The sequence below is a fragment of the Geomonas sp. Red32 genome (assembly GCF_023652955.1).
GTDB lineage: Bacteria > Desulfobacterota > Desulfuromonadia > Geobacterales > Geobacteraceae > Geomonas.
The window spans coordinates 457,209-507,624 of the sequence record NZ_JAKLOY010000004.1; the positions used below are offsets into that span (position 1 = coordinate 457,209).

A 50,416-nucleotide genomic window follows, 5' to 3' on the forward strand; every position below is an offset into this window, starting at 1 on the left:
AGAATTTTGCCCCATTTTATGTCAGAATGTCGGCAACGTCAGACAACAGAGCCGTAAATATGCGTTCTCAAACAGCAGATCTGGACACTGACAGGTCGCTTCGTCGACAGTCGCAGGCCTGCTTTGGTAATGCCGGAGAGAACATCAAGCCGCTGACGTGGGGGCACATTGAATACATTCATCAGTCTTTTTAACAATGCCGCATTGATGGTCATCCTTTGCGTTTTTTATGACACGTTCGGCGTCTACGCGATCCCTAACAAAAGAGTACGGGATCTTCTGACCGGCGTCTTGGCCGGGCTCATCTGCGTCGCTGTCATGCTCACCCCCTGGCCCATGGAAAAGGGCTTGTATTTCGACACCAGATCGGTTCTCCTCAGCCTTTCCGGGCTTTTTTTCGGGATCGTCCCTACGTTGTTAGCGGCCGCAATCGCCGGAGCGCTCCGGCTGTACCAAGGCGGTCCCGGGGGGATAATCGGAACCATCGTCATCGCGGTCACTGCGTCGGTAGGATTGGCCGGAGGATATTGGAAGGACAAGCGCGGCGAGTCTCCCAACTGGTTACAGTTGTACGTCTTTGGCGTCGTCGTTCATATTGCCATGCTTGCCTGCATGTTCCTTTTCCCTGCGGCTACGCGCAACACCATCCTCAATAACACCGCCCTTCCCATCCTCCTCATCTATCCGGTCCTCACCACCATTATCGGCCTCGTCCTGAAAAAACAGGAAGACCGCCGCACAGCGGACAACAAACTCCTCTACTCGACCGCGCTAGCCACGGCCGCACTGGAATCGACCCCCGACGGCATCCTCATCGTCAACAAGGAGGGGAAGGCGACCCGCTGGAACCGGAGATTTACCGAAATCTGGAAGGTACCGCAGCATCTTCTCGATATGAGCGACAACCAGCCGTTGCTCGCCCATGCCGCCGCCCAGATGGCCGCCCCCGAGGAGTTCCTCGCCCTGGTCGCCGAGTTGTACGGCCATCCGGAAAAATCGCGTACCGACACCATCTACCTCGCCGATGGCCGCATCCTGGAACGCTACACCCAGCCCCAGAAGGTCGGCGACGAGATCGTGGGACGCTTCTGGTCCTTCCACGACATCACCGAGCAGAGAAAGGCGGCCGAGTCACTGCAGATGATGCGTTTTTGCGTCGATCATGCAGGAGACAGCATGTTCTGGATCAACAACGCGGGTGGCATTCTCTATGTCAACGATGCTACCTGCGCGGGGCTCGGGTATTCCCGCGAGGAACTGCTTGGCATGAACATTTTCGACCTCGACCCGGATTTCCCCCCTTCCGTGTGGGGCGAACATTTCGAAGAGCTCAGACGGCGGGGCAATGTTATCTTGGAAACCCGCCACCGTGCCAAGGATGGGCGGATATTCCCCATCGAAGTTAATGCCAACTATGTTCATTTCGGGGACCATGAATTCAATTTTGCCTTCACCCGCGACATAACGGAGCGCAAGCGCGCCATGAAGGAACGGCTGCAACTGGAGCAGCAGCTTCTGCATGCCCAGAAGCTCGAGAGCCTCGGGGTACTGGCCGGCGGCATCGCTCACGACTTCAACAACATTCTCACCTCGATAATCGGCAACGCCGACCTCGCCCTCATGCGCCTCAACCCTGAATCGCCCGCCATCGACAACCTGCACAACATCGAGAAAGCTTCGGCACGTGCCGCCGATCTGGCCAGGCAGATGCTGGCGTATTCGGGCAAGGGGAAGTTCGTAATAGGCAACCACGACATCAACGACCTGCTGGAAGAAATGCTCCACATTCTCCAGGTTTCCATATCGAAGAAGGCCGAGTTGCGCCTCAACCTCACCCGCCCCCTGCCCCCGGTCGAGGCGGATGCCACCCAAATTCGCCAGGTCATCATGAACCTGGTGATCAACGCCTCCGAGGCCATCGACGACCAGAGCGGCGCGATCTCCATCACGAGCGGCTGCATGAACTGTGACAGCAGCTACTTGAAAGACGTATGGCTCGACGAGAACATGGAGGAGGGGCTTTACGTCTTTATTGAAGTTGCCGACACCGGTTGCGGCATGAGCAAGGAAACGCTCGCCAAACTGTTCGACCCCTTCTTTACTACGAAATTCACCGGGAGGGGACTCGGCATGGCCGCGGTTCTTGGCATCGTCCGCGGACATAAGGGCGCGATCAAGGTATACAGCGAGCCCGGCAAGGGGAGCACGTTCAAGATTCTTCTCCCTGCGAGCGGCAAACCCGCGGAGATCTTTAATCACTACACGAAGAGCGATCATTGGAAGGGGAGCGGCACCGTGCTCCTGGTTGACGACGAAGAGACCGTCCGGCGGGTCGGGTCGGAAATGCTCGAAGAGATGGGCTTCGCCGTCGTAACGGCAAACGATGGCCGGGAGGCGATCGACGTCTACCGGTCGCGCTCCGACATCAGCTTTGTCATCCTCGATCTCACCATGCCGCACATGGATGGAGAGCAGTGCTACCGGGAGTTACGGGCGCTGAATCCGGATGTCAAAGTGATCATGAGCAGTGGGTTCGGCGAATTGGAAGTAACGCAAAAATTTGTCGGGAAGGGATTGGCCGGATTTGTCCAGAAGCCGTACAAGTTCGCCGCCTTGCTCGACAGCATTCTTGGTTTGGGTTCCGATTCGACAGGCGAGTAGAGGCGGTTGCAGGCGCGGAGGGGTGCCGTTTGCCCATCAACACCCCTCCCCCCTCTCAACCAGTTGTCAACTGCCGTGGATCCCCGAGCCACGATGGTGCTAAACCCACCCCCCAGCCCCCTCTATTCTCACCTCGCAGCTATCTATCCTGGCCCTGCCGGCCGACCTGCCATCTCCGGAAACATCTTTTCGTGTAACGGACAGACATCGGAGCAGAATTTATCACTTGGCAATATTATTATAAAAGCTACAACTTATTCTAAGTAACTTAAATTTAAGAACTTACCAAGTTTAAAGACAAATATAGCTTGATCTAAATCGATTGCGATGTTAGACAAAGCAATTTGGGCGTAGTACTTTTGTCTATTATATTGAATTGGAGGTTGCTGATGGGGTTGAAGATGAGTAAGGCTGGCGCACTAGTAGTTTTATCATCGCTTTTACTAGCGGGATGTGGTGTTAGTCAAATTCCGAAGGAGAAATATTCTTCAGACAGCATGGGGCACTTTCAGCTTCACGCAAGCCTCGTGAAAGGCGGCAACGGCTACGCGTTCGACAGGGTATCGACCAAGCAAGACCAGCTACCGTCTTCCGTGCATGTCTACTTGAACGACCTCTCGCCGGAAAACATAGACACCACCTCATATTCCTGCTTGGACAGGATTTTCGGGTTCTGGAATGATGAGAAGTGCCCAGCCTCCAGTGACGAGAGTTTCAGGTCCAAGAGTTTGATGTTGCCGGAAACCTTTGGCTTCCAACTCGTAACGGTGGGAATCGGCACGGTGATCGGCGTGGTACCGATCGTGCACGAGAGCCACTTTGATTACAAGGACTACAACCAGGCGGTACAGGAAGGTCTGGCAAACAGCCAAGTCGACCGCAAAAAGCTGGTCGAGAAACTCGATGAAGGTGTCAAGTACTGCAACGATCTCGCAAACAATGCGACCGAATCTGAAAAGGCAAAATCCAACCAGTATTCCGAAGCAGTCAAGAGCTACGGCGAATTCAAGACCGGCATCAAGTTCGTGACAAACGTTCGCGACGACTCCGGATTTTATGACAGTAGCGTCGACTTGCTGAGCCATGTAAAGGTGGAAAGCAACATCCTCTCCACCCCCCCCCTCAAGGTGCATGCTTTCCCGATGGATGTCGATTCCGCCCCTGCCGACTTCCCCCGCGAGGTCGAGGCGAAGATGAAGGTCTGCAAGTCGCAGTACGACCGGGAAAAGATCGAGGTCGAGAAAGCGGCCGCCGACTACGCCTCTACCTTGAACAGTGAAACCTCCTACGTGGACGTGAAATTCCCGGAGAAATTCGACGAAAACAATTTCCACATAGCGGTGGCCGGAAGCAACAAAATCACCACCGGCAGCCTGGACAGAGCAAGAACGCCGCTGGACTTCACCATTGTCAGCAAGGACTTCTTCTCCGTCTACCCCAAGTTCCGTGGCGACGACCCCACCGTGAAAGTCAGCTTCGACGGACATGCCCTGTCATTCGAGAACAAGACCAAGAAGTTCGTGCAGATAAAGTCGGTCTCGATCTATTACAACGACAACATTTACAGCATCTCTCGCAACGACAACGAATCGATCGTGGAGTTGTCCCCGGAGGCGGTCAGCAGCGGATATGACCTTGTCGACAGGGTGAACAACGTCATCCGGGCGGAAAGCAACTACCCGAACATGACCGCGGACCTTGCCAAGAAGACCAACTTCAAGTTCGGTTTCGCCATCAAGTACCGGGTCGAGGAGCAGACGGTCGACAAGACCCTGTACAGGACCGACCGGTACAACCTCTACAACGTCCTCAAAAACAGCTAGCACATTTCGTCTTGCAAAAAAAAAGGGACCGGCCCATTTGGCCGGTCCCTTTTTTTGCGTTACGTTGGAGCCCCACCTGTCAACTGCGGGGATTGCGAAGGAAGATCCCACCGACCGTTATTTTCCCAACGGATAAACCTTATACGAGCGAATACTCTTCTGGCAATCCCATTGGGGGAGCAATTTGGTGGGGCCTTCTATCTTAACGAGAGGTGGGTTGCGTTCGGCCAAGTTGTTGATCTTTTTCCAGAGGGTGATGTCACCCCAGTACTGAGGGGAAGTATCCCGTGCCGAGACAAAGGCGAAGATTTCTCCTGGCGTCTGACATCCGGACTGAACCGCTTCGAGGGCAAAATGTTCGAGGAGCCCAAGACCGGCCGCTTCGTCCGGTTGTTCCTGGAGCCAGCGGGTTACAGCAGCCGGTACCCACGGCAGCGGGGCCTCGGCGACATTCGCTAACTCAAAAAATGCGGTCTGGTCTTGCAAGGCAAAGGCCCTATCCACTTCTTCGGCAAAATGGAACTGTTCCCCTGTGACAGACTGGCGGGTGGGATAGAGTGAAGCGAGCTGGCCGGAATCAAGTTGTCCAAGGCCGTTGAAGGGCTCGATTCCGGGGAAATGGTCCACACAGATCAGCGAACATTTGTGTTCCAAACCTTTTGAGCTTAAGCAGGTAAGAATATGGCAAAGCATCGATTGGTCATAGAGACATGCGTCGAACCATAAAACGATCTCGTCTGACTCCGTGGCCGTCTCCAGCTTACCATACTGGTTTTTCAGGCTCTCCAGGATATCAAGATACCCGACGCCCCCGGCCGTGGTTTCTTCAAGAAACAGAGCCCGTGCCCTCAGAATTTCGGTATCCGGCCATCCTGGCACCCTCGGCCCATCATAAAGGATGTCTCTCCAGACCAGAACCTCTCCAGCAGTGCCGCTTTTCTTGAGGCATTCCCCTGCTGCATCACCGTTAATGATATGAAGTCGTTTCATCAAGCAAGCTCTCTGTACCGGCAAGGAGGATAGAACGCGGCCCAAGTCTATCCCGAATCGGGTGCAATTGCATCATCGTTATGCCTATGGCGCTACCCATTGAAGCGATCGGGAAAACGACCCGAGATCCACGCCCGTATCTCTCAAGGGAGCCAGAGATGCCATGCAAGCAGACCATTACGCACAATTGACATGTTCGTCATCTGCGATACATATCCTGAGGTACCCGGGCCAACTACCCGGGGAATGTCCGCATTCCGGCCGCGATCGAATCCTCACAAAAGGAGAGAGCTATGGATCATGTGACGCCCGCGAACACACCAACACCCCCCACCAACCTGCAAGCAAAAAGCGACCTTCAACCCCTCCACATTACCGGCGGAACCATCCCCGGCGACATCACCGTCAGGGGGACCACCAACCTGGGCAAGGTCAACGTCTCCGGCCCCCTCACCCTCACCGGAACCACAAACGAACTCTTCTTCCAGGACGGCGGGCAGATCCGCTCGCTGGACAACAACCATCGCATCCTCTTCCGGCGGCCGGAAAACAAGCTCGAAATCAGGGAATATGGCGACATCATCCTTTCACCGGGAGCAACCGGAGGCTCGGAAACCGCCAAGGCGGTCTTGCTCGCCAACGGCAACCTCGGCATCGGAACCACCAATCCGAGCCAGAAGCTGGAGGTGAACGGGACCGTGGCGGCCCACACTTTCGTCGGGAACGGTTTCAGTCTGGAGGGGAGTTCCGGGGCCGCCTGGTCAACAATTGAGAGGGAGGATGTCGACGTCAGGAGTGCGGCGGTCGACCTCTGCCATATTCGAATCGCGGTACCCGTGGAGAAGAGATTCTTCATCATGGCCCGCTTCGACGGCACCTGCATCGGAAGCAACGGCGACCGGATCATGCTGGCGGCCAGCGACACCTCCAAGCAATGGCAACCCAAAGCTGGCCGGGTAAGTGTTCTATTCAACACCGCTCAAGGTCTTGAGCAGCATTTCAGTCACACCAGGGTGTTCTTCGTTCCCATATCCAACACCCATGGCTTTCTCGACTACTACGCCGTGGTCCAAAACAGCGGAGAGATGGGCGGAACCGGGAAAGCCACCATCTACGGAACCTTCACGCTGCAAATCTACACCCGCGACTTTGCCGACTGGTGACCATGGCGAGTGAAGCCCCGATCGGCACCGAGGAAACCCAAGGGGTCAGGTCCGAAACAGGAATGGACACGTCAATTTCCAGACCTGACCCCTCTATTCACCCTCTTCATGTCATGCTTGACGACATGCTCGTGCTCAGTTGCGTATCCAGCCCATCGCAATGGGGCGGGCCAGCAGGTATCGATACAGGCGTTCGGTCAGACTGGTTATGGATGCACCCGAGACACGCCAATTCCAGGGGATCGGCCTGGATGAACTCGCGGATCCACGCTTTTGCGGTTTCCCCCTCTGAACTACATTTGCCAGAAGTGGAACGCTTGTCTCAGAAGCCCACCAACTTGGATCTCTTCCATGTCACCGGGGCTCTCTAACCTTGTGCGGGGTTCCCGCAGGGTGTACTCTGGCTGAATGAAAAATTTCGATCTTGAGGACCGCCTGGTTTATTACACTGAGGCGGAAGAACTGGTCAACCGTCTCACCCATGGATTCGGAGCTCTGCTCGGCCTCGTCGGGGCGATCTCCCTCATAAGGCTTGCCTTCAGCCAACACGACAGCTACCGGGTCGTCAGCGCGTTCATCTACGGCTGCTCGATGGTCACCTTTTTTTGCCTATCCACCATCTACCACAGCGTACGCCGTCCCCGAATCCGATACGTGTGCCGCATCCTGGACCACGCCAGCATCTACCTCATGATCGCGGGGAGCTACACCCCCTTCACCCTAATCACCCTGCGCGGCCCGTGGGGATGGTCGCTGTTCGGTACGGTCTGGGGACTGGGGGCCATGGGCGCCTGCGCGAAGATCTTCACCACCCACCGTCTGCGGTTCATAGGGCCGCTGCTCTACATCGCCCTCGGGTGGATAGTGGTGGTGGCCATAAAACCGCTCTCCGCGGCCCTGCCCGCCAACGGCATGGTGCTGCTTTTTGCGGGAGGATTGGCGTACACCCTCGGCGTCATCTTTTACCTTTGGGACCGGCTCCACTTCAACCATGCGATCTGGCACCTGTTCGTGCTCACCGGGAGCGCATGCCACTTCTTCGCCATTTTCTACTACGTGACGCCACTTCGTGTTTAGCCTTCCCTGATTTCCCGCTTCGGCCCGAAATAAAAGGGGGCTTCTCGACAGTTTAGCGAGAAGCCCCCTACATTTTGGGAAAAGGCTCGGGTCAGGCTTGCAAAGTTGCAATCTTTTAAATACCGCGGCAAGACAGCGAACAAAAACAAGGAGCGGTGGGGGTGAGTCGGAACAAGCAAGGAGATGGGGGGGAGACAAAAAGCAAGAAATGAAAAAGGCACCCGGTGAAACCGGATGCCTTTTCTATATTGGTTGGGGGAATATGGGGGACGTTGTTAAGGACGTTAAGTAAAACGAGGCAGGACGGCGGGAATAATATGGGCACGCATGAAAAACTCAACCGGCTTAGCAACGTCCCCCACCATCCTCCCACCATCCTCACGATCTGGGCGATCTGACAAGATCGAAGCGGTCAAGGTTCATGACCTTGTCCCATGCCGCGACGAAGTCGTCCACGAACTTCTTCTGGTAATCTTCGCAAGCATAGACTTCCGTCACGGCCCTGAGCTGCGAGTGGGAACCGAAGATCAGGTCGACACGGGTGCCGGTCCATTTGAGTTCGCCCGTCCCACGGTCACGTCCCTCGAACACGTTGGCGTCCCCCGAGGACGCCTGCCACTTGGTTCTCATGTCGAGCAGGTTCACGAAGAAATCGTTACTGAGCGTCTCCGGCCGGTCCGTGAAGACGCCGTGCTTGGACTGTCCAAAGTTGGCATTCAGTACACGCATGCCTCCCACCAATACCGTCATCTCGGGAGCTGTCAGCGTCAGCAGTTGCGCCCGATCCACCAGCAGCTCCTCTGCCGATACGGCGTATTCGGCCTTTTGGTAGTTGCGGAACGCGTCAGCTTTCGGTTCAAGCACGGCGAATGATGCCACGTCGGTTTGCTCCTGCAACGCATCGGTGCGTCCCGGCGTAAAGGGGACACTCACATTGTGACCGCCGTTCTTGGCGGCATTTTCAATGGCCGCGCATCCCCCCAGGACGATCAGGTCGGCGAGCGAAACACGCTTGCCTCCGGATTGAGCGCCGTTGAACTCCTTTTGGATACCCTCGAGGATTTCCAGCACCGCCTTAAGTTTGGCTGGCTGGTTTACTTCCCAACCCTTTTGCGGCGCAAGACGGATGCGCGCGCCGTTGGCGCCGCCGCGCTTGTCGGAGCCGCGGAAGGTGCAGGCCGACGCCCAAGCGGTCGAGACCAGTGCAGAGATGGATAGGCCCGAGGCAAGGATCTTCTCCTTGAGACCAGCGATATCCCGATCGTCGATCAGCTTGTGGTCGACTGCGGGCACCGGGTCCTGCCAGGCCAGTTCCTCCACAGGAACCTCCGGGCCGAGGTAGCGCGAGCGGGGCCCCATGTCGCGGTGGGTCAGCTTGAACCAGGCACGGGCGAAGGCATCCGCGAATACCTCGGGGTTCTGCAGGTAACCCCGTGCGATAGGCTCGTATACCGGGTCGAAGCGAAGGGAGAGGTCCGCGGTGGTCATCATCGGTCTGCGCTTCTTCGACGGGTCGTGCGCATCGGCCACCATATCCTCTTCGGCTACGTCTTTGGCCAGCCACTGATGTGCACCGGCCGGGCTCTTGACCAGCTCCCACTCGTATTTGAACAGAACTTTCAGATAGCCCATGTCCCACTTGGTCGGGTTTGGTTTCCAGGCACCCTCGATGCCGCTACCTATGGTATCGCCCCCCTTGCCGCTGCGGAAGCTGCTCTTCCAGCCCAGACCCTGCTCCTCGATGGGTGCGGCTTCCGGTTCAGGTCCGACGTACGACGCGGGGCCGGCACCGTGACACTTGCCGAAGGTGTGCCCGCCTGCGATGAGTGCGACGGTCTCCTCGTCGTTCATCGCCATGCGCGCGAAGGTCTCTCGAACGTCGCGGCCGGAGGCGACCGGATCCGGGTTGCCGTTGGGCCCCTCCGGGTTCACGTAGATCAGCCCCATCTGTACGGCGGCGAGCGGATTTTCGAGCTCCCGTTCGCCGGAGTAGCGCTTGTCGCCGAGCCACTCGCTCTCGCCCCCCCAGTAAATCTCCTCCGGCTCCCAGACGTCCACCCGCCCGCCGCCGAAGCCGAAGGTCTTGAAGCCCATCGACTCCAGGGCGCAGTTGCCGGCCAGGATCAGCAGATCTGCCCAAGAGATCTTCCTGCCGTATTTCTGCTTGATCGGCCAGAGAAGCCGGCGCGCCTTGTCGAGGTTCACGTTGTCGGGCCAGCTGTTCAAGGGGGCAAAGCGTTGGCAGCCGGTCCCTGCGCCCCCGCGGCCGTCGCCCATGCGGTAGGTACCAGCGCTGTGCCATGCCATCCGTATGAAGAGCGGCCCGTAGTGGCCCCAGTCGGCCGGCCACCACTCCTGCGAGTCCGTCATCAGCGTATAGAGATCATTCTTCAGGGCCTTCAGGTCGAGCTTCTTGAACTCTTCAGCATAGTCGAAGAACTCGCCCAGCGGATTGGACAATCCTGAGTGCAGATGCAGGATGCCGAGGTTCAGTTGAGTCGGCCACCAGTCATGGTTTGACCTGCCGACCATCGGTGTGCTGGCTCTACCAGTTACCGGACACATGTTGTCGGTGCTCATGAAATTGGCTCCTTTCGAAAGCGATCCATTATCAGATGCGCGGGGAAGCAACTAGTCAATTCTAGCACGGAACTGTGGGTGTCGTTTCTTACAGAGGAAAAGGCTCGGGTCAGGCTCGCAGAGTTGCACGGTCTTAAGGGGCAGGCAAAGAAGGGAAGAGAGATAACTCTGAACTGGATGGGTAAGGGGATCGGGAGGCAAACAGCGAGAAATGAAAAAGGCACCCGGTGGAACCGGATGCCTTTTCTATATTGGTTGCGGGGACAGGATTTGAACCTGTGACCTTCGGGTTATGAGCCCGACGAGCTACCAGACTGCTCCACCCCGCGTCATGAACAACTTCACTTATATACTATAGTGGCCTGCCTGCGTCAAGGAAAAGTTGCACGGTGGGGTGCTTCTTCTCAGGCGGGGGCTAAAATCCCCCCTGTCCCCCCTTCGCAAAGGGGGGGACCTTTACTCGGCTTCACGGGATGAAACTCTACGACGACGGTTCGCGTGGCGGATTAAGGGAATTACTTCTTGGCCAGGCGCTGGCGGACTACTTCGAAGAGGAGGATGCCCCCGGCGACGGAGGCGTTGAGGGAGTTCACGCCGCCTTGCATTGGGATGCCGACGAGCTGGTCGCAGGATTTGCGGACCAGGGGGCGAATACCCTCCCCTTCGCCGCCGATCACCAACGCAACGGGGCCGGTGAAGTCCTGCTGGTAGAGGGTGGACTTGGCACTCCCGTCGGCACCGAAAACCCAGAAGCCGGCTTTCTTCAGCTCTTCGAGGGCCTGGGAAATGTTGACGACCTGGGCGACAGGGACGGTGGCGACGGCTCCGGCGGAGGCTTTTTCGGCGACAGCGGTGACGCCGGCGGCGCGGTCTTTCGGGATCACCACGCCGTGCGCGCCCGCGCAGGCGGCGCTACGGATGAGGGCGCCCAGGTTGTGGGGATCCTGGACACTGTCGAGCACCAGGAGGAGGCCGTTGCCGGTTTCCTTGGCTGTTGCCAGGACATTGTCGAAATCGGCGTAGGGGAACGGTTCGGCCTTGAGTGCCACGCCCTGGTGGTGATCGGTCCCGCAGAGACGGGAGAGGTCGCCCTTGTCGCGCTGGCGCACGGGAACCTTGCGCTCGGCGGCGAGCTTCAGGAGCTTTTCGATTCTCTTGTCGGAGGAGGAGCCGGAGATGAAGAGCTCGAAGATGCGCCGGGTGCCGCGGAGGGCTTCGGTGACGGGGTTGAGACCGTAGATGATTTCTTCTTTTTGGGACATGGAGAACCTTTGTAAAACAATGGAACACGGATGACACGGATTGAACGGATAAAGGCGGATCAGGCAACGACCTTTGAACGCGGATGACGCGGATTGGGCGGATTTACGCGGATTAAACCTAAAAAGCTTTTTGGGTTACCCCAAAGTCTTAAAGCCTTTAGACCTAATCCTGTTTTTGCAGTATCCGCGTTAATCCGTTAAATCCGCGTCATCCGCGTTCTATAGCCTTTGGGTGTTAACCCGCGACGATTTCGTCGACAATTAGCTTAGCGGCGGCAACGGGGTCCGGGTGGGCGGCGATGGGACGGCCGATCACCATGTAGTCGCAACCCGACTTGACGGCTTCGGCGGGGGTCATGATCCGCTTCTGGTCGTCGGTGGCTGCGAAGGCGGGACGGATGCCCGGGGTCACGATCAGGAAGTCGTCACCGCAGGCCTCGCGGATGAGCCCGATCTCCTGCGGGGAGGCGACCACGCCGTCGATGCCGGCACTCTTGGCGAGCTTGGCGAGCTTCACGACCATCTCCTTCACCGGGATGTCGATGCCGACGCCGCGCAGGGTCTCTTCGTTGGAGGAGGTGAGGATGGTGACGGCGAGGACCTTGGGGCGCTCGGAACTGGAGAACTTCTTGTCCAGGGTCTCCATGGTGGTGGTCATCATCTCGTAGCCGCCGAGAGCGTGCAGGTTGGAAAGCTTGACGCCGAGGTGGGCGGCTTCCAAGGTCGCCATGGCGACCGTGTTGGGAATGTCGTGGTATTTGAGATCAAGGAAGACCTCGCCGCCGGCCTTCTGAACGGTGCGGACCGCTTCGGGGCCGCAGGAGGTGAAGAGCTGCTTACCGACCTTGAACATCCCGACGTGTCCGGAGAGGCGCTCGGCCCACATCTCGATCTCGTCGAACCCTTTGACGTCCATGGCGAAAATGATCTTCTTGATTGCTTCTTCTCTGGTCATATATGACTCCAAATCATTAGAACGCGGATGACGCGGATTGGGCGGATTTACGCGGATTAAACCTAAAAAGCTTTGGGGTTACCCCAAAGTCTTAAAAGACTTTAGAACTTGAATCCTGATTTTGCAGTATCCGCGTCAATCCGTTAAATCCGCGTCATCCGCGTTCTATTACGCTTTTGATCTTAAGCTTGAAGTGCCTCTTTGACGGCGGCTTTGACTTTGGCGACGGCGCCGGCGATCGGGAGGATCTCGACTTCGCCGCTCCTTCTCTCTTTCAGCTCGACGTTGCCGTCGACCAGGTTCTTCGCCCCGACCACGATCCTGAGCGGGATGCCGATCAGGTCGGCGTCTTTGAACTTGAAGCCGGGACGCTCGTCGCGGTCGTCCAAGAGCACCTCGACGCCCGCTTCCATCAGCTGCTCATAGATCTCTTCGGCGGCCTTCTTGACGGCCTCGTCCTTGGCACCGCCCAGCTCGGAGATGATGCAGTGGAAGGGGGCGATCGGGATCGGGAAGATGATCCCGTTGTCATCATGGTTCTGTTCGATGCAGGCGGCCACGGTACGGCCGATGCCGATGCCGTAGCATCCCATGAAGATGATCTGCTCTTTGCCGTCGGCGTCGAGGTAGCTGGCGTTCAACGCCTTGGAGTACTTGGTCCCCAGCTTGAAGACGTGCCCGACTTCGATGCCGCGCCAGATCTCCAGGTGGCCGTCCACGCAGCGGGGGCACTCGTCGCCCACCACCACGTTCCTGATGTCGACGAATTCGGGCGCCGGGAAGTCGCGGCCAGCATTGACGTTTTTGAAGTGGGTGTCGGCGGCGTTGGCGCCGGTCACGAAGTTCTTGAGCCCCTCGACGGAGAGGTCGGCGACAACCTTGACCTTGCCGGTAAGGCCGACCGGACCGGCGTAACCGGTGGGTGCGCCGGTCACTTTCGCAACGACCTCGTCCTCGGCCATCTCCAGCTCGGTGCAGCCAAGGTGATTCTTCAGCTTGATCTCGTTGAGGTCGTAGTCGCCCCGCAGAAGGGCCACTACGGGCTCGCCGTCGGCCACCAGCACCAGGGTCTTGACGATCTGGGAGCTGTTGACGCCGAGGAACTTGGCGACATCCTCGATGCTCTTCTGTCCCGGGGTCGCCACCTTTTCCATCGGGCGGGGATCGGCGTGCTCGGTCACAGCCTTGCTCTTGGACTCGGCCTTCTCCATGTTGGCCGCGTACTCGCAGTGCGAGCAGGAGACGATGGCGTCCTCGCCGGAATCGGCCAGCACCATGAACTCGTGGGAGTAGTTGCCGCCGATGGTGCCGGTGTCGGCCTCGACGGCGCGGAACCTCAGGCCGCAGCGCTCGAAGATCCGGCGGTAGGCCTTGTACATCTTCTCGTAGGAGACGTTGCCGCCCGCCTCGTTCACGTCGAAGGAGTAGGCGTCCTTCATGATGAACTCGCGGCCGCGCATAAGGCCGAAGCGCGGGCGGATCTCGTCGCGGAACTTACCCTGCACCTGGTACAGGTTGATCGGCATCTGGCGGTAGCTGCGGATCTCCTTACGGATGAGGTCGGTGATGACCTCCTCGTGGGTGGGGCCCATGCAGAACTCGGCGTCCTTACGGTCCTTGAAGCGCAGCAGCTCCTTGCCGTAGAAATCCCAGCGGCCGGACTCCTTCCAGAGCTCGGCCGGTTGCACGGCCGGCATCAGGAGTTCGATGGCCCCGGCGCGGTTCATCTCCTCGCGGACGATCTGTTCCACCTTGCGGATGGAGCGAAGCCCGAGCGGGAGGTAATTGTAGATGCCGGCGGCCAGTTTGCGGATCATGCCGGCGCGCAGCATAAGCTGATGGGAGATGACCTCGGCGTCGGAGGGAGTCTCCTTGACGGTCGGGATGAAGTACTGGGAGTAACGCATAGGGGTTGCCTCTTCTCTATTGGATTTAAATCAGGGTCGAAGTCAAAGACGATGGAACGCGGATGACGCGGATCGAGCGGATTACCGCGGATACAGCAAAAGTCTTTGGGTTACCCCTAAAAAAGATTCTGGTTTATCCGCGTAAATCCGTTAAATCCGCGTCATCCGCGTTCAATTGTTGTTAAGGTGTTATCCGTTGTTAACAGCCTTCAGCACTTCCTCTACGAGTGCGTCGGCCATCTGGCCTTCGGGGACTTTCCTGACGATCTCCCCGTTCTTGAAGAGAAGCCCTTCCCCTTTTCCGCCAGCGATGCCGAAGTCGGCTTCGCGCGCCTCGCCGGGGCCGTTAACGGCACACCCCATGACGGCGACGGTGATGTTCTTGTCGAGGAATCCGAGCCTGCGTTCAACCTCTTCGGCTACCGGGATGAGATCGATCTGGCAGCGCCCGCAGGTCGGGCAGGAGACGAAGTTGATCCCCCGCTGCCTGAGGCCGAGGCATTTCAGGATGTCGTAGGCCACCCGCACCTCATCCACCGGATCTCCGGTCAGGGAAACCCGCATGGTGTCCCCGATTCCCTGGTTGAGGAGGATGCCGAGCCCCACGGAGGACTTGATGGTGCCGGAGAACTTGGTCCCGGCTTCGGTGACCCCGATGTGGATGGGATAGTCGACGGCTTCGGAAAGAAGCTGGTAGGCCTTGAGGGTGCGCACGACGTCGGAGACCTTGATGGAGATCTTGATCTGGTCGTAGTTGAGCTCTTCCAGGATCCGCACATGACCAAGTGCCGACTCGACCATCGCCTCGGGGGTCGGATGGCCGTACTTGATCAGCAGCTCTTTCTCGAGCGAGCCGCCGTTGACGCCGATCCGGATTGGGACCTGCCGCTCGGCGGCTGCCTTGACGACCTCGGCGACTTTCCAGCGCTCGCCGATGTTGCCTGGGTTGAGACGGAGACCGTCGACGCCCGATTCGAGCGCTTGGAGGGCGAGTTTATAATCGAAGTGGATATCGGCGATGAGCGGCATGGGGCTGCCGGCCTTGATCTTCGCCAGGGCCAGGGCCGCGTCCATGTCGGGGACGGCGCAGCGGATGATCTCGCACCCGACTTCGGCCAGCTGCCCTATCTGGGCGAGGGTGGCCTCTACGTTTCTCGTGTCGGTGGAGCACATAGACTGGACGACGCAGGGAGCGCCGCCGCCGATGAGGATATTACCTACCTTGATCTGTTTGGTTGTTTTTTTCATAGCGGGACATAGTAGCTAAATCAGCCCCGGAAATCAAGGAAGATCCCCCCTTTATGACACGGGAACGAGCTGATTGACTCAGCAATGCAGTCCACATCGTTGCTGCTGCCCGACAGTTACAAAATCCCCCCTGTCCCCCCTTCGCAAAGGGGGGAACGTGCCTTCAAGGGGATCATGCGGCTGCCACAGTTTTGGGTCACTCTATTTCTTGCTGTAGGTCCCCATCAGCTCGCACTGTGCCAGTATCTTTCCTTGCATGGCGTGCTCGAGGTCTTTCTTCTGAGCGGATGACGGGAGGTTGAGAGCTTCGTTCAATGCATAGAGCTTGAAGAAGTAGCGGTGGGTTCCGGAGGGTGGACAGGGGCCACCGTAGTTGGTCTTCTTCCAACTGTTGGTGCCCTGGCGGGCTTCGGAGGGGGCGTGACCGGCGGCTATCTCAGTCGTCCGGGGTGAAATGTTCCAGACGACCCAGTGGACCCAAAGGCCGACCGGTGCATCGGGATCGTCGACGATGAGGGCGAGCGACTTCGCTTCCTTCGGCACGCCCTGGATCACCAGCGGTGGGCTTGCGTCCTTGCCGTCGCAGGTGTACAGGGGCGGGATCGGCTGTCCGTTCGCGAACACGGGGCTGGTCAGGTTCATCTTGCGCACCTCCTTGGCTGAAAGGGGAACGGAAAGGACGAGGAGCAGGAGAGGGATGAGAAGGTAGAGGGGGCGGGGCATGATCGGCACCTCCAATTGGATTCGTAGAGGCAAATCCCCCCTGTCCCCCCTTTGACAAGGGGGGGGCCTGTCGCCTCCTTCAGCGCGAATACAGCAGGAATGGCGATGGTGGCGGGGGAGATCGGGAAACAATGGTCAAAGTGTAGCTTTACGGGGGGGCGCTGCAAGCGGGATCGGTGATTCGGCGGTTGACAGTCTGAGGTTTTCCCTTTAAGTAAGAGAGCATGAAAAATAAAAGACATACAGCAGACATTCCTGCCAAAGCGGGCAACGCTCACCCAGAAAAAAAGGGCCAGGTAAAGAGTGGCGCATCCAAGGGCGCCGCGGCAAAGCCCTTCAAGCCTCATGGCAACGAGGCTGCCTCCCACAGGCGTGAGACCGGCTCTCCCTCGCAGGGAAAACAGTGGGACCGCGACCAGCAGTCTCCGGAAAAACGCAAGCCGGCCAACGACGGAAGCAGCAGCGGCCCCGTGTCCAAGCCTCCCCGCCGCGCCGAGAGGCTCAAGAGTCGCGATTTCGATAAAGAAGAGGCTAAACACGGAACCGTTCAGGCCCCCAAAGGGACCAAGGGCCGTGCCTTCGAAAAAGGCGCCCCCCGTGCTGCACGAGGAGCCGATTCTCCTGCCGGTTCCGCCCGCCCTAACGCTGCACGTGGCGCGGCAACTCCTGCCGGTTCCGCACGTCCTAATGCTGCACGTGGCGCGGCATCTCCTGCCGGTTCCGCACGCCCTAACGCTGCACGTGGCGCGGCAGCTCCTGCCGGGTCCGCACGCCCTAACGCTGCACGTGGCGCGGCAGCTCCTGCCGGTTCCGCACGTTTTAAGACCCCGGGCACGGATAAGGCACCCAAGTCTGCCCCGCGTAGCGGTGACCAGCGGGAAAAGCCGGGCATGCCGAACCTGCGGTGCGGGATGACGGTCGAGCTCACCATTACCTCCACCAACGAGGACGGTTTCGGCGTCTGTTACCTCGAAGGGACCCGCGTCCTCGTCGCCGGTGGGCTTCCCGGCGAGATGCTGGTGGTCAGGATCACCTATGTCGGCCGCCGCGAGTCCTTCGGGAATATTATCAAGCTTCTGAAGACCTCCGCCGATCGTGAGGCTGCTCCTGCCTGCGGGATGGGGAAAGCCTGCGACGGCTGCCCGCTCATCCAGATGCGCTACCCAGCCCAGCTCGCGTGGAAGAAGAACCTGGTCCAGCGCGAGATGATCAAGTACCCTTCGCTGGTAGCGGTCCCCATCCACGACACCATCGCCTCCCCCAAACTGCTGGAGTACCGGAACACGGCGAAACTGGTTGTTGCGGGCAAGCACTCCGATCCCGTGATCGGCATCTACCGCCGGAACACTCACGACGTGCTGGAGATTGCGGACTGCCCGCTCCACCATCCGCTCATCAACAAGGTTGTGAAGGCGGCCAAGGCCGGAATCAAGAAGGGCAAAGTCCCCATCTACAACCCCAAGAGCGAGATGGGCCTTCTGCGCTACCTGGTGGTCCGCGTGGCGGAACCGAGCGATCGGGTCATGGTGGTCTTCGTCACCAGCGACCAGGGATACAACGAGATCCACCACCTGGCGAAATTCGTCCAGCAGGCAGTACCCGAGGTCGATGTGGTCGCCCAGAACATCAACGCCTCGACCGGCAACGTCATCTTCGGACACAAGGACCGCTTCCTCACCCGCGAGCACACCCTGCGCGCCTACGTCGGGGAGAAGAGTTTCCATCTCTCGCCTCACTCCTTTTTCCAGGTCAACAGCGGTGCCGCCAACATCATCTACGAGAAGGTGCGGGAGTTGGCCAGACTCTCCGGCAAGGAACGGGTGATCGACGTCTACTGCGGGATCGGCGGGATTTCTCTCTTCCTCGCCGATAAGGCCAGGGAGGTGGTGGGGATCGAATTCGTTGAGGCTGCGGTGACCGACGCCACGGCCAACGCGCTTCTCAACAAGGCGCAGAACTGCAGCTTCGAGGCGGGGGATGCCGCCCATCTCATCGACGAGATCGGCGAGGAGGGGGGCGCGGACCTGGTGGTGCTCAACCCTCCGCGCAAGGGGTGCGAGGAGAAGGTGCTGAAGAGCGTCGCGGCCATCAAACCGGAGCGGATCGTCTACGTGTCGTGCTCGCCGGAAACGCTCGCGCGGGATCTCGACATTCTCTCCCGGCTGGGATACCGGACGGTGGAGATCAACCCGGTGGACATGTTCCCGCAGACGGTGCATGTGGAGGATGTGGCGCTTTTGGAGAGGGTGTAAGGGAACTCGCTCCATGGATGACGCCATCGACAAGTTGAGGGGACTTTTCCCTGCGCAAATGCATGACAGGTTGTTGATGGTCGGTGGCATGGTGAGGGACCGCCTGCTCGGGGTCCCCAGCCAGGATGTCGACCTGATCGCCATCGCCTCTCCTGACGAGCTCCTGGCGGCCGGCTTCCGGCTGGTCGAGGCCAAGAGTTCTCCCAACATCTTCTTCCGCTTCCACAACGATCTCGGCAAGGTCGAGATTACCCGCCTTGATTCGCACGACGATCTCGCCATGGACCTCAGCCGACGCGATTTCACCGCCAATGCAATCGCAATGACGCTCCAGGGGGCCATCGAAGATCCCCTTGGTGGCCGCGACGATATCAAAAAGAAGCGCCTCCGGCTCTGCTCCCCGGCCAGTTTCTCCGACGACCCCACCCGGATCTTCCGCGCGTTCCGGTTCGAGTGCGAAGGGTGGCGGCTCGATGCCGAGGCGGAGGCGGCGATCTCTTCGCGGCCGTGGTCGGATGCTCTCTCCCGCCTTCCGATGGAACGTTTCTCCCAGGAGATGCTGAAGGCGCTCTCCAAGCAATCCCCGTCCCGTTTCTTCCGCCGCATGCTCGAACTCAAGGTGGGCGGCAACCTGCTCCCCGAGATTTTCACGATGCCCCAGGTCCCCGCCGGGCCGCTCCAACACCACCCGGAGGGCGACCTCTTCGAGCACTCGATGCTGACTCTCGAGCGGATGTCGGCACTCACTCCCGACGTGAAGGCCCGCTTCTGCGCTCTCTTCCACGACCTCGGCAAACTTGCCACCGACCAGGAGCTTTACCCGAAGCACCACGGACACGAAGAGGCGGGCGCGGATGCAGCGACTCAATTCTGCACCAGGCTTCGCCTCCCCTCCTCCCTGCAAAGAGGATTGCGCGCCGCCTGCGCTCTCCATGGCAAGGCCAACCGCTGGGACGAGCTGCGCGATTCGACAAAGATCAAATTGGCTTTGGGCGCCATCAAGGGGGGAATCGAGGAATTCCTGCCGCTTCTCGTCGAATCGGATTTCAAGGTGGGAATGAAGGGATGGGAGGAGACCCTTAAGGTGGCGGCGATGAACGCTGCCCAGTTGGGGATCGACCCGGCGGTATTGAGCGAGCCGGGTTTACCGCCGGAGAAGGTGCAGCAGATGATTATGCAACGGAGGGTGGAGGTGCTGAGGGAAGTGGGAAAGGGGAAAAGCAAATCCCCCCTGTCCCCCCTTTGACAAGGGGGGGACGTTATTCAGCTTATTCTGCTTATTCTGCTGGCGCGGGTTGCTTGCTGTTGGCCTTTCCTTTTTTTCCGTTCATGGCGATCTTGAGGACGGAGCTGTCGTAGATCGTTTCGAACATCCCCTCGATCTTGAAGAAGGCGGCCAAGACCGCCGGATCGAAGTGCCCCTCCGGATTGATCCGGTCATCCCCTTCCCGGAAAACCTGCAGCGCCTCCTCGTGCGTCATCGGCCCTTTGTAGCTTCGCCGGGAACGGAGCGCATCGTAGACATCGGCAACCTTGACGATGCGCCCGGCCATCGGGATCCGTTCTCCTTTTAGGCGCTTCGGGTAGCCGGTGCCATCCCAGTTCTCGTGGTGAGAGATGGCTATGTCGCGGGCGACTTTCAAGCGAGGGGAGTCCCCCAGGATCTCCAGTCCAAAGGCGGGATGCTGGCGGATGAGCTGCATCTCCCGGTGGTTGAGCGGCCCCTTCTTGAGCAGAACGGCGGCCGGGATCCTGATCTTCCCCACGTCGTGCATCTGGGCCGAAATGGAAACGTCCTCCACGAAGGCAAGGTTGAACCCCATGTTGGCGGCCAGCGCCCCCGCGTAGCGGTTCACGCGGACCACGTGCCTCCCGGTATCCTCCTCGGCGGCCTCGCACGCCCTGGCCAGCGCCTCGATGGTGTAGGCGAAGGCCCGCTCGGTCTCCCGCATCTCGTCAGAAACGGTGACCAGCGATCCGATAACCACCGCAGCACTTCTCAGCACATCGGCGTCGTATTCGCTGGCGCCCCCCGGGTAGTTGAAAGCGACCAGCACGCCGGGGGATCCGCCGCTGATCCGGCAGCTCACGAAGTTGAGGATAGGATCCCCCATCGCCCTCACCACCGAGGGATGGAAGAAATTCTGGAATTCCTCGATGCTCCCGCTGATGTCCTTCCAGTTGATGGGGACCACGTCGGTCCCACCCTCCACCCGCACCAGGCTGATCGCGTAGCTCGATTCCGGTTCGATGGTTATCACATCGGATCGCTCGATCATCTCCCCTTCCCGCAGGTGAAAGACCCGCCCGCTGCAGCAGGTGCAGTTGGGCCCTTCCAGCGCGATGAAGATGGCGGTGGGGCCGCGCCTCCCCTTCCCTCCCAAGAGATGCGCCAGCACCTGGTGGTACAACTCGTCGGAAGTGAACTTCCGGCGCGACAGATCTTTGAGGGTGCTGTCGGTCAGAGAGATCAGGTCCAGGGTCTGTCGCAGAGCCATGTGGCAGAGTTCGATGGTCATCGATGTGCCTCGACGGGTAACGGTGGATGAAATTAACGGGGCGAAGCGGCGTCTTTAAGGAAAGTATAGCAGATGGCGGTGGGGCAAAAAAAAGGCCCGGCGGGGTTACCCGCCGGGCCGCTACTGCGATATTCCGGGTACGGCCTAGGCCTTGGCGGCGATGGCTTTCTCGTAGCCCATGTTGAAGGCCTTCTTGTTCAGCTCGAGGAAGGCTTCCGGTACGCGGGAGAGAACGGCCTTCTCGGCGGACTCCTTGGTGACCACGCCGGTCAGGGCAACGATGGCGCCCAGGGCGACGATGTTGGCCACGATTTCACGGCCGACTTCGTTCTTGGCGGTGTTGATGATCGGGAAAGCGACGGTCTTGAAGTTCCCTTTGGGGAGATTCTTGACGAGGTCGGAGTCGATCAGCAGCACGCCACCCTCTTTGAGGTCGTGGGAGTACTTGTCGCAGGCTTCCTGGGTCAGCGCCAAGAGGGCGTCGACCACGGTGGCCTTCGGGTAGTCGATGGTGGCGTCGGAAACGATGACTTCCGACTTGGAAGCGCCACCACGGGCCTCCGGACCATAGCTCTGGGACTGGACAGCCTGTTTCCCGTCGTAGATGGAGGCGGCTTCGGCCATGATCACGCCGGCAAGGATGAGACCCTGCCCGCCTGCCCCGGAAAATCTGATTTCATATCTCTGAGACATTTTGGGTTCTCCTTACTTTTTTATTTCTGGGCGCGCTCGATGACTTTGGCGTACTCGGTGGTGTACTCCGGCTTCTCGACCTTGTGCAGAACGCCGGTGATGATCTTGCCCTGGAGCTGCTCGGCGGTCATCTTCTCGGCGGCCTTGACCGGGACGGCGACGTCTTTGAGGCGGTTCATCATCTCGATGACGGACTTGAACTTGTTGCGGCGGCCGTAGGTGGTCGGGCAGTCGTCCAGGATCTCGACCACGGAGAAGCCTTTGTGCTGGATCGCCTCGACGATCAGCTTGTCGATCTGGGTCGCGTGGTAGGCGGTGCCACGGGCCACGAAGGTGGCGCCGGCGCCGATGGCGAGCTGGGCGACGTCGAAGGACGGGTCCGGGTTGCCGTACGGGGTGGTGGAAGCCTTGGCACCGGTCGGGGTGCAGGGGGAGAACTGGCCGCCGGTCATCCCGTAGATGTTGTTGTTCATGATGATGTAGGTCATGTCGATGTTACGGCGGCAGGCGTGGATGAAGTGGTTGCCGCCGATGGCGGTGCCGTCGCCGTCGCCGCCGCACAGGATCACGTTCATTTCCGGCTTGGCCATCTTCACGCCGGTGGCGAAGGCAGCCGCACGGCCGTGAGCGGTGTGCAGGGTGCAGCAGTCGAGGTAGCCGGGGAGACGCGAAGCGCAGCCGATACCGGAGACGATGGCGGTGTTGTTCTTGTCGAGGCCGAGGGTGTCGATGGCCCGGATAAGACCTTTCATGACAATGCCGTGGCCGCAGCCCGGGCACCAGATGTGCGGGAGCTTGCCCGGACGGATGTACTTATCGTAATCAAAAGCCATGTTACTTGACCTCCTTGATCTTTTCGAGGATCTGCCCCGGGTTGATCGGCTCGCCGTCAACGCGGAAGATGCCGTGGACCGGAGCCTTGCCGTCGATGCACCCTTTGACCACGCCGGTGCACATGCCGAGGTTCATTTCCGGGGTGATGATGGCCTTCACCTTGCCGGCGAGAGCATTGATCTGCTTCTCCGGGAACGGCCAGAAGGTCTTGATCCTGAAGAGGCCGGCCTTGATACCTTCCTTGCGGGCTTCGTTCACGGCGAAACGGGCGGAACGGGAGGTGGAGCCGAAAGCCACGATGGCAACCTCGGCGTCATCCAGCAGGTACTCTTCGAACTGGACGATGTCGTCCACATTGGCCTCGACCTTGCGCACCTGGCGCTCTTCCTCGGCCTGAACCCAGGCAGCCTTGGTGGTCGGGAAGCCGTCCTGGCCCTTGTTGAGGCCGGTCACGTGGAAGCGGTAGTTGGTGCCGAAGGCGGCCAGCGGCGGCACGTCGCCGAAGCTGGTATCGTACGGCTTGTACTGCTCGGGCGGAACCGAAGGAGCGGTACGGTTGATGACTTCGAGTTCGCCCGGCTCGGGGAACACGATCCGCTCACGCATGTGGGCGACGATCTCGTCCGGCATGACCATGACCGGGGTGCGGTATTTCTCGGCCAGGTTGAAGGCGCGGACGGTCTCTTCGAAGAGTTCCTGAACGGAGGCCGGGACCAGGCAGATGGCCGGGTGGTCACCGTGGGTGCCCCACTTGGCGCTCATCACGTCGGACTGCGACGGGCCGGTCGGCATGCCGGTGGAGGGGCCGCCCCTCATGACGTTGACGATGACGCACGGGGTCTCGGCGATGCAGGCGTAACCGATCAGCTCCTGCTTGAGGGAGAGGCCCGGGCCGGAGGTCGCAGTCAGAACTTTCGCGCCGGTCAGCGAAGCGCCGATGACGGAAGCCATGGCGCCGATTTCGTCCTCCATCTGGATGAACTTACCGCCGATCTTCGGCAGCTCGTTAGACAGCACCTCGGCCACCTCGGTGGAAGGGGTGATCGGATAACCGCCGAAGAACGTGCAACCGGCGTAGAGCGCACCCTGAGCGGCTGCCTCGTTCCCCTGAAGGAATGCAACTTTTTTAGCCACTTTAACTACCTCCTGAAATTATTAAGCTGACACTTTGATGGCAAAGTCAGGGCAGCGCAGTTCGCACTGCATGCACTTGATGCAAGCTTCAAGGTTCTTGACGCTTGCCACAAAACCTTTCATCTCCAAGACCTTGGTCGGGCAGAACTCCACACAAATGTGGCACCCCTTGCAGTACTTTTCGATGATCTCGATCGTCGGCAGTTTTTTCTCCATCCACGTAGCTCCTTTGACTGAAATGCCTTTTTGAGGCTGGAAATGTTGCCTTATAACACAATCTGTATACACAATGCAAGCGGCAATATTCGGATAAAACGATACTTTACCCCGCAGCGTTGCCGCAAAAAAGGGGCAAGGAGGGGACACCTCCTTGCCCCTGGTACAGATTTCGCGAGGCCTGTTACTTCAGGGTGCTGACCAGTTCCTTAACGGCGGCGACGGACTTGTCCATCATGGCCCGCTCGTCGGCGTCCAGTTCGAACTCGAGGATCTGCTCGATGCCGGCGGCGCCGATCACGGTCGGAACGCCGACGTAGTACCCCTTAACGCCGAACTCGCCGTTGAGGTAGACGCAGGAGGGGAGCACGCGCTTGGAGTCCTTCAGGTAGGCCTCGGCCATCGCGATGGCGGAAGAAGCCGGGGAGTAGAAGGCGGAACCGGTTTTCAGCAGGGCGACAACCTCGCCGCCCGCACCGCGGGTACGCTTGACCATGGCGTCCATGCACTCTTTGGCCTTGGCTTTGTCCTTGTACTTCCTCTCGAGGAGCTCCATGACCGGGATGCCGTTCACGGAGGCGTAGCGGATCAGCGGCACCATGTCGTCGCCGTGGCCGCCGAGGGTCATGGCGTTGACGTCTTTCACGGAGACGCCGAGCTCCCAGGCGATGAAGGCTTTGAAGCGGGCGGAGTCGAGGACGCCGGCCTGGCCGATGACTTTGTTGTGCGGGAAGCCGGTCACTTTCTGGCAGAGGGTGACCATGGCGTCGAGCGGGTTGGAAATGACGATCACGAAGGCGTTGGGGGCGTTGGCCTTGATCCCTTCGGCGACGGAGGTCATGATCTTGGAGTTGACTTCGATCAGGTCGTCGCGGCTCATGCCCGGTTTGCGGGGGAGACCGGCGGTGACGACGACGACGTCGGCGCCTTTGATGTCCTCGTAGGTGTTGGTGCCTTTCAGGCAGACGTCGAAGCCGTCAACCGGGGCAGCCTCGGCGATGTCGAGCATCTTGCCCTGGGGAAGACCTTCCACGATGTCGAACATCACGACGTCGCCGAGTTCGCGCAGAGCGCAGAGCTGAGCAAGGACGCCACCAATCTGACCACCACCGATGAGTGCGATTTTCTTACGTGCCATGTTTGTTTCCTCCACAATGAGATTGAAGTTATCTACGGTTGTCTACGTGATGCTGCTGATTTATTTGTTGATAGCGTCGATGATCGCGTTCAGGGTCGGACTCGGGCGCATGGCCTTTTCGGTCTTCGCCTCGTCCGCGTGGTAGTAGCCGCCCATGTCGACCGGCTTGCCCTGGGCACCGATCAGCTCGGCGTTGATCTTCTCCTCGTTCGCCTGGAGCTCCTTGGCGACCTTGGCGAACTGGGCGGCCAGACCGGCGTCCTTGGTCTGGGCGGCCAGCGCCTCGGCCCAGTACATGGCGAGGTAGAAGTGGGAGCCGCGGTTGTCGATCTGGCCGACCTTACGGGCCGGGTTCTTGTTCTGGTCGAGGAACTTGGTGTTGGCCTGGTCGAGGGTATCGGCCAGCAGCTGCGCCTTCTCGTTTTTGAAGGTGGCGGCCAGGTGCTCCAGCGAAACGGCCAGGGCCAGGAACTCGCCGAGCGAATCCCAGCGGAGGTACCCTTCCTGCTGGAACTGCTGCACGTGTTTCGGAGCGGAACCGCCCGCACCGGTCTCGAAGAGGCCGCCGCCGGCCAGCAGCGGCACGATGGAGAGCATCTTGGCGGAGGTGCCGAGCTCGAGGATCGGGAAGAGGTCGGTCAGGTAGTCCCTCAGGGCGTTGCCGGTGACGGTGATGGTGTCGAGGCCGGCCTTGGCGCGCTTGCAGGTGTAGAGCATCGCCTCGGGCGGAGCCATGATCGGGAGCTCAAGACCGGTGGTGTCGTGGTCTTTGAGGTACTTCTGAACCTTGACGATCAACTGGGCGTCGTGGGCGCGGTTCTTGTCGAGCCAGAAGACGGCCGGAGTTTTGGTGGCGCGGGCGCGGTTGACGGCGAGCTTGACCCAGTCCTGGATCGGGAGATCCTTGGCCTGGCAGCCCCTCCAGATGTCGCCATCTTCGACCTGGTGCTCGAACACCACTTTGCCGGCCGGGTCGACCAGGCGGAAGGTGCCGTCGGCGGCAGCCTTGAAGGTCTTGTCGTGGGAGCCGTACTCCTCGGCCTTCTGCGCCATGAGGCCGACGTTGGAGGTGGAGCCCATGGTGGTCGGGTCGAACTGGCCGTTCTCCTTGCAGAAGTCGATGCAGACCTGGTACCACTCGGAGTAGCAGGTGTCGGGCACCACGCACTTGACGTCGTGCAGCTTGCCGTCCGGGCCCCACATCTTGCCGGAGTCGCGGATCACCACCGGCATGGAGGCGTCGATGATGATGTCGTTGGAGGCGTGCAGGTTGGTGATCCCTTTGTCGGAGTCGACCATGGCCATTTCGGGGCGCTTGGCGTAGACGGCCTTGATGTCGGCCTCGATCTCGGCGCGCTTGGCGTCCGGGAGGCTGGCGAGCTTCTTGTAGAGGTCGCCCAGGCCGAGGTCGGGGTTGACGCCCAGCTCCTTGAAGGTGGCGGCGTGCTTGGTGAAGACGTCCTCGAAGAAGACCGAGACGAAATGCCCGAAGATGATCGGGTCGGAGATCTTCATCATGGTGGCCTTGAGGTGGACGGAGAAGAGGACCCCCTGGGCCTTGGCGTCGGCGATCTGCTCGGCGATGAACTTGCGGAGGGCCTTGACGCTCAGGAAGGAGCCGTCGACGACCTCGCCCGCCTGCAGCTTGAGCTCTTTCATGCAGGTGGCCTTGCCGGCCTTGTCCACGAACTCGATCTTGTAGGTGCCGGCCTCCGGAATGGTGGCGGACTTCTCGGAGTGGTAGAAGTCACCGGCAGTCATGTGGGAGACGTGGCTCTTGGAATCGGAGCTCCAGGCGCCCATCTTGTGCGGGTGCTTCTTGGCGTACTCTTTGACGGCCTTGGCGGAGCGGCGGTCGGAGTTGCCTTCGCGCAGTACCGGGTTGACGGCGGAGCCGAGCACCTTGGCGAAGCGGGTGTTCAACGCCTTCTCCTCTTCGGTCTTGGGATCCTCCGGGTAGTCCGGGATGTCGTACCCCTGGCTCTGCAGCTCGGCGATGGCGGCTTTGAGCTGCGGGATGGAGGCGGAGACGTTGGGGAGCTTGATGATGTTGGCTTCCACCTTCTGGGTCAGGTCGCCCAGGTAGGCCAGCTCGTCGGCGACCTTCTGGTCCGCCTTGAGTTTTTCGGGGAAGTTGGCGATGATTCTGCCGGCGAGGGAGATGTCCCTGGTCTCGACCTCAACGCCGGCTGCCTTGGTGAAGGCATTGACGATGGGAAGCAGGGAGTAGGTGGCAAGCGCCGGGGCCTCGTCGATTTTGGTCCAGATAATCTTTGCTGTTGTCATCGTTTAGTTCTCTCCTTGGTTTTTGTGCCTGAAGGCCGGAAGCTCGATGAAAATACGGGGTGGCGATCCGCCGCCAGTCGCCCGGAGACGGCCACCTCGTCGAAACAAAAGGAAAAAAGAGGCCATCGGAGGCGAACATGCGCCCTCCGTCGTCCCCGTCCGATATTTCCTGTGGATTTGAGGGATGTTACAGGAAGCCTATCCTGAATAAAATTTTGTATACAGTATACAAATCGGTTTTCAGTGTCAAGGGAAAATCTTGGCGCAAACTTATGGATGGGAAAAAATCCGGGGCACCTACTGCGGGAGGAAGGAAAGAGTTGAAAGTACGTTCTTTTTTGCCTGCGGAAAGGCGCGTGCGGCGGTGCGGCGGCGGGGGTTTTACCCTCGCGGACGGCTCCAGTATAGCGCACTTTTTTGAGTTCGCCGCCGGGGCGGTTTTAATGTGAAAAAAAAGCCGTCCGGTGTAACGAAAACGGGAGGCGGACGCGGGGAAAACCGGGGGCAAAGTGAGCCGGATTGAGTGAGCCGGATTGCCGGAGTAAGGGCTCAATCGAACAATGGAATGGTTAGGCGGAAGGGGGTTTAGTGCAGCAGACGGTCCTGCGAGTAGCGGCGGGCCTCGGCGATGTCCTCGCGGGAGAGGTTTCTCGGGATCTTCAGCACCTGGCCGGGCCAGATGTGGCGGGGGTCGCGGATCTGGGCGCGGTTGGCCCGGTAGATGAGCGGCCAGAGCATCCGGTCGCCGTAGACCTCGGGCTGCGAGGCGATGTAGGGAAGCGATTCGCCGCGCCGCACCGTGTAGGTGGAGACCAGCACGTGCTCCTTGGGGACCGGCTTGACCGCCCTCTTGGCCCGGGCGGCCTCCTCGGCCTGTGCCCGCTCCTTCTGGGCCAGGGCCTCCAGCTCGGCCTGCGCCTTGCGGTTGGCCTCCTCGCGGGCGAGCCGTTCCTCCTCGGCGCGTTTTCTCTCCTCGGCGAGCCTCGCCTCCTCGAGCCGCTTCGCCTTGATGGCGGCCAGCTCCTTCTCGAGAAGCTCCCCCTTCATCAGCGCCAGCTCGTAGTAGCTGTCGGCCTCCTCGGTATCGCCGTCGTTGAAGTAGTTCTCCCCCCTGCCGTACGCTTCGAGAGCGCTCCTGAACTCGGTGGCCAGTTGGGTGTCGGCGCCCGCGCTCCTTGCGCGCTCCAACACAACCAGAGCCTCCCCGCGGTGACGGGGAGGCTCAGTGGCGCAGGAACAAAGGGCGCTGACGGCCGCCAGCAGTATGAGAAGAACGCAAAACCTCAAAGGCGACAGCCCCTCCGCTTACTGCTGCTTGGCCAGGCGGATGCCGAGTTCGCGCAGCTGGATGGTGTCGACCTCGGAAGGAGCCTCGGACATGAGGCAGGCGCCCTTCTGGGTTTTCGGGAAGGCGATGACGTCGCGGATGGAGTCGGAGCCGGTGATGAGCATCATCAGGCGGTCAAGACCGAAGGCGATGCCGCCGTGCGGCGGGGTGCCGTACTCGAGGGCGTCCAAGAGGAAGCCGAACTTGCTGCGGGCGTTCTCGGCGGAGAGCCCCAGCATCTTGAACATGAGGGACTGCACCTGCTCCTGGTGGATCCTGATGGAGCCGCCGCCGATCTCGTTGCCGTTCAAGACTAGGTCGTAGGCCTTGGCACGGCAGCGCCCCGGGTCGCTCTCGACGAACTCGAGGTCCTCGTCCATGGGGGCGGTGAACGGATGGTGGACGGCGGCCCAGCGGCCGGCCTCCTCGTCCCACTCGAGGAGCGGGAAATCGGTGATCCAGACGAAGCGGTACTCGTTCGGGTCGGCGAGCCCCATCTTGGCGGCCAGGTGATTCCTCAGGCGGCCCAGCGAATCGTTGACCACCTTCGGCTTGTCGGCCACGAAGAGGAGCAGGTCCCCTTCTTCCGAGCCGAAGGCCTTGTCCATGGTGGCGATCTCTTCCGGGGTGAAGAACTTGGCGATCGGGGACTGCCACCCGTCGGCGGTGATCTTGACGTAGGCGAGCCCTTTGGCGCCGTAGATGGCGGTGAACGCGGTCAGGTCGTCGATCTCCTTACGGGAGAAGGCGCCCCCCTTCTTGACGTTCATACCCTTGACGATGCCGCCCCCCTTGGTCACGTCGGCGAAGACCTTGAAGCCGGAGTTCTTGACGATGTCGGAGAGCTCCACGAGCTCGAGCCCGAAGCGGAGATCGGGGTTGTCGACGCCGAAGCGGCGGATGGCCTCGGCGTAGGTCATGTGCTGGATGGGGAGCTGGACTTCGATCCCTTTGGCCTCGAAGAAGATGCGGGCCATGAGCCCTTCCATGACGCGGATGATGTCTTCGCGCTGGATGAAGGACATCTCGCAGTCGATCTGGGTGAACTCCGGCTGGCGGTCGGCGCGCAGGTCTTCGTCACGGAAGCAGCGCACGATCTGGAAGTAACGGTCCATCCCGGCCACCATCAGGATCTGCTTGAAGAGCTGCGGGGACTGGGGGAGCGCGTAGAAATTACCCTTGTTGATCCTGGAGGGAACCAGGAAGTCGCGGGCCCCTTCCGGGGTGGACTTGGTCAGGAACGGGGTCTCGATCTCCAGAAAACCGTTGTCGGTCAGGTAGGAGCGGGTGACCTGGGCGACCTTAGAGCGCAGAATCATGTTCGACTGCAGGGTCTGGGTCCTCAGGTCGAGGTAGCGGTACTTGAGGCGGATGTTCTCGTTCACGTCGACGAAGCCGTCCAGCGTGAAGGGAAGCGCCTTGGAGGGGTTCAAAAGCTTGCACTCGGTGACGTTGATCTCCACCGCGCCGGTCTTCATCTTCGGGTTGACGGTCCCTTCCGGACGGGCGGCGACGATCCCCTTGATGGCGAGCACGTACTCGTTACGGGCGCTCTCGGCCTTGCCGTGGGCGCCGGCGGACCTTTCCGGGTCGAAGACCACCTGGGCGATGCCGTCGCGGTCGCGCAGGTCAATGAAGATGAGGCCGCCATGGTCGCGGCGCTTGGCCACCCATCCCATCAGCACCACTTCCTGCCCGATGTGCTCGGCCCTCAACTCGCCGCAATAGCTGGTCCTTTTCCAATCGCCCAGAAAATCTATCATCGAAAACCCTCCTTGGTTTTATCTAATACCGATAAATCGGGTAACTATACCCAAAAAGCCCCCCTGCATCAACCAAAAAGCGCCTTTCGTGGTGAGCCTTTGCGGTGCTTCCCCCATCCTCACCCTGTCCCTCCCCTAGGAGCGGAGGGCACGTAGTGGTCAAGGCCGGTAGCGCGGCCGGGCCGAAGCAAAAAAGAGCCCGGCGTCTCTCACCGGGCTCTTCGTATGGTCACTCAACATACTGCTGATTTACTCGTATCCGCCCCCGCCGGCTCTCCCTTCCCTTCCGCTACGCCACCGGCAGGTCCGCCCCGCCGCGACTGGAGACGTAGGCGGAGCAGCGCTTGTGGGCGAAGGTGAGGTGCTCGAGCATGGCGTCCCGCGCCCCTTCCGGGTTGCGCTCCCGGATCATGTCGTAGATCCGGCGGTGGTGGCTGAAGAGCAGGTGGTGATCGTCGCTGCTCATGTAGACGGCCCGCCAGACGTCGCGCTGGAATTCCTGCATGGCGTCGAAGATGCTCTGCATCATGTGGAACCAGACCACGTTGTGGGTAGCTTTGGCGATCAGGGTGTGAAAGTGGGCGTCGAGGTCCTCGGAATGTTTGAGGTCTTCGAGGTTCTTGGACATCCCCTCGATCACCAGCTCAAGCCGCCTGAGGTCCTCGGGAAGCGCACGGCTGGCGGCGTAGTAGGAGGTCCAGGACTCCATCCCCTTCCTCACCTCGATGACGTCGAGCGCGCGATCGCCGTCGATGCGGATCAGTTCGGAAAGGGGGACATTGGTGCTCACCTCCACCAGCGAGCGGACGATGGTGCCTCCGCCCTGGTAGGTCTCCACCATTCCGCTGGAGGCGAGCAGGTTGAGGGCCTCGCGGACCGAGGGACGGGAAACGCCGAACATCTCGGCCAGTTCGCGCTCGGGGGGGAGTTTCTCGCCCGGAGTGAACTCTCCGGCCAAAATGGAAGCGCGTATCTGCTCGGCTATCTGGGTAGATACTTTCTTGGGCTTGATTGGCGTAAACATCATGACGCAACCGATACTATATAAACCTATATGTTGGCAACAGATTTTTCGTAAACGTAAGGAAGAGACAACCCATCCCTCCCCTCCCCCTCTTTGAACTGAAAGGAGAGGTAAGGGAGGGACTGAGCCTGAGATAGGAGTTCGGCGTGGTCAGGCGTTGATACTCATTTTTAGAAGTTCAGTTAGGTGAATGACCTTGACCTGGGGCGACGACTCGGCGAGTGCTTTCTTGAGTTGCAAAAGGCAGCCGGGGTTTCCGGTGACCAGATACTCGGCGCCGGTCTGCTGGATGTTGGCCACCTTCCGGTTCAGGACCCGTTCTGACATCTCCGGCTTTTCGATGTTGTAGGTACCGGCCGAGCCGCAGCAGGCGTCGGCCTCGGGGAGCTCGCGGAAGTCGATCCCCGGGATGAGCTTGATGAGGGAGCGGGGCTGGCTGCGGATTCCCTGGCAGTGCGCGATGTGGCAGGGGTCGTGGTAGGTGACCTTCACCGGCAGCGGTTTGAGCAGCCCCTTGAGGGTTTCCGCCTCCCCCGCGAGGATCTCGGAAATGTCCGCCACCTTGGCGCTGAAGGCGGCCGCCTTGGAGTCGCCTTCCAGGTGATGGCCGTACTTCTTAAGCTCCGCCCCGCAGCCGCCGCAGTCGGTGACCACGAAGTCGAGATCGTGGGAGGAGAAGAGGCCGGTGTTGAAGCGGGCGGCCTGCTGCAGCCCTTCGGCGTCGTGGCCGAGCATGTTGGGAGCACCGCAGCACTTCTGATCCTTGGGAGTGATCACCTTGTACCCCAAAAGGGAGAGGAGTTCCACGGTGGCGAGGCTCGCTTCGCTGAAGACGAGGCTCATCACGCAGCCAAGGAAAAACCCTGCCGTCCCCTTCTCTTTACCTTGGGGGGGAGTGACCTCGTCGATGGTCTGGCGAAGCGGGGCCGCCGGGAGTTTCGGCAAAAGCCCCTCCATACGCCCCAGCGAGGCGGGGAACACCTTCAAAAGCCCCAGGGTCCGCACCACCTTCTGCATGCCGGTTCGCTGGTACAGGCGCAACGGTGCGGTGGCGCTCTCCAGCCGGTCCGGATGAGGAACGAGCTTTCTGAGGATCAGCTCCTCCATGAAGGAGAGCCCCTCCTGTGCCTTCTTCTCGCAACGGAACTCGGCCACCAGCTCGCCGGCGTTGACGCCGCAGGGGCAGGCCGAGGCACAGGCCTGGCAGTCGAGGCAAAGCGAGAGGTACTCCAGGAAGTTTTCGGTGGCGGTCAGCTCCCCCTCCTGGAACTTCCTCACCAGCGCCACGCGTCCGCGCGGGGAGGCGGTTTCCAGGAAGGTTTCCTTGTAGGTGGGGCAGTGCGGAAGGCACATCCCGCAGCGCATGCAATTTATCAGCTTTAAATAGTCCATGGTTTTCCCGCTTATGCCCCCATCCTCACCCTGTCCCTCCCCTTGAAGGGGAGGGGACGCCAGGCAAAAGTGGCTCCTGTCTGCCCCCCCCTTTCACAAAGGGGGCGGCCGGTTAGGTCCCCCCCTTTGCGAAGGGGGGACAGGGGGGATTTGCCTTGCGGCATTTCGCCTATGACTCCGCTAAAAAATCTTCCCGGGGTTAAGTATGCCCTGCGGATCCAGCGCACTCTTGATGCCCCGCATCACGCGCAGCCCCGACTCTCCCACCAGTTTGGGGAGGTACTTCTTCTTGGCCACCCCTACCCCGTGCTCACCGGTGATGGTCCCCCCCATCCCGATAGTCGCCTCGAAGATCTCCCCGAAGGCCTTGTGGGCGCGGGCGATCTCGTCCTGGTCTCTCTCGTCGGTGAGGCAGGTGGGGTGCAGGTTGCCGTCACCCGCGTGCCCGAAGGTGCCGATCAGGAGGTCGTACTTCTTGGCGGTCTCCTGGATCAGCTTCACCATGGGAGCGATGCAGCTCCTCGGGACGGTGGCGTCCTCGAGGATGGTGGTCGGCTTGAGCCTTGCCAGGGCGGAGAGCGCCACCCGCCGGGCGGTGGCGAGTTTCAGCGCTTCGTCGGCGTCGGCCGCGGTCTGGAAGAAGGAGCACCGGTGGCGCTCGCAGATCTCCCGGATCCCGGCGGCGTCCTCCTCGACCTGGGCGGGGTGCCCGTCGACCTCGATGAGCAGGACGGCGTCCACGTCGAGCGGGAGCCCCACGTGGGCGTAATCCTCGACGCACTTGATGGTCACCCGGTCGAGGAATTCGAGGGTGGCCGGGATGATGCGGGCGGCGATGATGTGGGAAACGGTGAGGGCCGCCTGCTCGAGCTGCGGGAAGTGGACCAGCATGGTTTTCTTGGTCCGCGGCTTGGGTATCAGCTTCACGGTGATCTCCGAGAAGATCCCGAGCGTCCCCTCGGAGGAGACCAGCAGGTGGTTCAGGTTGTAGCCCGCCACGTCCTTCACCACCTTCCCGCCGGTCTTGAGGATCTCGCCGTCGGAGAGAACGGTCTTCAAGCCCATCACGTAGTCGTCGGTGACGCCGTACTTGAGACCCCGCAAGCCTCCGGAGTTCTCGGCGACGTTCCCCCCCATGGTGGAGATGTTCATGCTGCCCGGGTCGGGGGGATAGAAGAGGCCGCGGCTTTCGGCCTCGCGGTGGAGCGTGCTGGTGACGACCCCGGGCTCGACGGTGGCGGTCAGGTTCTCCTCGTCGATCTCTATGATCCGGTTCATCCGGCTGGTCTGCAGAACCACCCCGCCGTCGAAGGAGATGGATCCCCCCGAGAGGTTGGTGCCCGAGCCGCGGGGGGTGACCCGCACACCCGCCCCGTTGCAGAGGGCCAGCACCCGGGAGATCTCCTCGGTGGTGGCGGGGAGCACCACCGCACCGGGCCTGCTGTGAAGCTCGGGGGTGGAATCGTAGCCGTAACAGGCGAGCGATTCGTCGTCACTGAGGGTATAGGTATCCCCCACTATCTCGGCCAGCGCCTTTACGAAACTCTTGTCCATGGTCGTTATCCTTTCCTACGGAATCATCCAGGGGAAGACGTAGGCCTGCAGGGCCACGATGACCCCCATCACCGTGGTCAGGAAGAGGGCGTGCTTCACGGTGAAGCGGAAGAGATTCCCCTCCTCCCCGATGAGGCCGGTTGCCGCGCAGGCGACGGCGATGGACTGCGGGGAGATCATCTTGCCCATGACGCCGCCGCTCGTGTTGGCAGCACAGGTCAAAATCGGATTCATCCCGAGGTTCTCAGCGGTGACTTTCTGGAAGCCGCCGAAGAGGACGTTACTGGAGGTATCGGAGCCGGTCAGGAAGACGCCGAGCATCCCCAGGAAGGGGGAGAGGAACGGGAAGAGCGCGCCCGCCTTGGTGAAGGCGAGCCCCATGCTGGTGGTCATCCCCGAGGCGTTCATGACGAAGGCGAGACCGACCACCGAGGCGACGGTGATGGCCGGTAAGCGCATGTCGTAGAGGGTCTTGCCGAGTACCTGGAAGAAATCGGCCACGCCGACCCCACAGATGAGGGCCGACAATAGTGCGGCGATCAGGATGGCGGTGCCGGCCGCGGAGAGGTAGTTGAAGACGAACTTCGCCGGGACCTTCGCGGGGAGCTGGTCGGCAACGACCTTGTCGAGCGCCTTGAAGCGCTCCTTCTCGACGGCCTTCGCCTTCACGAGCTCTTTCTCGAGCTTCTGGAGATCCTTCCCTTTCTTCTCGACGGCGTCGAAGGCGGCCATTCTCTCCGCGGTCATAACGGGAGCGTCCGGGGGAAGGGTGATCTCGACCGCCAGGAGCTTCTCCTCGGCGCCCCCAAGCTCTGCCAGGGCGGCGCCCAAGGCGGCCTGCTTCGGATCGGCCGGGGCGAGAAGGCCGAGCTGCTTATCGAGGGCGTCCTTCACGGCGGCTACCTTCTTGATCCCGTCGGAAGGCTTGGTCACCTTCTTCACGATCGCGTTGTCGAGGCCGGCGACCGGGATGACGATCTTGCTCTTGTCGAGGGAGTCCTTCACGGACGGGATCCCCCAGACGAGCACCATGGCGGTCAGGGCGAGGTAGGGGGCCCAGGCGCGGAACACCTGGCCGCCGGTATAGTCGTGGCTCTCCTTCCCTTTCGGCTCGGGCTCGTGATCGAAGGTCCAGATGGTCTTCGGCTGCCAGAACTTGAGCAGGATGACCAGGGCGGCGAGGGTGGAAAGCGAGGCAATGATGTCGGGGAGATAGGGGCCGAGGTAGCTCGCGCATCCCCACTGGGCCAGGGCGAAGGTGCCGCCGCAGACGATGATGGCCGGGAGCACCTCGATGGTCTTCTTCCAGCCGGCCATGATCATGATCACGTAGAACGGGATGAACATCGAAACGAAGGGGAGCTGGCGCCCCACCATGGTGGAGAGCTTCATGAGCCCCGCGTCGTCGTACCCCACGACCCCCGCGAGGGCCACCACCGGGATACCGATGGCGCCGAAGGCGACCGGGGCGGTGTTGGCAATCAGGCAGACGCTGGCGGCGTAGAACGGGCGGAAGCCGAGGCCGACCAGGGTGGCACCGGCGATGGCGACCGGGGTCCCGAAACCGGCCGCCCCCTCGATGAAGGCGCCGAAGCAGAAGGCTATCAGCAGCGCCTGCAGCCGCCGGTCGCCGGTCAGCCCCGCCAGCGAGGCGCGGATGATCTCGAATTGCCCACCCTTGACGGTGATGTTATAGAGAAGGAGCGTGGTGACCACGATGTAGAAGACCGGGAAGAGACCGAAAGCGACGCCATGGAGCGTGGAGAGGGCGGCGAGCTTGACCGGCATCTGCCAGCAAAACACCGCGATCGCGATGGCGACGGCCACCGCCAGCGGGCCCGCCTTGTGAGCCTTCATCTTGAAGACGGCCAGACAGGCAAAGATGACGGCGAGGGGGAGGGCGGCGGCCACGGCGGAAATCCCGAGACTGCCGCCGATGGGGGTGTAGCTCTGAATCCATGGCATGACTTCTTCTCCTTGCGAGTTGTTGCTGCACTAACGAACCTCCCGCAGGGGGGAGGGGGAAACGATCCAGAGACACCGCTCACCGGGGAAAGATCCGTGAGGGAGGGGGCGCACCGCCGGAGAAGGTACCAGCCTTGCCGCGCGAAACTATTTTGGTAAGACCAATTACCAAATTTTTTAAAACAGTGTCAAGTTTTTTTAGCAGCGCCCTCCAAAATGCTTTACTGGAGGGGGTTTTTCTACTATGATCCGGCTACCTGCAGCGGTCATATAAGTTGGCAGGAGTACTGAAACCGGGGCCGAACAGAAGTTTCGCCGCCCCAAAACGGGTTGGCCCGGCGAGAGATAGAACGGTTTTTCGGTATCAAAAATACCCCGTTTACCATGGAGAAGCAGGGAGATAGCTTGAGCGGGAAAGAGGGAGGGACCAGACATGTATGACCAATTTTCAACCAAGGCCACTGCGGTTGGCGCCGAGGTACACCGGTTCGCGACGGTGAAGGGGGCGGTGGAATTCCTGCTCCCCTTCCTGAAGGCGGAAGGGATGGGCGACGAGCCGGGAAGGTACGCGCTCTGGGCGAACGGCCCGGTACTGGCCGGGCTGGAGAAAGGTTCCCTCCAGGCGGCCGGCCTTAGTTTCGAGGTCAGCAGGGAACTCGCTTCGCAGGCCCGCTTCGGCATCAGCCAGGTGGACTTCGCCCTGGCCGACACCGGCTCGCTGGTGCAGGACCAGAGCGCCATCGAGCAGCGGCTCGTCTCCTCGCTCCCCGAGATCCACGTCGCCATCGCCGCCACCGGCTCCATCCTCGACGGCAAGATCGAACTCTTCAAAAGGCTGAACCCCACCAACTCCCGCTACATCGCCTTCATAACCGGCCCCAGCCGCACGGCCGATATCGAACGGGTATTGACCATCGGGGTACATGGCCCCCAGCGGCTGGTCATCCTCTTCATTGATGAGCTGGGAGGGGACAGGTAATGAGAAAGGAATTCAAGGCGTCCATCAACCGCGCGGTCAACAATCCCAATCTCACCGGCGCCCTCGGAAAATTCTCCCAGGCCTACAAGGTAAACCGCGCCAAGGCCTACGAAGGGATCGACTTCGAAGGGCTCAGGGGGAGGATCGCCGAGGCGAAATCGTCGGCAGCAAGCCACCTCGACGAGGTGGCGGAAACCTTCAGGAAAAACGCCGAAGCGCTCGGGGCCACCGTCTTCCGGACCCGCGACCCGCAGGAGGTAAAGAAGTACATCCTGAAAGTGGCCCGGGAGAACGGGGTCCGGACGGTCGTAAAATCGAAGTCTATGGCGACCGAGGAGATCCACCTGAACCCGTACCTGCAGCATAACGGGATCTCGGTGGCGGAGACCGACCTGGGGGAATGGATCATCCAGCTGGCGGGGCAGACCCCGTCGCACATGGTGATGCCCGCCATCCACCTGACCAAGGAGGAGGTGGCCGACATCTTCAGCAAGGAGGTCAACGAGCGGCTCTCCACCGACATACCAAGGCTCGTCAAGGTGGCGCGCAACGAGCTCCGTCCCAAGTTCCTGGCCGCCGACATGGGGATCTCGGGGGGGAACATCGCCGTGGCCGAGACCGGTAGCATCGTGCTGGTCACCAACGAGGGGAACGCCCGCCTGGTCACCACCCTCCCCCGCATCCACGTCGCAGTGATCGGGGTGGAGAAGCTGGTGGAAAAATTCGAGACCGTGCCGGCCATCCTTGAAGCCCTTCCGAGAAGCGCCACCGCCCAGCTTCTCACCAGCTACGTTTCCATCATCTCCGGCCCCACGCCGAACGACGACGGGAGCCCGAAGCAGCTCCACATCATCCTGATGGACAACAAGCGGACCGAGATGGCGGAGGATCCCAAGTTCAAGCAAGCGCTGCAGTGCATCCGCTGCGGCTCCTGCCTCAACGTCTGCCCCATCTTCCGGCTGGTCGGGGGCCATGTCTTCGGTGCGGTCTACACGGGGGGGATCGGCACCATCCTCACCGCCTGGTTCGACGAGCTGCAGAAGTCCGAGGAGATCCAGGGGCTCTGCATCCAGTGCGGCAACTGCAAGGAGGTCTGCCCCGGCAAGCTCGACATTCCCGAGATGATCATGGAGATCCGCCGCCGGCTCGTGGTGGAGAAGGGGCAGCCGCTGGTCCAGAAGGCCATCTACGCGGTGGTGAACAACCGTAAGATCTTCCACGGCATGCTGAGGGCGGCCTCGCTGGCGGCCAAGCCGTTCACCTCGGGAGGATTCATCCGCCACCTCCCGCTCTTTCTCTCCGACCTGACCGACGGGAGGAGCCTGCCTGCCATCGCGGCGGATCCGTTCCGCGACCGCTTCCCGAAGATCGCCCAGCCCAAGGGAAAGGAGAAGGTGGTCTTTTACGCCGGCTGCCTGATCGACTTCGCCTATCCGGAAACGGGTGAGGCGCTGGTCAAGGTGCTCAACAAGGCGGGGATCGAGGTGGTGTTTCCGCAGGACCAAACCTGCTGCGGAGCGCCGGCCCTCTACAACGGGGCTTACGAGGTGGCGGCCCAAAACGCGGCGGACAATATCGAGGCGCTTTTGGCCGAAGAGGCAAGCTACGTGGTCTCCGCCTGCCCGACCTGCACGGTGGCGCTCGCTCACGACTTCAGGGAAACGCTGAAGACGCTGGGACGCACCGATCTCCTCCCGGGGGCCGAGGCTTTGGCGGCGAAAACGATCGATTTCTCCACCCTGGTGAAGAAGCTGGTCGACGAGGGGCGGCTTTCCTTCAAGGAGGCTGCCGACCTGGGGAGCGTCACCTACCACGACTCCTGCCACCTGAAGAGGACGCTCAGGGTGTCGGAGGAGCCGCGGGAGCTCCTGGCAAAGGCCGGCTACCGGATCAGCGAGATGCACGAATGCGACATGTGCTGCGGCATGGGGGGCTCCTACTCCATGAAGCTCCCCGAGATCTCGGCCCCCATCCTGCAGGCGAAGATCGGCAACATCAAGGAGACCGGCGCCCCGGTGGTCGCCATGGACTGCCCCGGGTGCGTCTTGCAGATCAGGGGAGGGATCGACCAGGAGGGATCGAAGGTGGCAGTGAAGCACAGCGCCGAACTGCTGGTGGATCGGCTTAGGTAAGAAACTGGGGCGTTGCCCTAACCGGGACAAAGGATGGGGTTGCCGCCCCCCGATCAGCCACAAAAAAAGCCGCCCTTTCGAGCGGCTTTTTTTGTTCGCACTTCCGCCGTACCTAGACGCGGTACTTAGCCTCCTCGTCCTTGCCGAAGAGCCCCTTGGCGGCCCCGATCAGCATCAGGGCGGCGGGCACCAGCTGCCCGACGAAGACAACGGCGCAGAACCCCATGAACGCCCAGCAGAGGATGCCGGGCTCGTCACTCTGTCCACCTGCGGCATACGCCGTGGTAGCCGATGCAGCCATCGCGATAAGTGTGTTGATTGGCGCTCTCATGACATCCTCCTCTGGTCCCGAAAATATCTGATTCGATATCCATTAAAAGCAGCAAACGTGCCAAGACGAAGAAAAACGGGCCACGCAATGCTAACGCTTCAATTTAGCAGGGATTCATTGGTGTCAGGAAGCTTGAGAGGGGGGCCCGGGAGGGGCGCCGTTGTATAACTCCCGCATACACCCCCTCCCCCACTGCCGGGGCAAAAAACGGCGCTAACCGGCTAAGACATCGGGATTTCATCGTTTTACCGGGAAAAGCGGGGTGTATAGAAGATATATGCGGATTTTTGGAGGAGTGGACAGACAGACGGCGGGAGGGGAAGGAGTCCCGCGGGGAGGGGTGTCACCCGGCGTTCTCCGCGGGTTCCCGGCGGGCGAGCACGATTGCCTTGGGAAAGGTCGGGCAGAGATCCTGACAGATGCCGCAGCCGGTGCACCGGGCGGAGTCGACCTCAACGCCTACGCTTGGGACGAGCGTGATCGCCTCCTCGGGACAGCGCTCCAGGCAGGAGAAGCATCCGCAACTGCGTGCCAGGCAGAGCCCGGGGGAAGGTGCCGCCACCAACTCGGGCCGAGGGAGTAAGCTTGGCTCCCCTCCCTCGGCCCGTTCGGTGGAAGTACTCGTCTCCGCGCCCCGCAGGCCAGCCAGGTCCAGGGCGGCGCTCCCCAGCGAGAGCACCCCCTGCCTGAAAAATTCCTTGCGGGAAATGGTCACCGGCGGCCCTTCTTGCGAGCCGGTTTGGCGGGTTCCTGGGGCGCGGCGTCCGGCACACTGCGCACGTGGCACTGGGTGCAGGCGGTCCGCAGAGGATGCGGGGTATAGGTCGCCTTCCCCGGGGGCCAGTGGCAGCCGAGGCACTCCTTGGCGGTGGCGTCGTCCTGGATCCGGTGCGGAATGACCGGCGGATCGCCCTCGGCGAACCGGGCATCGGCATCGATGTTGCCGGCGGCGGCCAGCAGCGGCGTTGAGCCGAGCGCGACCAGCATGACGATGAAGCTACTGCAGGTACTGAATTTCATGTATGAACCTCCTCGACCACGCGATGTCCGTTGTCAGATCTTCTCCACCTTGACTGCGCATTTCTTGTAATCCGGCTCGGCGGAAATCGGGCAGTAGGCGTCGATGCAGAGTTCGTTGATCAATTTCCCTTCGTCGAAGAAGGCCACGAAGACGTTCCCGCGCTCAGCCCGCCCGCGGCCACGGAGATCGGCGGTCAGCACCAGGCTCCCGCGGCGGGACGACATTTTCACCTTGCCGCCGTGGTGGATCCCCAGCCGCGCGGCATCGTCCGGATGCATCTCGCAGACGGCCTCCGCATAGGCCCGCTTCAGCTCGGGAACCCTACCGGTCATGGTGCCGGTGTGCCAGTGCTCGAGGACGCGGCCGGTGCAGAGCCAGAACGGGTACTGCCGGTCCGGCACCTCGGGAGCCGGTTCGTAGGGACGCGCCCAGATGACCGCCTTGTAATGGTCGGGCTTGTTCTTGTAGAACTTGATCCCCTCCCCCGCCTTGACGTACGGATCCTCCCCTTCGAGATAGCGGTAGCGGGTCTCCTTGCCGTTCACCACCGGCCAGCGCATCCCGCGGACCTTCGTGTACTCCTCGTAGGGAGCCAGGTCTTTCCCCATCCCCTCGGCGAATTTCCGGTACTCCTCCCAGATCTCCTTCTCCGGATAGCTGTAGGGGAAGAGGTTCCCGTGGCCGAGGCGCTTGGCGAGCTCGATGGTCTGCCAGAGGTCGTTCTTCGCCTCACCGGGGGGATCGACCATCTTGAACCACTGCTGGGTGCGGCGCTCGGCGTTGCCGAAGGCCCCTTCCTTCTCCACCCAGGAGGCGGAGGGAAGCACGACGTCGGCGATCTCGGTCGAGCGGGTGGGATAGATGTCGGAGACGATCAGGAACCTCCCCTCCCCTTTCTGGGCCCCCTTGCGGTAGCGGTTCAAGTTGGGAAGCGACTGGAACGGGTTGGTGACCTGGCTCCAGAGCACCTTGATGTCGCCCCGGTCGAAGGCGCGGAACATCTCGGTCGCGTTGTAGGTCGGCTTGGCCGGGATCTTGTTGGGATCCACCCCCCAGATTTTGGCCGCCTTCTCCCGGTGCTCGGGGTTCATGACCACCATGTCGGCCGGAAGCCGGTGGGTGAAGGTGCCGACCTCGCGGGTAGTCCCGCAGGCGGAAGGCTGTCCGGTCAAGGAGAACGGGTTTTCGCCGGGGCGGCAGATCTTCCCGGTCAGAAGGTGCAGGTTGTAAACGAGGTTATTGACCCAGGTGCCGCGGGTGTGCTGGTTGAACCCCATGGTCCAAAGCGAGTTGACCTTGCGGTTCGGATCGGCGTACAGGTGCGCGAGCTCGACGATGGTGGCGGCGGGGACCCCGGAGAGCTTGGATACGTGCTCGGGAGTGTACGGCTTGAGGAACTCCTTGTAGGCGGAGAAATCGATCGCCTTGGCCTCGTCGGCAAACTTGAACTTGTCGGTGAGACCGTAGCCTATGTTCTCCTTCCCCCTCTTGAAGACCACGTGCTCGTCGATGAAACGCTGGTTGTAGAGCCCGTCCCGGACGATAACGTGGGCGAAGGCGTTCAAAAGCGCCAAGTCGGTCTGGGGAGCGAACGGGACGTAGCGGTCGGCCATCTGGGAGGTGCGGGTCTTCCTGGTGGCGAAATCGATGATCTTCACCGCCGGGTTGTTGCGCTTGTTGTCCAGGATCCGCGAGAAGAGCACCGGATGGCACTCGGCCATGTTGGCTCCCCAGAGGAAGAAGGTATCCCCAAGGTCGAAGTCGTCGAAACATCCCATCGGCTCGTCGCTCGCGAAGGTGGTCATGAAGCCGGTCACCGCGGAGGCCATGCAGAGACGGGCGTTCACCTCGATGTTGTTGGTGCCGATCCCCGCCTTGAAGAGCTTGCTGGCGGCGTACCCTTCGAAAACGGTCCACTGGCCGGAACCGTACATGGCCACCGAATCGGGGCCGTGTTTAGCGATGGATTCCTGGAACTTGGAGGCGATGAGGGTCATCGCTTCGTCCCAGCTGGCCTCGACGAGCTTGCCGTTCTTGCGGATCAGCGGGGTGGTGAGCCGGTCCGTACCGTAGAGCACCTTGGCGAGGAAGTATCCCTTGACGCAGTTGAGCCCCTTGTTGACCGAGGCTTCCGGGTCCGCCTTGGTCGCCACGATCCGGCCCTCCTTGACCCCGACCAGCACGCCGCAACCGGTGCCGCAAAAACGGCAGGGGGCCTTCCCCCAAGTGAGCCCGCCTTCGGACGCCTGGGCCTCATCCGGTTGAATGCCTTTTAGGCTGGTGACTCCCGCGGCGGCGAAGGCTGCCGCTGCCGCACTCGCCTTGAGAAACGTGCGCCTGCTGAGTTCCATGATTCCTCCTGATAGTGACTTCTCCATGACAATGCGTTACTTACAGATCCTCGAAACTGTGGTAGGCAAGCCGGACCGCGCTGACCCCGTCGATCTCGTGGATCCTGGTGACGAGGCCGACCTCGCCCTCCACGTCCTCGGCCTCGATCACCGCTACGATCTGCCCTTCCGGCAGCACACCGTGGACTTCCACACCGGCGAGGGTGGAGATGACGCCGGCCGCCGCCTGGCAGCTCTGGGGATGGCAGGTAATCACGACACCTGAAATGGGCACAGCAGACCTCCTTGTGGCCGCCTCGGCGGACGGGTCGACGGGCAATGCAACGGTGGCAAAATTGGGCGCCCAATGATGGCCGTTCCAGCGGCCAAAACGTTTGACATAAGTCAAATACCCTCTTTTTTGTCGGGAATAATCGGCAGGGGGGAGAAGCAGGCACTCCCGAGGAGTTTACCACTGAGAACGACACTTTCCAGCCAGAGGCAGTCATAGCGAGAATGCTGACTGGATCAGCAAGGGCACCAGCCAATGATACTACTGGATCAGGAAAACAGGCAGTGAGGTAGGGAGTAGGTTGAAAAGGAGTGAAGAAAAGAGTGGAGAGAGTTGAAGCCGCCGGTATGGTGAAGTTATCAGCAAAAAAGCCCGCCCCTTTGCCAGGGCGGGCTTCGTTGTTTGAGCGGCTTACTCTCCGAGGTAGGTGTAAGACTGCAACGTCTTTTCCATCAGCTCGAGGAAATGGCTGCTCTCCTCGATGGAAACCTTCTGCAGGGAGACATCCTTCTCGAGGTTGTTGCGGATCCGTTTCAAGATCTCGGAGCTGTCGTACTGGACGTACTTGAGGCTCTCCCAGGTGGTGTCGCCGGTGATCACCGTGTCGATCTTGTAGTTGGTCTTCTTGTTGAAGGTGATATGCACCGCGTTGGTGTCGCCGAACAGGTTGTGCATGTCGCCAAGGATCTCCTGGTAGGCGCCGATCAGGAAGAAGCCGATGTAGTAGTCCTCGTCAGACTTGATCTTGTGCAGCGGCAGCGCCTTGGTGCGGCCGGTCTGGCCGACGAAGCTCGTGATCTCGCCGTCCGAGTCGCAGGTGATGTCGGCGATGGAGGTGAGGACGTCCGGCTTCTCGTCCAGCCGCTGGATCGGTACGATCGGGAAGAGCTGGTCGATGGCCCAGGAGTCCGGGATGGACTGGAAGAGCGAGAAGTTGGTGAAGTAGGTCTGTCTGAGGGAGAGCTGGAAGTTCTGCAGCTCCTCCGGGATCGGCTTCAGCTTTTCCACGATGTTGTTGATCTTGCGGATGATCCGGGAGTAGATCCATTCCGCGTGCGCCCGCTCGTTCATGTTGAGGTAGCCCAGGTTGAAGAGGCTCACCGACTCCTGGATCAGCTGGATGGTGTCGTGGTAGTCCTCCCTGAGGGAATGGCGGTCGATGCTCTTGTAGATATCCAAAAGCTTCTTGACGGTCGGGGAAAGCTCGCCCACCTTGCTGGCGTCGCTTAAGACCGACTCGAAATCCGGGAGCAGGGTCTGGGTGTTGTTGTTTAGAACGTTGGTCACCAGCACGGAGTAGTGGGCGACGGTAGCGCGGCCCGATTCCGAGATGATGTTCGGGCAGGGAACGCCGGCGTCGTCGCAGATGTTCTTGATCTGGTAGATGACGTCGTTGGCGTACTCCTCGATCGAGTAGTTGACGCTGGAGAAGTAGCTCGACTTGGAGCCGTCGTAGTCGACCCCGAGGCCGCCGCCGATGTCGAGGAACTCGAGGTCGACGCCGAGCTTGCGCATCTCGGCATAGATCCGGGTCCCCTCGATGAGCGCGTTCTTGATCTTGTCGATCTTGGTGATCTGGCTCCCCACGTGGAAGTGGAGAAGCTTCACGCACCCCAGCATGTTGCTTTCCTTGAGCTTGTCGATGGCGGCTATGATCTCGGAAATTCTCAAACCGAATTTGGCGTCGTCCCCGCCGGAGGTCGACCATTTGCCGATCCCTTTGGAGGAGAGTTTTACCCGGATCCCCAGCTTGGGGAGGATGCCGGTCCGCTTGGAGACCTCGACGATCTTCTCCAGTTCGAAGAGCTTCTCGATGACGATGGTGATGTCGTAGCCCACCCGGGTGGCGAAGAGCACCGTCTCGATGAACTCGGTGTCCTTGTAGCCGTTGCAGATGATCGGAAGGTTGCTCCCGGTCGACATGGAGATGGCCGCCACCAGCTCCGGTTTGGAACCGACCTCGAGGCCGATGTTGTACTTCTTGCCGAAGTTGGCGATCGCCTCGACCACCTGGCGCTGCTGGTTCACCTTGATCGGATAGAAGGTCTGGTACCTGGCCGGGTAGTTGTTCTCCTGGATGGCGTTCTTGAACACCCGGCTGATGGAGGCGATACGCCCCTCGAGGATGTTCATGAAGCGAAGCAGGATGGGAGGCTTGATCTTCCTCTTGATGAGGTCGTCCATCAGCATCCTGAGATCGATCGAGTACTTCGAGTTCGGGGAAGGATGCACGCAGACGTTCCCCTTCTTGTTGATGGAGAAGAGCTCGGCGCCCCAGTTTTCGATGTTGTACACCTTGGAAGAATCGTTAATGGTCCATTTGGGCATAGTTGGCGTCACCTGTACAGTTTGAGTATGAAGCTGAGGCTCACGACAAACGGGATTTGAAGTCCTGGTAGTTGAAACGGCGCACCACCTCGAGCTCGCCGGTACGGGGTTCGAAGGTGCAGATGCTGGGATGCTGGATCCCGTTGAAGGTGGTGGTCTTCACCATGGTGTAGTGCGACATGTCGAGAAAGGTCAGCCGGTCCCCGGCTTTGAGCGGCCGCTCGAATGACCAGTCGCCGATCACGTCGCCAGCCAGGCAGGAGGGCCCGCCGAGCCGGTAGTCGTGCGCCTTGACGCCGGGATCGAAGCCATCCTGGATCTCGGGGCGGTACGGCATTTCCAGGATGTCCGGCATGTGGCAGGTTGCCGAGACGTCGAGGATGGCGATGTCGGCCTGGTTATGCACCACGTCCATCACCTCGGAGACCAGGATGCCGGTCCCGATAGCGATCGCCTCGCCCGGCTCGAGGTAGACCTCCACACCGTACTTGCCGCGGAAGTATTTGACCAGCTCCACGAGGGCATCGATGTCGTACCCCTCCCGGGTGATGTGGTGCCCTCCCCCGAGGTTCAGCCATTTCATCTGCGGCAGGAACTCGCCGAACTTCTCCTCGAAGGCGGCGGCGGTCCGCTGCAAGGGCTCGAAGAGCTGTTCGCAGAGGGTATGGAAGTGAAGGCCTTCCACCCCCTTGATGGATCGCCCCTCGAACTCGGCCCGCACGATCCCCAGCCGCGACTTCGGTGCGGCGGGGTCGTAGATGGCGGTATGTCCCTCGGAGTGCTCCGGGTTGACCCTGAGGCCGACGGAGACGCGGCCGGCTTCGGCCTCCCAGAGCGGGCGGAAGCGCTCGAGCTGGTTGAACGAGTTGAAGACCAGGTGGTTCGAGGTGGTCAGCAGCTCGCGGATGTCGGCCTCCTTGAAGGCGGCCGCGAAGCCGTGCACCTCGCCACCGAATTCCTCCCGCCCCAGCCTCGCCTCCCAAGGCGAGCTTGCGCAGACCCCTTTCAGCGTCTGCGCGATGATCGGAAAAACGCTCCACATGGAGAAGGCCTTGAGGGCCATCAGGATCTTGGCGCCGCTCCGCTTTTGGACCTCGTCCAGAATGGCCAGGTTATGGCGCAGCCTTCCCAGATCCACCACGTACGAGGGGGAAGGTGCCAGCCTGGTCATTTCTTCGACGTGCAGCCGGGTCACGCAAGCTCCAGCCAGTCGCCACCCTCGATGACCTCGAACGGGAGGCCGTAGGCGGAAAGGACTTCGAGGAACGGTTCGGGATCGAACTGCTCCATATTGTAGACGCCAGACTGGTGCCACTTGCCGGAAAGCATCATGATGGCTCCCACCACGGCGGGGACACCGGTGGTGTAGCTGATCGCCTGCGACTTCACCTCGCGGTAGCACGCTTCGTGGTCGCAGATGTTGTAGATGTAGACCTGCTTCCTCTTACCGTCCTTGATCCCTTTGGCCACCACGCCGATGCAGGTGCGACCCTTGGTGAGCGGCCCGAGGCTCCCCGGGTCGGGGAGGACGGCTTTCAGGAACTGCAGCGGGACGATCTTCTGGCCGTTGAACTCGACCTCATCGATGCGGGTCATGCCGACGTTTTGGAGCACCTCGAGGTGCTTCAGGTAATTGTCGGAGAAGGTCATCCAGAACTGGGCCTTTTTGATGGTCGGGATGTGCTTGACCAGCGACTCCATCTCCTCGTGGTACATCCGGTAGATGTTCATGGGGCCGATGCCGTCGGGGAAATCGAAGGAGCGCTTGGTCGCCAGCGGACCGGTCTCCACCCAGGCGCCGTTCTCCCAGTGACGGCAGGAAGCGGTGACCTCGCGGATGTTGATCTCGGGGTTGAAGTTGGTGGCGAAGGGCTGGCCGTGGTTGCCGGCGTTGGCGTCGATGATGTCGATCTCCTGCACCTCGTCCAGGTACTTCTTGGCCGCCAGCGCGGTGAAGACGTTGGTGACGCCCGGGTCGAAGCCGGAGCCCAAAAGCGCCATGAGACCGGCCTCTTTGAAGCGGTCCTCATAAGCCCACTGCCAGCTGTACTCGAACTTGGCGGTGTCGAGCGGCTCGTAGTTGGCGGTATCGAGGTAGTCGACACCGGTGGCGAGGCAGGCGTCCATGATGGTCAGGTCCTGGTAGGGGAGCGCCACGTTGATGACCAGCTTGGGCTGCTCTTTCTTGATGAGCTCGATCAGCTCGGGAACGTTATCGGCATCCACCTGGGCAGTCTTGACGGGGAAATGCGGGATCTGCTCAGCGATGGCCCGGCACTTGGACTCGGTCCGGGAAGCAAGGGTGATCTCGGTGATGATCCCTTTGGCCTGGGCGCACTTGTGAGTGACGACCCCGCCGACTCCGCCCGCACCAATAATCAGTACTTTGCTCATGTAGATTCTCTCTCCTGTCGTGTTGTTCAATAGTAGAAGGTGGGCGGCGTGACTACCCAGAGGAGCTTGGCCGCACCCTTGCCAATATTCTTTACCGTGTGACGGTGGTCCGAGGAGAAGTAGAAACATTCCCCCTTGTCCACCGTGTAGACCTTGTCGTCCAACCGCAACTGCACTTTTCCGGAGATGACGAAGCCAAACTCCTCGCCTTCATGCATCGGCTGTTCATCCATTTCCCCGCCCGGTTCGAGGGTCACCAGCACCGGATCCATCTCGCGGTTCTGGGCTCCCGGCACCAGCAGTTCCACCTTCACGTTGTCCCCGTCGTCCGTCGCTTGTACGCGGGATTCCTTCCCGAAGACCACATCCTGGGCGGGCTCTTCGCTGAAGAACTCCTGCATGCTGATACCGAGAACGTCAACGATGTCCTTCAAGGTGGCAATGGAAGGAGATGTGGCGTCGTTTTCAAGCTGGGAAATGAAGCCTTTGGTAAGGTCGGCGCGGCTGGCAAGTTCCTCTTGTGTCAAGGAGTTAGCCATTCTGAGCCGCTTCAACCTCTCACCGATCTTCACGCAGGTCCTCCAGTTTAGCAATGGTAAACATTTTGTATATTTTGGTACTCTAGGCTTTTCACGATGGTTTGTCAACGAAAAGTTTAGTAATGGTATACTTCCTGTTTATTGGTTAAGAAATACAAATCTTCTCTTCTCCACTTTAAACAGTAGAGATTTAAGGTAAAATTTCACCGTTTGCCGGGGGCCGGTGCGAAGCTTTTACACGCGCAAAACTGGCCAAAACTCGCAAAGACCGGCAAGCGGCGAACGTATACGTCCTGAAAAGTTGTAAACATTGAGAGGTAAAGGGTTTTATGCTAACAGAAAGGAAAAGGGGACAAGTCAGAAGCCGGCCAAGAGTGCCGATCTGCCGGACTCAATAAGGAAGGAAAAACATGAAACTACTCGATGGAAAACTTTGTGCGGAAAGTCTGGTCGCAGACATATCCCGCCAGGTCGCGGTACATGTGGCGGCGGGGCTCCGCAAGCCGCACATGACCGTAATCCTGGTGGGAAACCATGCCCCCAGCGAATCGTACGTAAAGTCGAAAATCACCACCTGCTCGCTGTCGGGGTTCGATAGCAGTCTGGTCCGCTTCCCGGAAACCGTCTACGAACAAGAGCTCCTGGCCAAGATCGAGGAGATAAACCTGGATCCCTCAACCGACGGGGTAATCGTACAGCTGCCGCTGCCTGCCCACATCGATCAGCAGAAAGTGATCAACAGTATCTCCCCCGACAAGGACATCGACGGCTTTCATCCCACCAACTTTGGCAGGATGGCGCTCGGGCAGAAGGCATTCCGTCCCGCCACGGCTTACGGCATCTGTAAGCTGTTGCAGTTTTACCAGGTACCGGTAGTAGGGAAGCACTGTGTGGTTATCGGCAGGTCGAACATCGTAGGTAAGCCGATCTCCATTATGCTTTCCAACGATTTCGACATCGGCAATGCAACGGTCACGCTTACTCACATCGAAACGCCCCGAGAACTGCTGCTGGACGAGACGCGCAGGGCCGACATCGTTATTGTCGCGGTGGGAATTCCCGGGTTCGTGACGCCGGACATGGTGAAGGAAGGGGTGACCCTCATCGACGTCGGCATCAACCGGCTTGAGAGTGGGAAGATTGTCGGCGATGTGGCATTCGACGCCGTGGCCCCAAAGTGCGCCTGGATAACGCCGGTGCCGGGAGGGGTCGGGCGGATGACGGTGGCCGCCCTGATGATCAACACCCTGATCGCCTATCAGAACAATTTCAACCTGGTCTAGCAGATCGGGTCGAAGAGACCGGAAAAAAGCCCTGCTGGGAACAACCTGGCGGGGCTTTTTAATTATGGAGGAGAAGATGCTCTCGGGTGAGGAGTTTTTAGAAGAGTCAACGAAGGCGCCCAAGCTTTTCAACACTCGAGTTGAGAGAAAAGGAAAAGCCCCGCGCTGGAATACCCAGGCGGGGCTTTCTATTAAATTCCCTGCGGCGACCTACTCTCCCACACCGTTACCAGTGCAGTACCATCGGCCCTGAGAGGCTTAACTTCCGTGTTCGGGATGGGAACGGGTGTGGCCCTCTCGG

Annotated in this window: 38 protein-coding genes, 1 tRNA gene and 1 rRNA gene; 9 read left to right on the forward strand and 31 right to left on the reverse strand. The window is 60.6% G+C overall.

All coding sequences use genetic code 11. The annotated features are described in order from the left end of the window. The first annotated feature begins 207 nt into the window (after positions 1–207). Complete coding sequence (locus L4X63_RS13600; RefSeq protein WP_250679188.1) at positions 208–2,661, forward strand: LytS/YhcK type 5TM receptor domain-containing protein; 2,454 nt, start codon at positions 208–210, stop codon at positions 2,659–2,661. Between the two features lie 767 nt (positions 2,662–3,428). Beyond that, positions 3,429–4,484: a hypothetical protein gene (locus tag L4X63_RS13605; RefSeq protein ID WP_250679189.1), complete on the forward strand. Its 1,056-nt coding sequence runs from the start codon at positions 3,429–3,431 to the stop codon at positions 4,482–4,484. 117 nt (positions 4,485–4,601) lie between these two features. Here L4X63_RS13605 and L4X63_RS13610 read toward each other — a convergent pair whose 3' ends face one another. Further along, positions 4,602–5,474, reverse strand: coding sequence for a DUF1835 domain-containing protein (locus L4X63_RS13610; protein ID WP_250679190.1), 873 nt, complete (start codon positions 5,472–5,474; stop codon positions 4,602–4,604). Between the two features lie 293 nt (positions 5,475–5,767). Between L4X63_RS13610 and L4X63_RS13615 the strand changes: the two genes are divergently transcribed. Then, on the forward strand, positions 5,768–6,637 hold the full coding sequence (locus L4X63_RS13615; RefSeq protein ID WP_250679191.1) for a hypothetical protein: 870 nt from the start codon (positions 5,768–5,770) through the stop codon (positions 6,635–6,637). A 408-nt stretch (positions 6,638–7,045) separates the two neighbouring features. After that, on the forward strand, positions 7,046–7,714 hold the full coding sequence (gene trhA / locus L4X63_RS13620; protein WP_250679192.1) for a PAQR family membrane homeostasis protein TrhA: 669 nt from the start codon (positions 7,046–7,048) through the stop codon (positions 7,712–7,714). A 378-nt stretch (positions 7,715–8,092) separates the two neighbouring features. On the opposite strand, the gene katG is transcribed toward trhA, so the two are convergent. The 7 genes from katG to L4X63_RS13655 form a co-directional block, all read right to left on the reverse strand. Beyond that, positions 8,093–10,294 carry a catalase/peroxidase HPI gene (gene katG, locus L4X63_RS13625; RefSeq protein ID WP_250679193.1) on the reverse strand — a complete coding sequence of 734 codons (2,202 nt, stop codon included), beginning with the start codon at positions 10,292–10,294 and terminating at the stop codon, positions 8,093–8,095. Positions 10,295–10,546: 252 nt separating this feature from the next. Continuing rightward, positions 10,547–10,623: transfer RNA gene (locus L4X63_RS13630), tRNA-Met, on the reverse strand. Positions 10,624–10,809: 186 nt separating this feature from the next. Then, positions 10,810–11,556, reverse strand: a complete 747-nt coding sequence (rlmB, locus tag L4X63_RS13635; RefSeq protein WP_250679194.1) for a 23S rRNA (guanosine(2251)-2'-O)-methyltransferase RlmB — start codon at positions 11,554–11,556, stop codon at positions 10,810–10,812. A gap of 235 nt (positions 11,557–11,791) precedes the next feature. Beyond that, entirely contained in the window at positions 11,792–12,511 is a 720-nt protein-coding gene (gene pyrF, locus L4X63_RS13640) for an orotidine-5'-phosphate decarboxylase (RefSeq protein WP_250679195.1), read from the reverse strand. Positions 12,512–12,693: 182 nt separating this feature from the next. Beyond that, a complete protein-coding gene (locus L4X63_RS13645) occupies positions 12,694–14,418 on the reverse strand; it encodes a proline--tRNA ligase (protein WP_250679196.1) in 1,725 nt (574 codons plus the stop codon). 189 nt (positions 14,419–14,607) lie between these two features. Continuing rightward, positions 14,608–15,666: a flavodoxin-dependent (E)-4-hydroxy-3-methylbut-2-enyl-diphosphate synthase gene (gene ispG / locus L4X63_RS13650; protein ID WP_250679197.1), complete on the reverse strand. Its 1,059-nt coding sequence runs from the start codon at positions 15,664–15,666 to the stop codon at positions 14,608–14,610. 201 nt (positions 15,667–15,867) lie between these two features. Further along, a complete protein-coding gene (locus L4X63_RS13655; protein WP_250679198.1) occupies positions 15,868–16,389 on the reverse strand; it encodes a YbhB/YbcL family Raf kinase inhibitor-like protein in 522 nt (173 codons plus the stop codon). Between the two features lie 890 nt (positions 16,390–17,279). Here L4X63_RS13655 and rlmD point away from each other — a divergent pair. Together rlmD and L4X63_RS13665 are read left to right on the forward strand one after the other, a co-directional pair. Next, positions 17,280–18,641, forward strand: a complete 1,362-nt coding sequence (rlmD, locus tag L4X63_RS13660; RefSeq protein ID WP_250679199.1) for a 23S rRNA (uracil(1939)-C(5))-methyltransferase RlmD — start codon at positions 17,280–17,282, stop codon at positions 18,639–18,641. Between the two features lie 58 nt (positions 18,642–18,699). Beyond that, positions 18,700–19,887, forward strand: coding sequence for an HD domain-containing protein (locus L4X63_RS13665; protein ID WP_250679200.1), 1,188 nt, complete (start codon positions 18,700–18,702; stop codon positions 19,885–19,887). A gap of 31 nt (positions 19,888–19,918) precedes the next feature. On the opposite strand, the gene L4X63_RS13670 is transcribed toward L4X63_RS13665, so the two are convergent. From L4X63_RS13670 to L4X63_RS13730, 13 genes are all read right to left on the reverse strand, one after another. Continuing rightward, the gene (locus L4X63_RS13670) at positions 19,919–21,160 is read right to left on the reverse strand and encodes an HD-GYP domain-containing protein (RefSeq protein ID WP_250679201.1); all 1,242 of its coding nucleotides are present in this window, start codon (positions 21,158–21,160) and stop codon (positions 19,919–19,921) included. Positions 21,161–21,304: 144 nt separating this feature from the next. After that, a complete protein-coding gene (locus tag L4X63_RS13675; protein ID WP_250679202.1) occupies positions 21,305–21,853 on the reverse strand; it encodes a 2-oxoacid:acceptor oxidoreductase family protein in 549 nt (182 codons plus the stop codon). 20 nt (positions 21,854–21,873) lie between these two features. After that, positions 21,874–22,686: a 2-oxoacid:ferredoxin oxidoreductase subunit beta gene (locus L4X63_RS13680; RefSeq protein WP_250679203.1), complete on the reverse strand. Its 813-nt coding sequence runs from the start codon at positions 22,684–22,686 to the stop codon at positions 21,874–21,876. Position 22,687: 1 nt separating this feature from the next. Further along, a complete protein-coding gene (locus tag L4X63_RS13685; RefSeq protein ID WP_250679204.1) occupies positions 22,688–23,821 on the reverse strand; it encodes a 2-oxoacid:acceptor oxidoreductase subunit alpha in 1,134 nt (377 codons plus the stop codon). Positions 23,822–23,842: 21 nt separating this feature from the next. Next, on the reverse strand, positions 23,843–24,037 hold the full coding sequence (locus L4X63_RS13690; RefSeq protein ID WP_015836638.1) for a 4Fe-4S binding protein: 195 nt from the start codon (positions 24,035–24,037) through the stop codon (positions 23,843–23,845). 184 nt (positions 24,038–24,221) lie between these two features. After that, the gene (gene mdh / locus L4X63_RS13695) at positions 24,222–25,175 is read right to left on the reverse strand and encodes a malate dehydrogenase (RefSeq protein WP_250679205.1); all 954 of its coding nucleotides are present in this window, start codon (positions 25,173–25,175) and stop codon (positions 24,222–24,224) included. A 60-nt stretch (positions 25,176–25,235) separates the two neighbouring features. Beyond that, entirely contained in the window at positions 25,236–27,461 is a 2,226-nt protein-coding gene (locus L4X63_RS13700) for an NADP-dependent isocitrate dehydrogenase (RefSeq protein ID WP_250679206.1), read from the reverse strand. A 585-nt stretch (positions 27,462–28,046) separates the two neighbouring features. Continuing rightward, positions 28,047–28,652, reverse strand: a complete 606-nt coding sequence (locus L4X63_RS13705) for a LysM peptidoglycan-binding domain-containing protein (protein ID WP_250679207.1) — start codon at positions 28,650–28,652, stop codon at positions 28,047–28,049. A gap of 114 nt (positions 28,653–28,766) precedes the next feature. After that, positions 28,767–30,551 (reverse strand): aspartate--tRNA ligase, encoded by a 1,785-nt coding sequence (aspS, locus tag L4X63_RS13710; RefSeq protein ID WP_250679208.1) that lies wholly within the window; start codon positions 30,549–30,551, stop codon positions 28,767–28,769. 289 nt (positions 30,552–30,840) lie between these two features. Continuing rightward, a complete protein-coding gene (locus tag L4X63_RS13715; RefSeq protein ID WP_250679209.1) occupies positions 30,841–31,578 on the reverse strand; it encodes a FadR/GntR family transcriptional regulator in 738 nt (245 codons plus the stop codon). 147 nt (positions 31,579–31,725) lie between these two features. Next, a complete protein-coding gene (locus tag L4X63_RS13720) occupies positions 31,726–32,940 on the reverse strand; it encodes a (Fe-S)-binding protein (RefSeq protein ID WP_250679210.1) in 1,215 nt (404 codons plus the stop codon). A gap of 207 nt (positions 32,941–33,147) precedes the next feature. Beyond that, positions 33,148–34,521, reverse strand: coding sequence for an FAD-binding oxidoreductase (locus L4X63_RS13725; protein WP_250679211.1), 1,374 nt, complete (start codon positions 34,519–34,521; stop codon positions 33,148–33,150). Positions 34,522–34,536: 15 nt separating this feature from the next. Continuing rightward, entirely contained in the window at positions 34,537–36,486 is a 1,950-nt protein-coding gene (locus L4X63_RS13730; RefSeq protein ID WP_250679212.1) for an L-lactate permease, read from the reverse strand. Between the two features lie 433 nt (positions 36,487–36,919). Between L4X63_RS13730 and L4X63_RS13735 the strand changes: the two genes are divergently transcribed. Then, on the forward strand, positions 36,920–37,465 hold the full coding sequence (locus tag L4X63_RS13735; protein ID WP_250679213.1) for a LutC/YkgG family protein: 546 nt from the start codon (positions 36,920–36,922) through the stop codon (positions 37,463–37,465). Then, entirely contained in the window at positions 37,465–39,597 is a 2,133-nt protein-coding gene (gene ldhH / locus L4X63_RS13740; RefSeq protein WP_250679214.1) for an L-lactate dehydrogenase (quinone) large subunit LdhH, read from the forward strand. Before L4X63_RS13735 ends, ldhH begins: the two co-directional genes overlap by 1 nt. 112 nt (positions 39,598–39,709) lie before the next feature. Here the strand turns inward: ldhH and L4X63_RS13745 are convergent, their stop codons facing one another. The 9 genes from L4X63_RS13745 to L4X63_RS13785 all read right to left on the reverse strand — a co-directional run bounded on the left by L4X63_RS13745 (position 39,710) and on the right by L4X63_RS13785 (position 48,865). After that, on the reverse strand, positions 39,710–39,928 hold the full coding sequence (locus L4X63_RS13745) for a hypothetical protein (protein WP_250679215.1): 219 nt from the start codon (positions 39,926–39,928) through the stop codon (positions 39,710–39,712). 343 nt (positions 39,929–40,271) lie between these two features. Next, positions 40,272–40,643 carry a 4Fe-4S dicluster domain-containing protein gene (locus L4X63_RS23910; RefSeq protein ID WP_250679216.1) on the reverse strand — a complete coding sequence of 124 codons (372 nt, stop codon included), beginning with the start codon at positions 40,641–40,643 and terminating at the stop codon, positions 40,272–40,274. Continuing rightward, positions 40,640–40,948 (reverse strand): nitrate reductase cytochrome c-type subunit, encoded by a 309-nt coding sequence (locus tag L4X63_RS13755; protein WP_250679217.1) that lies wholly within the window; start codon positions 40,946–40,948, stop codon positions 40,640–40,642. Before L4X63_RS13755 ends, L4X63_RS23910 begins: the two co-directional genes overlap by 4 nt. 33 nt (positions 40,949–40,981) lie before the next feature. Beyond that, complete coding sequence (locus L4X63_RS13760) at positions 40,982–43,300, reverse strand: molybdopterin-dependent oxidoreductase (RefSeq protein WP_250679218.1); 2,319 nt, start codon at positions 43,298–43,300, stop codon at positions 40,982–40,984. A gap of 40 nt (positions 43,301–43,340) precedes the next feature. Beyond that, positions 43,341–43,574, reverse strand: a complete 234-nt coding sequence (locus tag L4X63_RS13765) for a chaperone NapD (protein ID WP_250679219.1) — start codon at positions 43,572–43,574, stop codon at positions 43,341–43,343. Positions 43,575–43,982: 408 nt separating this feature from the next. After that, positions 43,983–45,899: a biosynthetic arginine decarboxylase gene (gene speA, locus L4X63_RS13770; RefSeq protein WP_250679220.1), complete on the reverse strand. Its 1,917-nt coding sequence runs from the start codon at positions 45,897–45,899 to the stop codon at positions 43,983–43,985. 40 nt (positions 45,900–45,939) lie between these two features. Next, on the reverse strand, positions 45,940–47,070 hold the full coding sequence (gene nspC, locus L4X63_RS13775; protein WP_284694639.1) for a carboxynorspermidine decarboxylase: 1,131 nt from the start codon (positions 47,068–47,070) through the stop codon (positions 45,940–45,942). A 20-nt stretch (positions 47,071–47,090) separates the two neighbouring features. Further along, a complete protein-coding gene (locus tag L4X63_RS13780) occupies positions 47,091–48,293 on the reverse strand; it encodes a saccharopine dehydrogenase family protein (RefSeq protein WP_250679222.1) in 1,203 nt (400 codons plus the stop codon). Between the two features lie 26 nt (positions 48,294–48,319). After that, positions 48,320–48,865 (reverse strand): helix-turn-helix domain-containing protein, encoded by a 546-nt coding sequence (locus L4X63_RS13785; RefSeq protein ID WP_250679223.1) that lies wholly within the window; start codon positions 48,863–48,865, stop codon positions 48,320–48,322. Positions 48,866–49,242: 377 nt separating this feature from the next. Between L4X63_RS13785 and L4X63_RS13790 the strand changes: the two genes are divergently transcribed. Next, positions 49,243–50,115, forward strand: coding sequence for a bifunctional 5,10-methylenetetrahydrofolate dehydrogenase/5,10-methenyltetrahydrofolate cyclohydrolase (locus L4X63_RS13790; protein WP_250679224.1), 873 nt, complete (start codon positions 49,243–49,245; stop codon positions 50,113–50,115). 197 nt (positions 50,116–50,312) lie between these two features. Here the strand turns inward: L4X63_RS13790 and rrf are convergent. Further along, positions 50,313–50,416, reverse strand: a 5S ribosomal RNA gene (gene rrf / locus L4X63_RS13795); the annotation flags it as partial.

Bases quoted from the DNA above. Each gene is read 5' to 3' on its own strand.
- speA (WP_250679220.1), bottom strand. From the start codon at position 45,899: ATGCCCAAATGGACCATTAACGATTCTTCCAAGGTGTACAACATCGAA.
- rlmB (WP_250679194.1), bottom strand. From the start codon at position 11,556: ATGTCCCAAAAAGAAGAAATCATCTACGGTCTCAACCCCGTCACCGAA.
- L4X63_RS13760 (WP_250679218.1), bottom strand. From the start codon at position 43,300: ATGGAACTCAGCAGGCGCACGTTTCTCAAGGCGAGTGCGGCAGCGGCA.
- L4X63_RS13665 (WP_250679200.1), top strand. From the start codon at position 18,700: ATGCATGACAGGTTGTTGATGGTCGGTGGCATGGTGAGGGACCGCCTG.
- L4X63_RS13735 (WP_250679213.1), top strand. From the start codon at position 36,920: ATGTATGACCAATTTTCAACCAAGGCCACTGCGGTTGGCGCCGAGGTA.
- trhA (WP_250679192.1), top strand. From the start codon at position 7,046: ATGAAAAATTTCGATCTTGAGGACCGCCTGGTTTATTACACTGAGGCG.
- L4X63_RS13615 (WP_250679191.1), top strand. From the start codon at position 5,768: ATGGATCATGTGACGCCCGCGAACACACCAACACCCCCCACCAACCTG.
- L4X63_RS13725 (WP_250679211.1), bottom strand. From the start codon at position 34,521: ATGGACAAGAGTTTCGTAAAGGCGCTGGCCGAGATAGTGGGGGATACC.
- L4X63_RS13680 (WP_250679203.1), bottom strand. From the start codon at position 22,686: ATGGCTTTTGATTACGATAAGTACATCCGTCCGGGCAAGCTCCCGCAC.
- ispG (WP_250679197.1), bottom strand. From the start codon at position 15,666: ATGAAAAAAACAACCAAACAGATCAAGGTAGGTAATATCCTCATCGGC.
- L4X63_RS13670 (WP_250679201.1), bottom strand. From the start codon at position 21,160: ATGACCATCGAACTCTGCCACATGGCTCTGCGACAGACCCTGGACCTG.
- L4X63_RS13690 (WP_015836638.1), bottom strand. From the start codon at position 24,037: ATGGAGAAAAAACTGCCGACGATCGAGATCATCGAAAAGTACTGCAAG.
- L4X63_RS13730 (WP_250679212.1), bottom strand. From the start codon at position 36,486: ATGCCATGGATTCAGAGCTACACCCCCATCGGCGGCAGTCTCGGGATT.
- L4X63_RS13600 (WP_250679188.1), top strand. From the start codon at position 208: ATGGTCATCCTTTGCGTTTTTTATGACACGTTCGGCGTCTACGCGATC.
- katG (WP_250679193.1), bottom strand. From the start codon at position 10,294: ATGAGCACCGACAACATGTGTCCGGTAACTGGTAGAGCCAGCACACCG.
- L4X63_RS13655 (WP_250679198.1), bottom strand. From the start codon at position 16,389: ATGCCCCGCCCCCTCTACCTTCTCATCCCTCTCCTGCTCCTCGTCCTT.
- L4X63_RS13700 (WP_250679206.1), bottom strand. From the start codon at position 27,461: ATGACAACAGCAAAGATTATCTGGACCAAAATCGACGAGGCCCCGGCG.
- L4X63_RS13610 (WP_250679190.1), bottom strand. From the start codon at position 5,474: ATGAAACGACTTCATATCATTAACGGTGATGCAGCAGGGGAATGCCTC.
- aspS (WP_250679208.1), bottom strand. From the start codon at position 30,551: ATGATAGATTTTCTGGGCGATTGGAAAAGGACCAGCTATTGCGGCGAG.
- L4X63_RS13755 (WP_250679217.1), bottom strand. From the start codon at position 40,948: ATGAAATTCAGTACCTGCAGTAGCTTCATCGTCATGCTGGTCGCGCTC.
- mdh (WP_250679205.1), bottom strand. From the start codon at position 25,175: ATGGCACGTAAGAAAATCGCACTCATCGGTGGTGGTCAGATTGGTGGC.
- L4X63_RS13780 (WP_250679222.1), bottom strand. From the start codon at position 48,293: ATGAGCAAAGTACTGATTATTGGTGCGGGCGGAGTCGGCGGGGTCGTC.
- pyrF (WP_250679195.1), bottom strand. From the start codon at position 12,511: ATGACCAGAGAAGAAGCAATCAAGAAGATCATTTTCGCCATGGACGTC.
- L4X63_RS13715 (WP_250679209.1), bottom strand. From the start codon at position 31,578: ATGATGTTTACGCCAATCAAGCCCAAGAAAGTATCTACCCAGATAGCC.
- L4X63_RS13675 (WP_250679202.1), bottom strand. From the start codon at position 21,853: ATGTCTCAGAGATATGAAATCAGATTTTCCGGGGCAGGCGGGCAGGGT.
- nspC (WP_284694639.1), bottom strand. From the start codon at position 47,070: ATGACCAGGCTGGCACCTTCCCCCTCGTACGTGGTGGATCTGGGAAGG.
- L4X63_RS13645 (WP_250679196.1), bottom strand. From the start codon at position 14,418: ATGCGTTACTCCCAGTACTTCATCCCGACCGTCAAGGAGACTCCCTCC.
- ldhH (WP_250679214.1), top strand. From the start codon at position 37,465: ATGAGAAAGGAATTCAAGGCGTCCATCAACCGCGCGGTCAACAATCCC.
- L4X63_RS13720 (WP_250679210.1), bottom strand. From the start codon at position 32,940: ATGCGCTGCGGGATGTGCCTTCCGCACTGCCCCACCTACAAGGAAACC.
- rlmD (WP_250679199.1), top strand. From the start codon at position 17,280: ATGCCGAACCTGCGGTGCGGGATGACGGTCGAGCTCACCATTACCTCC.
- L4X63_RS13790 (WP_250679224.1), top strand. From the start codon at position 49,243: ATGAAACTACTCGATGGAAAACTTTGTGCGGAAAGTCTGGTCGCAGAC.
- L4X63_RS13745 (WP_250679215.1), bottom strand. From the start codon at position 39,928: ATGAGAGCGCCAATCAACACACTTATCGCGATGGCTGCATCGGCTACC.